48 protein-coding genes, 1 tRNA gene, 2 pseudogenes and 1 riboswitch (1 of these 52 running past the window's edge) are annotated in these 57,671 nt (G+C 41.8%); of the genes and pseudogenes, 39 read left to right on the forward strand and 12 right to left on the reverse strand.

From position 1 onward, the window contains the following. Nucleotides 1-784 precede the first annotated feature (784 nt). The 3 genes from KCTCHS21_RS13240 to KCTCHS21_RS13250 all read left to right on the forward strand — a co-directional run bounded on the left by KCTCHS21_RS13240 (nt 785) and on the right by KCTCHS21_RS13250 (nt 4,864). Entirely contained in the window at nt 785-2,758 is a 1,974-nt protein-coding gene (locus KCTCHS21_RS13240) for an AraC family transcriptional regulator (protein ID WP_130608758.1), read from the forward strand. A 142-nt stretch (nt 2,759-2,900) separates the two neighbouring features. Next, entirely contained in the window at nt 2,901-4,079 is a 1,179-nt protein-coding gene (locus KCTCHS21_RS13245) for an oxalate decarboxylase family bicupin (protein ID WP_130608761.1), read from the forward strand. Between the two features lie 62 nt (nt 4,080-4,141). After that, nucleotides 4,142-4,864: a DUF7002 family protein gene (locus KCTCHS21_RS13250; protein ID WP_130608764.1), complete on the forward strand. Its 723-nt coding sequence runs from the start codon at nt 4,142-4,144 to the stop codon at nt 4,862-4,864. Here KCTCHS21_RS13250 and KCTCHS21_RS13255 read toward each other — a convergent pair. Continuing rightward, nucleotides 4,806-5,981: a pectin acetylesterase-family hydrolase gene (locus KCTCHS21_RS13255; protein ID WP_130608767.1), complete on the reverse strand. Its 1,176-nt coding sequence runs from the start codon at nt 5,979-5,981 to the stop codon at nt 4,806-4,808. The genes KCTCHS21_RS13250 and KCTCHS21_RS13255 overlap by 59 nt on opposite strands. Before the next feature lie 121 nt (nt 5,982-6,102). Between KCTCHS21_RS13255 and KCTCHS21_RS13260 the strand changes: the two genes are divergently transcribed. Next, entirely contained in the window at nt 6,103-6,993 is an 891-nt protein-coding gene (locus tag KCTCHS21_RS13260; RefSeq protein WP_130608769.1) for a GNAT family N-acetyltransferase, read from the forward strand. 46 nt (nt 6,994-7,039) lie between these two features. Here KCTCHS21_RS13260 and KCTCHS21_RS13265 read toward each other — a convergent pair whose 3' ends face one another. Then, the gene (locus KCTCHS21_RS13265; RefSeq protein ID WP_130608772.1) at nt 7,040-7,660 is read right to left on the reverse strand and encodes an NAD(P)-dependent oxidoreductase; all 621 of its coding nucleotides are present in this window, start codon (nt 7,658-7,660) and stop codon (nt 7,040-7,042) included. Nucleotides 7,661-7,780: 120 nt separating this feature from the next. Between KCTCHS21_RS13265 and KCTCHS21_RS13270 the strand changes: the two genes are divergently transcribed. Next, the gene (locus KCTCHS21_RS13270; RefSeq protein WP_162309324.1) at nt 7,781-8,251 is read left to right on the forward strand and encodes a GyrI-like domain-containing protein; all 471 of its coding nucleotides are present in this window, start codon (nt 7,781-7,783) and stop codon (nt 8,249-8,251) included. A 30-nt stretch (nt 8,252-8,281) separates the two neighbouring features. Then, a pseudogene (locus KCTCHS21_RS13275) lies at nt 8,282-8,600 on the forward strand (SRPBCC domain-containing protein). 75 nt (nt 8,601-8,675) lie between these two features. On the opposite strand, the gene KCTCHS21_RS13280 reads toward KCTCHS21_RS13275, so the two are convergent. After that, nucleotides 8,676-11,816, reverse strand: a complete 3,141-nt coding sequence (locus KCTCHS21_RS13280; protein WP_130608777.1) for an ATP-binding protein — start codon at nt 11,814-11,816, stop codon at nt 8,676-8,678. Between the two features lie 410 nt (nt 11,817-12,226). On the opposite strand from KCTCHS21_RS13280, the gene KCTCHS21_RS13285 reads away from it, so the two are divergent. From KCTCHS21_RS13285 to KCTCHS21_RS13295, 3 genes are all read left to right on the forward strand, one after another. Continuing rightward, entirely contained in the window at nt 12,227-13,525 is a 1,299-nt protein-coding gene (locus tag KCTCHS21_RS13285) for a histidine--tRNA ligase (RefSeq protein WP_331872235.1), read from the forward strand. A 19-nt stretch (nt 13,526-13,544) separates the two neighbouring features. Beyond that, complete coding sequence (locus tag KCTCHS21_RS13290; protein ID WP_130616500.1) at nt 13,545-13,979, forward strand: NUDIX hydrolase; 435 nt, start codon at nt 13,545-13,547, stop codon at nt 13,977-13,979. Nucleotides 13,980-14,618: 639 nt separating this feature from the next. Next, a complete protein-coding gene (locus tag KCTCHS21_RS13295) occupies nt 14,619-15,560 on the forward strand; it encodes an SDR family NAD(P)-dependent oxidoreductase (RefSeq protein ID WP_130608780.1) in 942 nt (313 codons plus the stop codon). A 127-nt stretch (nt 15,561-15,687) separates the two neighbouring features. Here the strand turns inward: KCTCHS21_RS13295 and KCTCHS21_RS13300 are convergent, their stop codons facing one another. Together KCTCHS21_RS13300 and KCTCHS21_RS13305 are read right to left on the reverse strand one after the other, a co-directional pair. Then, nucleotides 15,688-16,974, reverse strand: a complete 1,287-nt coding sequence (locus tag KCTCHS21_RS13300; protein WP_130608783.1) for a Zn-dependent hydrolase — start codon at nt 16,972-16,974, stop codon at nt 15,688-15,690. 16 nt (nt 16,975-16,990) lie between these two features. Continuing rightward, on the reverse strand, nt 16,991-17,608 hold the full coding sequence (locus tag KCTCHS21_RS13305) for a TetR/AcrR family transcriptional regulator (RefSeq protein ID WP_130608786.1): 618 nt from the start codon (nt 17,606-17,608) through the stop codon (nt 16,991-16,993). A gap of 491 nt (nt 17,609-18,099) precedes the next feature. Between KCTCHS21_RS13305 and ade the strand changes: the two genes are divergently transcribed. Genes ade through KCTCHS21_RS13330 form a run of 5 tightly spaced genes read left to right on the forward strand, consistent with a single transcriptional unit; the run spans nt 18,100 to nt 23,011 of the window. Next, nucleotides 18,100-19,872 carry an adenine deaminase gene (gene ade / locus KCTCHS21_RS13310; RefSeq protein WP_157994034.1) on the forward strand — a complete coding sequence of 591 codons (1,773 nt, stop codon included), beginning with the start codon at nt 18,100-18,102 and terminating at the stop codon, nt 19,870-19,872. A 43-nt stretch (nt 19,873-19,915) separates the two neighbouring features. After that, entirely contained in the window at nt 19,916-20,755 is an 840-nt protein-coding gene (locus tag KCTCHS21_RS13315; protein ID WP_130608792.1) for a transporter substrate-binding domain-containing protein, read from the forward strand. Nucleotides 20,756-20,765: 10 nt separating this feature from the next. Further along, nucleotides 20,766-21,473, forward strand: a complete 708-nt coding sequence (locus KCTCHS21_RS13320; RefSeq protein WP_130608795.1) for an amino acid ABC transporter permease — start codon at nt 20,766-20,768, stop codon at nt 21,471-21,473. Nucleotides 21,474-21,507: 34 nt separating this feature from the next. Continuing rightward, nucleotides 21,508-22,218 carry an amino acid ABC transporter permease gene (locus KCTCHS21_RS13325; protein WP_130608798.1) on the forward strand — a complete coding sequence of 237 codons (711 nt, stop codon included), beginning with the start codon at nt 21,508-21,510 and terminating at the stop codon, nt 22,216-22,218. Nucleotides 22,219-22,264: 46 nt separating this feature from the next. Further along, nucleotides 22,265-23,011: an amino acid ABC transporter ATP-binding protein gene (locus tag KCTCHS21_RS13330; protein WP_130608801.1), complete on the forward strand. Its 747-nt coding sequence runs from the start codon at nt 22,265-22,267 to the stop codon at nt 23,009-23,011. A 327-nt stretch (nt 23,012-23,338) separates the two neighbouring features. Here the strand turns inward: KCTCHS21_RS13330 and KCTCHS21_RS13335 are convergent, their stop codons facing one another. Together KCTCHS21_RS13335 and KCTCHS21_RS13340 are read right to left on the reverse strand one after the other, a co-directional pair. Beyond that, nucleotides 23,339-23,974 (reverse strand): cysteine hydrolase family protein, encoded by a 636-nt coding sequence (locus tag KCTCHS21_RS13335; protein WP_130608804.1) that lies wholly within the window; start codon nt 23,972-23,974, stop codon nt 23,339-23,341. 31 nt (nt 23,975-24,005) lie between these two features. After that, nucleotides 24,006-24,881: a LysR family transcriptional regulator gene (locus KCTCHS21_RS13340; RefSeq protein ID WP_130608807.1), complete on the reverse strand. Its 876-nt coding sequence runs from the start codon at nt 24,879-24,881 to the stop codon at nt 24,006-24,008. A gap of 110 nt (nt 24,882-24,991) precedes the next feature. Here KCTCHS21_RS13340 and KCTCHS21_RS13345 point away from each other — a divergent pair, with 110 nt between their 5' ends. Together KCTCHS21_RS13345 and KCTCHS21_RS13350 are read left to right on the forward strand one after the other, a co-directional pair. Beyond that, nucleotides 24,992-25,393, forward strand: a complete 402-nt coding sequence (locus KCTCHS21_RS13345) for a tautomerase family protein (RefSeq protein ID WP_130608810.1) — start codon at nt 24,992-24,994, stop codon at nt 25,391-25,393. Between the two features lie 5 nt (nt 25,394-25,398). Next, nucleotides 25,399-25,728, forward strand: coding sequence for a carboxymuconolactone decarboxylase family protein (locus KCTCHS21_RS13350; RefSeq protein WP_130608814.1), 330 nt, complete (start codon nt 25,399-25,401; stop codon nt 25,726-25,728). 288 nt (nt 25,729-26,016) lie between these two features. Here the strand turns inward: KCTCHS21_RS13350 and KCTCHS21_RS13355 are convergent, their stop codons facing one another. After that, entirely contained in the window at nt 26,017-26,604 is a 588-nt protein-coding gene (locus KCTCHS21_RS13355; protein WP_130608817.1) for an NAD(P)H oxidoreductase, read from the reverse strand. 165 nt (nt 26,605-26,769) lie between these two features. Here KCTCHS21_RS13355 and KCTCHS21_RS13360 point away from each other — a divergent pair, with 165 nt between their 5' ends. The 10 genes from KCTCHS21_RS13360 to KCTCHS21_RS13400 all read left to right on the forward strand — a co-directional run bounded on the left by KCTCHS21_RS13360 (nt 26,770) and on the right by KCTCHS21_RS13400 (nt 37,099). Then, nucleotides 26,770-27,102, forward strand: coding sequence for a winged helix-turn-helix transcriptional regulator (locus KCTCHS21_RS13360; RefSeq protein ID WP_130608820.1), 333 nt, complete (start codon nt 26,770-26,772; stop codon nt 27,100-27,102). 87 nt (nt 27,103-27,189) lie between these two features. Continuing rightward, nucleotides 27,190-27,260 (forward strand) — tRNA-Ala (locus KCTCHS21_RS30745). A 180-nt stretch (nt 27,261-27,440) separates the two neighbouring features. Further along, nucleotides 27,441-28,487: a hypothetical protein gene (locus KCTCHS21_RS13365; RefSeq protein ID WP_130608824.1), complete on the forward strand. Its 1,047-nt coding sequence runs from the start codon at nt 27,441-27,443 to the stop codon at nt 28,485-28,487. Beyond that, nucleotides 28,487-29,545, forward strand: coding sequence for a sulfotransferase domain-containing protein (locus KCTCHS21_RS13370; RefSeq protein WP_130608827.1), 1,059 nt, complete (start codon nt 28,487-28,489; stop codon nt 29,543-29,545). Before KCTCHS21_RS13365 ends, KCTCHS21_RS13370 begins: the two co-directional genes overlap by 1 nt. A gap of 78 nt (nt 29,546-29,623) precedes the next feature. Beyond that, on the forward strand, nt 29,624-30,454 hold the full coding sequence (locus KCTCHS21_RS13375) for a beta-keto acid cleavage family enzyme (RefSeq protein WP_130608830.1): 831 nt from the start codon (nt 29,624-29,626) through the stop codon (nt 30,452-30,454). After that, on the forward strand, nt 30,451-31,548 hold the full coding sequence (locus KCTCHS21_RS13380; protein WP_130608833.1) for a DegT/DnrJ/EryC1/StrS family aminotransferase: 1,098 nt from the start codon (nt 30,451-30,453) through the stop codon (nt 31,546-31,548). The genes KCTCHS21_RS13375 and KCTCHS21_RS13380 overlap by 4 nt, the downstream gene beginning before the upstream one ends. Before the next feature lie 44 nt (nt 31,549-31,592). After that, complete coding sequence (locus KCTCHS21_RS13385) at nt 31,593-32,378, forward strand: LbetaH domain-containing protein (protein ID WP_130608836.1); 786 nt, start codon at nt 31,593-31,595, stop codon at nt 32,376-32,378. Next, a complete protein-coding gene (locus KCTCHS21_RS13390) occupies nt 32,368-34,011 on the forward strand; it encodes a glycosyltransferase (RefSeq protein WP_130608839.1) in 1,644 nt (547 codons plus the stop codon). Before KCTCHS21_RS13385 ends, KCTCHS21_RS13390 begins: the two co-directional genes overlap by 11 nt. 581 nt (nt 34,012-34,592) lie before the next feature. Next, nucleotides 34,593-35,489 carry an AraC family transcriptional regulator gene (locus KCTCHS21_RS13395; RefSeq protein WP_130608842.1) on the forward strand — a complete coding sequence of 299 codons (897 nt, stop codon included), beginning with the start codon at nt 34,593-34,595 and terminating at the stop codon, nt 35,487-35,489. Nucleotides 35,490-35,572: 83 nt separating this feature from the next. Then, entirely contained in the window at nt 35,573-37,099 is a 1,527-nt protein-coding gene (locus KCTCHS21_RS13400) for an apolipoprotein N-acyltransferase (RefSeq protein ID WP_130608845.1), read from the forward strand. Between the two features lie 340 nt (nt 37,100-37,439). On the opposite strand, the gene KCTCHS21_RS31130 is transcribed toward KCTCHS21_RS13400, so the two are convergent. Continuing rightward, a complete protein-coding gene (locus KCTCHS21_RS31130; protein WP_162309325.1) occupies nt 37,440-37,661 on the reverse strand; it encodes a hypothetical protein in 222 nt (73 codons plus the stop codon). Nucleotides 37,662-37,813: 152 nt separating this feature from the next. On the opposite strand from KCTCHS21_RS31130, the gene KCTCHS21_RS13410 reads away from it, so the two are divergent. The 5 genes from KCTCHS21_RS13410 (at nt 37,814) to KCTCHS21_RS13430 (ending at nt 42,600) form a co-directional block, all read left to right on the forward strand. Continuing rightward, nucleotides 37,814-38,215 (forward strand): hypothetical protein, encoded by a 402-nt coding sequence (locus tag KCTCHS21_RS13410; RefSeq protein WP_130608848.1) that lies wholly within the window; start codon nt 37,814-37,816, stop codon nt 38,213-38,215. Between the two features lie 100 nt (nt 38,216-38,315). Beyond that, nucleotides 38,316-39,575: a flagellar filament capping protein FliD gene (gene fliD / locus KCTCHS21_RS13415; RefSeq protein WP_130608851.1), complete on the forward strand. Its 1,260-nt coding sequence runs from the start codon at nt 38,316-38,318 to the stop codon at nt 39,573-39,575. Between the two features lie 302 nt (nt 39,576-39,877). After that, the gene (locus KCTCHS21_RS13420; RefSeq protein WP_130608854.1) at nt 39,878-40,231 is read left to right on the forward strand and encodes a hypothetical protein; all 354 of its coding nucleotides are present in this window, start codon (nt 39,878-39,880) and stop codon (nt 40,229-40,231) included. 251 nt (nt 40,232-40,482) lie between these two features. After that, nucleotides 40,483-40,585: riboswitch (purine riboswitch) on the forward strand. A 118-nt stretch (nt 40,586-40,703) separates the two neighbouring features. Then, nucleotides 40,704-41,324, forward strand: coding sequence for a xanthine phosphoribosyltransferase (locus KCTCHS21_RS13425; protein ID WP_130608857.1), 621 nt, complete (start codon nt 40,704-40,706; stop codon nt 41,322-41,324). Continuing rightward, nucleotides 41,314-42,600 (forward strand): nucleobase:cation symporter-2 family protein, encoded by a 1,287-nt coding sequence (locus KCTCHS21_RS13430; RefSeq protein ID WP_130608860.1) that lies wholly within the window; start codon nt 41,314-41,316, stop codon nt 42,598-42,600. Before KCTCHS21_RS13425 ends, KCTCHS21_RS13430 begins: the two co-directional genes overlap by 11 nt. Before the next feature lie 1,037 nt (nt 42,601-43,637). Here KCTCHS21_RS13430 and KCTCHS21_RS13435 read toward each other — a convergent pair. The 3 genes from KCTCHS21_RS13435 to KCTCHS21_RS13445 all read right to left on the reverse strand — a co-directional run bounded on the left by KCTCHS21_RS13435 (nt 43,638) and on the right by KCTCHS21_RS13445 (nt 45,943). Continuing rightward, the gene (locus tag KCTCHS21_RS13435) at nt 43,638-44,177 is read right to left on the reverse strand and encodes a transcriptional regulator (RefSeq protein ID WP_331872236.1); all 540 of its coding nucleotides are present in this window, start codon (nt 44,175-44,177) and stop codon (nt 43,638-43,640) included. 265 nt (nt 44,178-44,442) lie between these two features. Beyond that, nucleotides 44,443-45,462: a DUF4179 domain-containing protein gene (locus KCTCHS21_RS13440; RefSeq protein ID WP_130608866.1), complete on the reverse strand. Its 1,020-nt coding sequence runs from the start codon at nt 45,460-45,462 to the stop codon at nt 44,443-44,445. Next, nucleotides 45,428-45,943 (reverse strand): RNA polymerase sigma factor, encoded by a 516-nt coding sequence (locus tag KCTCHS21_RS13445; RefSeq protein WP_162309326.1) that lies wholly within the window; start codon nt 45,941-45,943, stop codon nt 45,428-45,430. The genes KCTCHS21_RS13440 and KCTCHS21_RS13445 overlap by 35 nt, the downstream gene beginning before the upstream one ends. A gap of 197 nt (nt 45,944-46,140) precedes the next feature. On the opposite strand from KCTCHS21_RS13445, the gene KCTCHS21_RS31135 reads away from it, so the two are divergent. The 8 genes and pseudogenes from KCTCHS21_RS31135 to KCTCHS21_RS13475 all read left to right on the forward strand — a co-directional run. Continuing rightward, nucleotides 46,141-46,299, forward strand: a complete 159-nt coding sequence (locus tag KCTCHS21_RS31135; protein ID WP_162309327.1) for a hypothetical protein — start codon at nt 46,141-46,143, stop codon at nt 46,297-46,299. 71 nt (nt 46,300-46,370) lie between these two features. Then, nucleotides 46,371-46,502, forward strand: a complete 132-nt coding sequence (locus KCTCHS21_RS31935) for a hypothetical protein (protein ID WP_269472756.1) — start codon at nt 46,371-46,373, stop codon at nt 46,500-46,502. Nucleotides 46,503-46,511: 9 nt separating this feature from the next. Further along, a complete protein-coding gene (locus KCTCHS21_RS13450) occupies nt 46,512-46,937 on the forward strand; it encodes a hypothetical protein (RefSeq protein ID WP_130608872.1) in 426 nt (141 codons plus the stop codon). A 72-nt stretch (nt 46,938-47,009) separates the two neighbouring features. Next, nucleotides 47,010-47,354 (forward strand): TroA family protein, encoded by a 345-nt coding sequence (locus KCTCHS21_RS13455; protein ID WP_130608875.1) that lies wholly within the window; start codon nt 47,010-47,012, stop codon nt 47,352-47,354. Nucleotides 47,355-47,623: 269 nt separating this feature from the next. Further along, nucleotides 47,624-48,595: a tRNA dihydrouridine synthase gene (locus tag KCTCHS21_RS13460; protein ID WP_232058184.1), complete on the forward strand. Its 972-nt coding sequence runs from the start codon at nt 47,624-47,626 to the stop codon at nt 48,593-48,595. Nucleotides 48,596-48,841: 246 nt separating this feature from the next. Then, a pseudogene (locus tag KCTCHS21_RS31550) lies at nt 48,842-48,955 on the forward strand (aldehyde dehydrogenase family protein); the annotation flags it as partial. Between the two features lie 105 nt (nt 48,956-49,060). Then, on the forward strand, nt 49,061-50,254 hold the full coding sequence (locus tag KCTCHS21_RS13470) for a stalk domain-containing protein (RefSeq protein ID WP_157994036.1): 1,194 nt from the start codon (nt 49,061-49,063) through the stop codon (nt 50,252-50,254). 585 nt (nt 50,255-50,839) lie between these two features. Then, nucleotides 50,840-57,671 carry the 5' portion of an immunoglobulin-like domain-containing protein gene (locus KCTCHS21_RS13475; RefSeq protein WP_130608884.1) on the forward strand. Its footprint extends 1,343 nt past the window's final position, so 6,832 of the gene's 8,175 nt are visible here — the first part of the coding sequence; its start codon is at nt 50,840-50,842; its stop codon lies beyond the right edge, outside the window.

Here is a 57,671-nt window from a genome sequence, read left to right on the forward strand (position 1 = left end):
CGGGTGTAGGTGTGCTTTAAGCCGCTGTGGGCGAACTAAATGGTGAAACCGGGTGTAGGTGTGCTTTAAGCCGCTGTGGACGGACTAAATGGTGGAAAACCGGGTTTTGATGCGCTGTAAGCCGCTGTGGACGGACTAAATGGTGGAAAACCGGGTTTTGATGCGCTGTAAGCCGCTGTGGGCGGACTAAATGGTGTGAAACCGGGTTTTGGTGTGCTTTAAGCCGTTGTGGGCGTACTAAATGGTGGAAAACCGAATGTTGATGTGCTTTAAGCCGCTGTGGGCGTACTATATTATTAAGATTTTGAGTAACATCAGTTACCTTAAGCCTAACCCGTCATAGTATCATTGTTACACTGTCTTTCAGGGCAGTGTTTTTGGTTTGAATAGCTTTAGCGCAGGGACTCAGGAAGTGAAAGTTTCAGGTATACACATGCATGGTGGAAGTCTGCAGCATCATCCGTGCCTGATGGAAGTCTACAGCACCAACTATTAATGTGTGGTGGAAATAGAAGTGAAGAGGAAATAGACGTGAAGAGGAAATAGACGTGAAGAGGAAAGACACAGTGTAGTTTAAGACTAAGGGATTATTGATAATGATAACCATTTTCAATTATAATTAGGGAAAATTGTATTGGAAGTACGGGATATCGTTGAAAGTACGGAGTGTCATGGAGAACAATGAATTGGAAGTACGGGATGTGTTAGAAGTAAACAATTTCTTAGAAGAACTTCAAATTAGAAGTACGGACGTCAACGATTGCCGAGGGGTTGAACGGAAATAATGCAGTTAAATGAACAAATTGTACTCTGGAATCAAGCGTCTATTAAACTGATGGACATTCGCTTTATAACGATGAAGCTGCACGAGGAGCTTCGATCCTATCGGTTGCCAGCGAATGGCTTTTTATTTGCCATGCACGGTCATGCTCAAATAAAGCTGGATGGCATTACGCATGAAGCCAATCGATTTCATATTTTGCACGCGAGCAAGGGCTGCTGTTTAGATATTTGTCCGATTGAAGATGAGTTTGGATATTATATCATTTATTATAAAGCGATGATTTTGCTACCTGTTCGTCAGGAGATCTTGTCGATGATGGAACGTAGCAGTCCTTTTCAAATTCAGTATGGCTTTGCCCCCAATAACCCGGCTGCTATCTTACAAAAGGTTCAGCTTATGCACAAGAAATGGGAGGAGCAAGGAGTACTGGAGAGATTTCATGTAAAAGCGCTATTCTATCAATTTGTCCATGAGCTGATGTTGCAAATTCAGAGCCTTGGCATTCCAACATTAAAGGCTGATCTGGCGGCTCAGGCTAAGAACTATCTACATGAGCATTATGCCGAACCGATTACTTTGGATATACTAGCAGAGAGACTGGACAGCAGTCCCCGGCATCTATCAAGACTCTTCAAGCGTGAAACGGGGAGCAGTCCCATAGATTATATGATCCAGATTCGAATGGACAAAGCCAAGGAACTGCTGCTGACAACGGAGGCTACTTTGCAAGAAATTGCTGTAGGCATAGGTTATCCAGATAGCTATTATTTCGCTAAAATGTTCAAAAGATATGTAGGGTCTGCACCGATTCGTTATCGAATGGAAAACAAAAAACAACGTACAGGTCCTAATTTACCATCAGCTTCGGCTCGATATGGTATTGTGCAGGATAGTAGCAGGCTTTATATTGATTATGATAATCATTATCAATATAAAGGAGAGAAAAAACTAGCTATGTATCAAAGCAACAAAACACCCCTGGCTGTTACCCTATTACTCTGTCTTACACTATTGCTCAGTGCCTGCTCCACTGGAGCGACAAACAGCAATTCAACAAACGGAGGTACACAGTCCCCTTCCAATCAGGCTTCGGCTACTGCCAGCAATGAATCAAGCATAAATCAGACAGCGGAGGCTGAGCCGCAGAAGCGGACAGTGTCTACCGTTAAAGGCGATATTGAAGTGCCTGCTAATCCTAAGAGGGTCGTTGTTCTGTATTTGTTAGGAGATGTGCTCGCACTTGGCGTGAAGCCTGTTGGCGTCTCTGCCGTTGAAGATGAAGCGGCATTCAAGAACGAATTGACTGAAGCCCAAAACTTGGGCACATGGTTCGAGCCGAGCCGTGAGGCGGTGTTGGCGCTTGATCCAGACGTCATTATTGTACCTTCAGAAGAAACCTATCAAATGCTCCATCAAATTGCGCCTACGGTCTATATTCCTTATGAGAAACTGAGTATAGAGGAAAGGTTGAAGAAGATTGGAGAAGTTCTGGGTAAGGAAGGCGAGTCTCAGACCTTGTTAGATAACTTCAATGCGAAGGTGGAAATAAATAAGAAGAAGCTGCAGGAAGCCGGTATATTAGATAAGACTGTATCCATTATGGAGGGTGGCGATAAGGATATGACAGTCGTCACCACCAAGCGATATGGTCGTGGCTCTCAAGTCATCTATGAATACCTGGGAATGAAAGGTCCGAAGACTATTGAGCAGGAAATTGAAAACTCCAAGGACGAAGCGACTGGTAAGAGCGTTTCCTTCGAGGTGTTGGCTGATTACTCTGGTGATTATATATTCCGCTCTGCCTATGAAGGTATGACAGATTTGTCTGATAACGTTATCTGGAACAAAATTCCGGCTGTAAAGGAAGGTCGGCTAATTGAAATTAGCTTTGGCTTGTCCTACTACAATGACATTTATTCCTTGGACAAGCAGCTCGACTTTATTACAGACAGCTTGCTCGCAACGGTAAAATAATAGTACTCAAAAGATAAAGGCATCTGTCTAACTGGACAGATGCCTTTATCTTTTTGGGCTACGAAAGGGATCCAGGTCATAAATTGTTAGAATGAGGTTACAGGTATCTTCTATAGCCTCTCAACTGAGAGGAGGACATCATATGGATACTCGATCTAACAATCAAGCAGCGAATGCGAATATACCACAGCCAATAAGAAGTGATGGTGCCGGAGCGACTGACTTAGGACCACGAGACATTATGCGAGATATTGAAAACCCAAATATGCTAGTTCCACCGATTACAGATGCTGGCTTAATCCCGAACCTTAAATTTTCTTTTTCAGATACTCATATGCAATTAAATCAGGGAGGGTGGTCCCGGGAAGTCACTGTAAGGGAGTTGCCGATTGCTACTACGCTTGCAGGCGTTAATATGCGGCTAACACCCGGTGGAGTTCGAGAGCTGCACTGGCATCAACAAGCAGAATGGGCATATATGCTGTTAGGGCGGGCACGGATAACCTCTCTTGACCAGGATGGGCGAAATTCCATTGCTGATGTCGGGCCAGGTGATCTCTGGTACTTCCCGGCAGGGCTTCCACATTCCATTCAAGGACTCGAAGAGGGCTGCGAATTTTTGCTTGTTTTCGATGATGGTAAATTTTCCGATTTGAATACCTTGTCTATCTCAGATTGGTTTGCACATACACCCAAAGATGTGCTAGCAGCCAATTTTGGCGTACCTCAGAGTGCCTTTAATAACATCCCGAAGGAACAGGTTTATATTTTTCAAGATAAAATTCCCGGTTCTTTAGAAAGTCAGAGGGTTCAATCCCCTTACGGTACAATTCCCCAAAGCTTTAAGCATCAGCTGCTAGCACAAACCCCAATTAAAACACCCGGTGGAAGCGTGCGAATTGTTGATTCTTCTAATTTTCCGATTTCCAAAACGATTGCTGCTGCGTTGGTTGAGATTGAGCCTGGTGCGATGAGGGAGCTTCATTGGCACCCTAATAATGATGAGTGGCAATATTATCTGACTGGACAGGGGCGTATGACGGTATTTGCAGGAAATAACACTGCCCGTACGTTTGATTACAGAGCGGGGGATGTTGGCTACGTACCCTTTGCGTATGGACACTATATTCAGAATACGGGCAACGAAACATTATGGTTTCTAGAGATGTTCAAAAGTGACCGATTTGCCGATGTTTCCTTAAATCAATGGATGGCGCTTACTCCTCGTGACTTAATTCGAGATAATTTGCATGTTGGGCCGGAGCTACTGGATGCATTGCGTAAAGAGAAGTGGCCGGTTGTTAAATATCCTTCTCCGTAGGCATAATATGCGAATTTTGTGGAATGTTAATGGTACTCGTATTAACTCAAAGGCGTGAAATAATGAAAGAAGCAATTATAGCTTTAATAACAAAAGCGAATAGCAGGAAGCTCCTTTATCATTTTACAAGGGTAAGGAACTTACCTGCTATTGCTCATTTCAATGCTTTAATGTCCAGCTATAGTCTAAACCCCTACTTTGCAGGTGAGCGCCGAGTAGAGGCTAGGAAAGTAAAGCTTCACGATTATTCGATTACGTTAAATGCGCATCTAAAGATTGTTGATAGTATGATAGATGCTTCATCTACACAAGAGCAATTTCGGGCTTATCTTGATCGGCATGTATTTTTGTGGCCGACGTTGAAGTATTGTCAGAAAATGTGGGCCACGTACATGCGAAGAGAGCCAGATGAAAGGTTTGCTATACTAGTATTCGATGCCTTCTCCTTGTTATCTGAAAATTATTCAGCCGTAAAGCTATCCAAATATGATTCGGGGAGCAACCCAAGATTTCCAGCACACTGTACATACAAGAAGGGACCGAATATGTTCTTACCATTACATAGCTTTCAGATTATCACGAACCACACAGTGCCAGTCAAAGCATCAGAAATAAAAGAAATACTCATAGAGGATCAGGTCAGCAACTTATCAAAGCATTTGCGGTCTATATACGTCGATCATATTGAGGATATCCCTGAGTGCTGGAGAAATCTTGCCAAGCCTTTTATTGATCGAGCTCCTCAAGGAACTTACTCCCAACGGAATAATTGTTTTGATTATTAATAATATCATCCAGCCATGTCAGCAGCTTAACGCCATCTTGCTCAGCTTTGTAGAAGGTTTTTTGAGATGAGAATGTATGCGAGGTAGTTCCTTTGTTATTGCGATCATAATCAGTCAAATAGTAATAATAATTAGGCAAGGTGGAAGCGAGCTCTTTAACGGATTGTCTCATTTGGCGAGACCAATCGGATATATTTTTCTCGTCGAGAGGCCCCGTGTAGTCATTAATCTTGTTCTGAAAATGAATCAATATCTCGTCATACAAAGAGTAGGATTGCAACAAAACAATATTAGCGGGTAAAAGGCGACGATTTCCCTTGAACGCAGATCCGATCAAATCACTCTCCGCGGCAAAACCAAATGTTTTCTCGAAATCAGCATGCCATTCCTTATCCACGACTTCCGGCCACTTGTCAGATTTTAAGAAGGAGCTGTCTGAATATTGATAGATTTCGGATTCCTTATAATGATTGGATATTTCGCCTGCCCAGAAGGCCGACCCGAATCCACCCGCACTTTCACCAGCTATCAGTAGCTTCTCAGGTTTGTCTACGTTGGCATAAATCCATTCAAGACTGCTTTGAACATTGTTCTGACCATTATAGTGCATAGTAAAGCTGCTGCCGTCGTCCTTCTTGTATTCAGCATCATGCTTGCCTACGTGGAAATCGCCCGTTGAATAGGGGATGTATACAATATTCCATTCCCTGAAGGGATTATTAGGGTTTTTGTTATCGAACATGCCTCCAAGCAACGAAAGCAAATAGAAAGGGATATTCGGGAAATAGTTACCCGAGTCCTTGCCGGATAATAAATTCTTTAGCTTGATAGGGTGAGCGGCGCTATTCTGATCCCAGCTCACACCTCCACCAGAAAAAAAGATAATCCAATTACGATTTTCCCCCTTCTTGGTCAACAGGTGATACCCCGATCCATTGCTGGACTGAACCTTCTCCCCAAGCTCCACTCTATTCCACTCGTATGGCTTAGTATCCACTATTTCAGGTATTGCTGTAGGTCTCTTAATGACAAAAGCATAGATGGCAAAAGAACCAATGATAATGACGCTCAACAAACCTATTATTGAAATCTTTAGTGCTTTGCTTATTTTTCTCATGATTATCTCTCCTCCACTAAATTATACACATAGCACAATCGTTGCACAAAGTGTGTAATTAGTAGATACTAGTTTGTATATGAATGTTCCCGAAAAGAAAACGTGCTAAGAGAGGCCTATTATGAAAAACTATCAATTAGTAAATGACTATAAGCTTAATGAAACCTATAAGGAAAGCTTTAATGAGCTGGCTAAAACAGTTTTCGAGATTGATTTTAAACAGTGGTACGAAAAAGGGTGCTGGAACGACAATTATATTTGTTATTCCTACGTGGATGGAGATAAAGTGATTGCGAATGCCTCAATAAATAAAATGATTATTATATCTAATGGAAAAGAATATAAAGCCATACAGGTCGGCACAGTGATGACACACCCCGATTATCGTAATCAAGGGTTGTCGGGTAAACTAATGAATCACATTATTGATAAATACGAGAGAGAATACGACTTTATCTACTTATTTGCTAATGAGACGGTGTTGGATTTTTACGTTAAATTTGGCTTTGAAAAGGTTCAGGAAAGTAGGTTCTCACTGCATATTTCAGAGCTAGAAGAGAAGCCTGAAATAGCCCACCTATGGCGAAGGCTAGACATTAATGATTCAAGCGATTATGAGAGAATTGAATCATTGGCTAGAGAAAGATTACCCGTATCTTCGATTCTAGGGGTGAAAAACAACGAGCATCTTCTGATGTTTTACTTTATCCTCGTATTTAACGAATCCATTTATTATATCGAAGAGATTGATGTCATCGTTATCTATAAACAAGAAGATAATCATCTTCACATTTTTGATATTATCAGCAGCAAAAAAGCTGAAATAGATACAATCCTGCATAGCATTGTTAGTGCGAAGACGGAGATCATTCATTTTTATTTTACACCGGATTATGAGGGTAAGAGCATCCAAACAGAGCAAATAACTGAGAGTGATGATAACTTGTTCGTTCGTCCGTTGTTACAGGGAGCGCCAACACATTTTGTGTTTCCCATAACCTCACATTCGTAAAATGGAGACGGACTAGTGGATTGTTTGCTCATTTAGTTGATCATTTTTAATAGGCAATGCCGACCCGTGATTTAATATATTCGCTACTCGTTATCTGGTTGAAAGCAAACTCAGCGGTATCCGAAACAGATATTACTGATCCATTGTCAGGAAGAAAATGACGTTCTACGCGATACTTTCCAAGGCGAGGGCCATCGGGCAAATAGGTTGGGCAGATGATGGTCCATGCTAGCTCTGATTTATTGAGGATATCGTATGCTTTATGATGGTCCTCCGCTGCAAGGGTGGACTTGCGCTTGGACTCGCTGGATTGATAACGAAGTATATCGGGATTCACTTTACTTTGCAGAATTCCAGCAGTACCAACAGTAATAATTCGTTTTAGACCTTCGTTATTCATCGCTTCAACAATAAGCTGCATCGATTCAGATATCGTTGCTGCCCCATCCGAATTTAAGGCGCTTATGACAGCATCCTTCCCAACCATTACATCCTCAATATCTGCTTTATTTAAAACATTCCCTTGTACAATCGTTAAGTTGGCGCCCGAATGCTGTATTTTTTCAGTGCTGCGTACTAATACAGTAACATGATGCTTTGCCTGAAGAGCAAGCTCAACAATCTGACTTCCGACTCGACCCGTTGCGCCTAAAACTAATATATTCAATTGTAATGCTCCTTTGTATGATTCAATATCAATGTCCATTCCTCATATTATAGTATAATATACAGGAGAAACGGAGCTAGTGTGGTGGATATAAGGCTACTGAGGTGACCATTAATGACAATGGAACAATTACAAGCGCTGGAACGTAAAGAAACGAAGCTGGTTGGTTACACTGCAAAGGTATCGTTAAATCAAGATTTAGAAAATAGTATTGTTCTAGGATTACGAGAAGAGCTCGTTGGCAAGCGGCAGGATATTGCAAATCGGTTAGATGATAACGGGATTTACTTAGTCCAGGTTTACTCAGAGGAAGAATGGACGCCGGATGTTCCGTTTGTAAGTATTGTTGCGGTGGAGGTTAGTGATTTTGTCCATATTCCTGAGGGATTCGTTCGGCATACGTTACCTGCTGGCAAATATGTTAAGGTAACTCATCAGGGGCCTGAATCCCAAATTGGAGAAACCTACGATTCAATCCGTGAACAAGATATCGGCAGCTCTCGGGCTTTTGACTTCGAGTACTGGACAAATATTGATTTGCTTGAGCACGAGGGGAGCACAATTGATATTTATTTGCCTCTAGAAACTTAGTAGATGCCAATAATTATGAGGAGGTAGAACATGTTAGCTGATCTACAACAAATAGACAACGGATATATTGCTCACTTCCAGCGGCATTTGAAGCACTCTGTAGAGGAAGTATGGTCTTCATTGACGGACAATGATAGGCTGGCGAAATGGTTCTCCGAATTACGGGTCGATGATCTTCGAGAAGGAGGGGTAATTTACAGACCATACCCCTAAAGATTTAGCAGGCTGGCATGTATGCTTGGATGTCATTAAAGCATTGTTGGATGGGAAGGCAATAGAATCGCGCGAAAGTGAATGGAAAGCATGGTACGAGAAATATGGACAGCTTACTAAGAGCTTCGACAGGTAGATCGTATTAAATGATCATAATATAGCGAAAAAGTCCTCGACCTTAACAATGTCGGGGACTTTTTCTGAGTTCGGATTAATGGGTATTCGGAATTACAAACGACACTTTTGTTCCTACATTGGGCTGACTGACAATAGACAAGCCTTGACCATATAACTGGATCAAGCGCCGGTTTGTATTGGAGAGCCCGATGCCTCCTTTTCCCTTCATCATATCATTCAAGTGCTGAATGACCTGTTCCTGCTCCATGCCTTTGCCATCATCTTCTACCTCAATCAGCGTATAGCTTTGTCGGCGAGCTATCCTGATATGGATAGTCCCACCTTTATTCTGACTAAGGAGACCATGCTTGACGGCATTTTCAACTAGCGGCTGTATAGAGAGTGGAGGGACTAGAAGGTTAATGTCAGGCTCAACCTCCCACACAACAGTCAATCTGTCTTCAAACCGCTCTTTTTCAATTTGTAAAAAGGCATCAACTAGCTCCAACTCATGGGAAAGCTCGACCAATTCTCTCGTATTTAGAAAATCAAAGCTAATTCGTAGGAAGGATGCAAAAGCATCGCCCAGCTTACGCATTTTTACCGTGTCAATATCGCTCAGCACCATAATTGAATTAAGAGTGTTGAATAGAAAATGAGGGTGGATTTGCGCCTGTAGATAGGCTGCTTCTAAGCGTAAACGATCGTTTATGGATTGCTTCAGCGCGGTCAACGCTCTGATCCTATATTTGAGTTCAAGAGCATCTACAGGCTTGGTAACATAATCATTGGCACCCGACAAAAATCCAGTATAGATATCGGCCGGCTGACTGCGTGCAGTTAGCAACAAAACAGGAAGCTCGGAAACGGAGTATTGCTCCCTTATTCTCTGCGTTAATTCGTAGCCGGACATATGTGGCATCATAACATCAGCAATTAGCAGATCCCAATGCCCGGTGTCTACCAATTCTAGCACTTCGTGAGCGGAATGAACCGTTGTAATCGTGTAAGGTTCCGTCGAGAGAATTCCAACTAGTACACCCAGATTGACGGGGTCGTCATCTACGACCAGAATATTCATTTTTCTGTCAACCAGAAGGGGCGGAATTAGTACGGTTGCTGCTATTTCTCCTATGTTATCCAATAAAGCTAACCCGTTGTTCGGATTTTCAGTTTCTTCGATTGTCGGGTGAAGCTTTGACGGGTTTTGCAGGGACTGGAGATCCGACGAATTCGCCAAAGGTAGGTCAAAGCTGAATGTTGACCCTTTTCCCGGTTCGGATTGCATCGTTAATGTGCCCCTGTGCAATTCTATCAGCTGCTTACAAATACTTAAGCCAAGACCGATTCCTCTACCATCGCTAATCCCATAAGACCCTTGTTCATAGGGAAGAAAAGCTCTGGCCTGGGTTTCCTTATTCATGCCAACCCCAGTATCGGAAACATGTATGAATGCTTTTCCAAATCTTGTCTCGGCGGTGATGGAGATAGTTCCCTCTTCCGTATATTTGAGCGCGTTATGCAATAAATTATACAAAACCTGCACGATTCTTTTCTCATCGGCCATTACCATAGGCATGGATTCCGATATATTCATTTTTAACTGAATAGGTTTACCTTCTATCATGAATTTAAGCATACCCACTACTCCGGGTACGATCGATTGAATTTTTAAGGGCTCTTGCTGCAGCTGGATGCGATGCTCTTGGAGCCTTGCGACATCAAGTAGATCACCAAGCATATGCGACATTCGGCGACTAATGGATATAAGAAGCTCCATATCCTTGACGCTTGCCTCAGTCATCTTTTCCTGTTCTTTGGTTACGACAGTTTGAGCGATATTCATAATGCCGTGCAGCGGAGTTCGCAGCTCGTGCGAAGTATTGGCCAGAAATTGGTCCTTCAGCTTATCCGCTTGCTTCAACTGCTCGTTTAGTTTGGCGTTTTCTTTAGAATTTCGGAAGTATTTTTTAAACCAGTAGGTAGAAAAGCCAACAATGGCTACAATGATATCAATTGGATAGTAAACGGTAGTAACGTCTTTACTAGATTCAAATAAGCTCCATATCAAGTTGGATATTATTGCTGCTGCAGTTAGTAGTAAAAATACGACATCTTTGTCGGACTGCTTCTTGAAAATCATTGTTCCAACGATGTAAATAAACCAAGTAAATGGAATTAAGTAAAAGAAAATAAATAGCCTTAAGTCAATCATTCCATTTACCCATGAAGCGGGTACAACAGCAATAAATAATGAGATTGCAATGAGAAACACTCTGTATGCTTTCACCCAAACGTTTCTTCGGTTAGCCATAGCGAATCTTCTAAAGACGATAAGTATAAAATAGTTTTGCCAAAGGAGGGAGAGAAGTCTAATCTTTAAAGCCCATGTGTAATTGATCGATAGCCATAGCATGAGCACATTATCATGGCCACTAATAACGGCTATTCCAACGGAAAGTGTTAAGAGATTTGTAATGAACAAAGCGTGTTGTTCACGATTGAATATATAAAATATACAAGCATACAAACCGTGTAGTAGCAAAATGACAAACGTAATGAGTTGAAATCCAATAGAGTACCAACGCACATAGTCAATCGAGGCCTGGGATCCGAAGTGAATGAAGCGCGTGATTCCTGCGTTATAAGGTTTATCATAGTTGGCTACACGAATAAGTAGTTCTATTTCTGTTGTCCCTTCTACAGCATAGGAGGCTGTGTAAGAGATATTTTTGGGTGTATAGTCGTTAGCGTTCGTAGCAGGTTTCCCGAAACTGGCCAAAACACTGCCGTTCACCTCTACCTCTGATGATGCTTGAACCCCTTGGACCCAGAATGAGACAGGTTTATCCAATGGATCAACTAGAATGCGCAACCGATAAGTCCCATATCCATATGAGGAACCAGTATCCTCATTCAGTACACTTCCCCAGTCTCCTGGAACATTAATATTACGGAAGTGTTCTTCAACTGAGTCTAGGTCTTGATATGTTACAAATTTTTTAGGGTAGAATTGCCATTCGCCAGTTAAGGGAATTGGATGTGTGTAGTCTAATATCTGCCCTCGCATGTCGAGCACACCAGCCACAGCATCAGGATGCTTTGCAGTAGCAAAAATCTCAGACCAACCCCATCGAAGGCCTTGGAGCACGCTTAGAAGTAACAGAATTACGACTAAATTTTTTATAGCAGTTTTATTATTGAAATGTGTTAGTAGATTTTTGAATTTATACATAAGTTGGCACTATTCCTTTTTTTGTTGTTCATTTGGATCGCACATGTATTTATTCGCTCTATACAATATCGGAAAAATAGGACTTAGGTTGTAGATATAGGATTAGAAAAGTGGAGGGGGTTAAGGGGGATGTCTACGACAGCTGAAATGAAGAGGGGATGAAGAGTGGTTACTTGCATTATTTATGAGGGGTTGCTATAATCTGTAATAATTAATTGGTGGAAGGGATTTGGGACCATGAATAACATTGTTTTGAATCAACTTCATCATCATCACAAAAAGCGTTAGCACACCTGTATAAATCCAGGGTGGGCTAGCGCTTCTAGCGTTAGCCTCCCTGCGGCATATGGAGCGCGCAGGACCATGAGGTCTTGCGCGTTTTTTTGTACGTCAAAATGGAAGGAATGATAATGTTAATGCAGAATGTAAAAGGTACTTTTGATTTCTTTGGAAACGAACAATTACTTAGAAAAAAGACTCAATCTGTCCTTCAAGAAGTGTTTGAATTGTATGATTTTGATGGAATGGATTCGACTATGTTGAATGAGTTGGATCTGTTGACATCCAAGTATGCCGGTGGCGATGAAATAGTAAAAGAGATGTATCAATTAACTGATCAAGGTATGCGAAACCTCGGACTTCGATATGATCTTACAATACCTTTTGCTAAGGTCATCGCATTAAATCCCAGCATTGAACTTCCTTATAAAAGGTATGAGATTGGCAAGGTGTTTCGGGATGGTCCAGTAAAGCGTGGTCGTCTACGAGAGTTTTTACAATGTGATGTTGATATTGTTGGAGTGGAGGGACCAGAAGCTGAGGCAGAGCTAATGCAAGTAGCAGTTGAAGCGTTTAAAAGACTCAATGTGCCGATCACACTACGATGGAACAATAGGAAGTTTTTAGGTGAAATCCTTGAAAAGAATGGAGTAACATCAGATGAAAAACTGTCTGTCATGCTAACGCTCGACAAAATAGAGAAAATCGGTAATGAGGGGGTTGTTAAAGAACTGATAAGTAAAGGACTGGATCCTCAAGTAACAAGCGCTTTAACTGAATTAATACAAATTGATGATTCTTCCTTTGAGTACCTATCCAATAAATACAATATTGAGAAATCCAAAGGCTCTCTTGAAGTCCACGCTCTTCAACAATTAATTGATAAATTGGAGCTTGATAAAGCTTGCCAATTTGACCCGTTCTTGTCTCGTGGACTCTCATTTTATACAGGAACCGTGTACGAAATCTTTGACGCAAGTAAAACCTTTACTTCTAGTTTAGGTGGAGGAGGGCGTTATGACGCTATAATTGGGAAGCTTGTCGGTAGAGAAGATATACAATATCCAACGGTCGGCATCTCATTCGGTATGGAATCAATCATGGAAATGATAAAGAACCGACCAATACAATTACCGCAGCCCGTGGTTGTTGTTTTGCCAATTGGAGAAACCGTATCAGTTGTTCTAAAGACTGCAGCTGTACTGCGTTCTAACGGTATCCGCACGGGGTTAGAGATAAGTAAGCGGAAATTAAAAAAGTCTCTTTCTTCAGTTGCAGCCAAAGGAATTCGCTTTGTCATCCTAATAGGTGAAGATGAGGCTAACGCTGGTATGATAAGATTAAAAGACATGAAAGAGAAGACCGAAATAGTTGTAACTTTAGAGGAAGCTATAAAGCGAATTGAATATGAAAGGAAAAGTGTGCTTTAGAAGATTAGAGGAGGACGTTATGTTCATAGTTAACGTTGAAGGTGCAGTTTGTAGAGATGATAAGTGGCTTATTATTAAACGAAGCGATAAAGAAGAGCATGCTGGTGGGACTTTATCTCTGGTGGGTGGGAAAGCAGATATTGAAGGAAATACGCTTGAAATCTTGGAGAGGACGGTTAAACGAGAGCTTTATGAAGAAGTTGGTATTGAGGTGAAAGATAATGTTACTTATGTATATAGCTCCTCCTTTATAGCGGATGATGGTTGCAACGTTATTAATGTGGTATTCCTATGCGAATATGATAGGGGTACCGCATACACGAAGAGTCCCGATGAGGTTGAAGCTGTACATTGGTTGACATACGAGGAGATAATTTATCATCCTGAAGCACCCCAGTGGACCAAAGAAAGCTTGAAAAGAGCAGAGTCAGTGAGGAAATCAAGGGAGACATAGCGGTTTGAGTCAAAAAGAGTTACTTGGCACCTCACCAAGCCTGCAGAAAGCGATGAAAAACATCGCTAATCTCATTTCAAGACCCTCACCAAGCCCAAAGTAAGATGAAAAACATCGTATTTTCGGGACGTGGCAGTCATTTAAGTAACCAACCCTGCAGAAAGCGATGAAAAACATCGCTAATCTCATCTCAAGCGCCTCATCAAGCCCGAAGTACAATTAAAAACATCGTATTTTCGGGATAGGGCAGCCATTTAAGTAACCAAGCCCGCAGAAAGCGATGAAAAACATCGCTAATCTCATCTCAAGCCATTCACCAAGCCCAAAGTAAGATGAAAAACATTGTAGTATCGGGACGTGGCAGTCATTTAAGTAACCAACCCTGCAGAAAGCGATGAAAAACATCGCTAATCTCATCTCAAGCGCCTCATCAAGCTCAAAGTAAAATGAAAAACATCGTAATTGCGAGGTATGACAGTCATTTAAGTAACCAAACCGGCGGGAAGCGATGAAAAACATCGCTAATCTCATCTCAAGCCATTCACCAAGCCCAAAGTAAGATGAAAAACATTGTAGTATCGGGACGTGGCAGTTAAAAAAGAAGTTTACATAAACGATCAATAATTTCGGAGGGGCGATATGGAAAACAAGATTGTACTCATAACGGGGGCAAATTCGGGAATTGGAAAAGCGGCGGCATTGAAGTTCGCGACGGAAGGGTATCGAGTGGTCATGGCTTGCCGCAATATGGTGATCAGTAACGCAGTAAGACAGGAGATCATCGAAGCTTCAAAAAATGTGCAAGTAGACTTGATGGAGCTTGATGTTTCTTCTTTCGATTCTATTCGTGCATTCTGCTCGGCTTTCAAAGCCCAATACCCGAGATTGGACATTCTCATTCATAACGCTGCCTACCTAAATCACGGTGAAAAAGCATTTAAGCTGAGTCCTGAAAATATCGAGCTATCGTTTGCCACGAACACGTTCGGTCCTTTTCTAATGACGCAATTATTGGCGGATCATTTGGAAAAATCGCAAGACCCACGAATTCTGAATGCCTGTACGACAAACATTAAACATTTTTTCGACCCAAAAAGAAAAATCGACTTTGATAATCTACAGGGTGAATTGCTCGGTAAACAGCTTAATAACGCATATACAATGTACGGAGACTCAAAAATGGCGCTATTGATGCTAACCTTCAAAATGGCGGAAACGTTAAAACCTCACGGGATCAAAGTCAACGCTCTGCAGATCAATCGAGTAAAGCTGTCGAAAGAGACGATCCGGAAAATGAACTCCTTCTGGAAAGTACTTGCATGGACTCAAAATCTGACGAACCCTTTGCCATCAGGCATGGCAGACAATTACTTTCACATTTGTACATCAGACGAGTATAAGAATGTGACTGGTCAGCTTATCAACCATAAGAGGCAAATCATTCAGCCCTCGACAAGTGAACAAGGATTCTCACAAGTAAAAAACATATTCGGATCGGGTAGCTATCCCAACTATGCGACTGATCCAATTAACGTTAAAAAAATATGGGACCTATGCATTTCGCTGACGAAGACGGGTTAACGGTATACGGAGTAATCGACAGTAGTTATCCCACTTTTGGCTTGAAAATGAGCGAAGAGAGCATCCGCAAAGCAAATAAGAGGAAGTTACCGGCTTACATAGGTATCTTCCTCTTATTGTTAGCGAGTCACGCTTTTGTATGCACGAGTTGTCTGAGGGTGTCGTCAAGCACTAGAATGCCTAGCTCCAAATCCTCAAGAGAGGCCCATTCCAAAGGATTGTGGCTGATGCCCTCAAGGCAGCGGATAAAGATCATCGCCGTAGGAATTTGTCTACCGATTACCATGGCATCGTGTCCTGCTCCACTTGTGAGATTGAATACAGGGAGATCGGCTTTCTCGATAGCTCCTTGTACAACATCCATCAAAGCCGGGTCCATAGATGTAGGGTCGACCTTAATGTTCACTTCCGATTGAAACTGAACTCCTCGTCTAAGAGCGATTGATTCAGCTTCTTGTATAATCGCGTCGAGCAATTGATCCCGTCTGTCCAGATGGATATCTCGCACGTCGACAACCATGCTGACCTCGCTTGGGATCACATTACTTCCGTTAGGGTAGACATTTAGCTTTCCGACGGTAGCGACAGCAGTCCGACTATGTAAGGAAGGAAGCTTCTCAATCGCCATTACACATTCGCTGGCCGCTACTAAAGCGTCGCTTCGCAGCAAGCCCATTGGTGTTGCACCGGCATGGGCAGCTCTGCCGCCCCATTTCATATCGATCCAAGCCGGGCCTGCAATGCCGTTGACAATGCCAATGGGAATTTCCTGCTTCTCTAGCACCTGACCTTGCTCGATATGCATTTCAATAAAGGCGTAAATGTCCTCGGGCTTGCGAACAGATTCTTCTGCTTTAGTTGCGTCTAGCCCGTGTTCTTGAAGTACCTGCTCGAAGCTGCGTCCTTCGTCGTCCTGATAATGCTTAACCGAGTCGAGGTTCAATTGCCCAGTCATGAAATGGCTGCCTGTGAGGCTAGCGTGGAAGCGTGAGCCTTCTTCGTCTGAGAAAGCGACGACCTCCAAGCTTCGTTGGGGAACAAAGCCCTGCTCCGACCATCTTTGGGCGACCTCAAGCGCTGAGAGGACTCCGACGACTCCATCGAAATGCCCACCGTTCGGAACGGTATCAATATGAGAGCCGGACATCACAGATGGTATTTCCGGATTAGCTCCCAGTAATGTGCCGATAACATTTCCCACGGGATCTTCACGTACCTCTAGTCCAGCTTCCTTCATCCATGCTTTAAGCAGCTCTTTTGCTTGTCTGTCCTCTTGGGAATAGGCGATCCGCGACGATCCCAAGTCCGATGTCATGCCAATTTCAGCAAGAGCCTGTATTCTCCTCGCGAAACGATCTAAGCCAGCATTGGCTTCTTTTCCGTATTGTTGTAATAACCTGTTGTAAATTTCCATGGTGATTCCTTTCTGTTCATCCTTCAATTTCGGTGTAACCCAAAGCCTTGTATGTGCCTAGTATGGACAAGCGAGTAAGCTGAAGAGCCATATAGTGAGAGGAATAAATCCGCTGCTGCTCTAACCATTTTTTTATGACTCCCATTACAGACGAGCTTATAGAATCGAGCAAAATATCCAACGGGATGAGAAGATTTTTACCCCTATCGGAGTTCGAAATTTGCATGTAAAAAAAGTCCCTAATAGCTTCCGTCATCTTAGCAGAAAGAGAGGAATCGGGAAGACGGGTTAAAATGATAGAGTAGAACTTTTCATTGCTAGTTAAATGCTCGAATAGAGCGACAAGATAAGGATCGGGCACCTCAAAATTCGGTTGATAGCTTTTATCTGTATTCTCGGATAGGCATCTCAGCGTTGATAGCTTAGTTAAAATGATTTTATCCAATAAATCAAATTTGTCTTGATAATGGGAATAGAAGGTGGACCGATTGACGTTAGCTTTATCGGTTATGTCCTTCACGATAATCTCGGAAAACTGTTTTTCTTGTACCAATGACAAGAAAGCTTCCGTAATGAGCTGCTGGGTACGCATGACTCGTCTGTCTGTAGGAATATCTGTTGGATTGGAGCTCATGGGTACCTTCCTTTGAAAGAGTCGAATATTCAATTTTTTTACATACGAAAAATATATTATGAAATATGATATATATTTTGACATGCACATAACAAACGTAAAGCTAATGTAAGGGTTAACATCAGCGATAAAAGCAACAAATATAACCAATATGTTGTTTATCCGACGAAAACCCAATTTTTGTTCGTTGAAGTATCGTTTTTACTTAGCTATCATAACATCAATAATTAAGAATTATCAATGCGGACGACTTTACAATTAATGTAAGCGTAGAGCCTCATTTCAATGTGAATTGGGGATCTCAGTAGCTGCGCAGAAACCGGTTTCTTTGCTTGTTTTAACGAAGGATGCAAAAGAATTTTCGGATTCTTTAGATAACCACTGTCAAGAAACAGGTTTGGCTACTGGCTCAGGGCGGGATCGTTGTGCGCTTTTTAGCTATGCGAAATATATGGAATATAAAATGATGTAAAACGAAAGGGACTGATATCTTGGATCGCAAATTAGTTGCCTCGGCCCGGGGTGATGCTCCCATCGATGTAGCCATTGAGAACGTGAAGCTTGTTAATGTGTTCTCAGGAGAGATTTATCCGGCTGCGATTGGTATTACGGGAGACAAAATCGTCCATGTGACATCCCCTGGCGTAACGACGCTGGAAGCGAAGGAACGAAGAGATGGAAAAGGTTTGTTCGCCATTCCAGGGCTTATTGATACCCACATCCATATTGAAGTGAGCATGCTAACCCCGGCCCGGTTCGCCGAAGCGGTGCTTGTTCACGGAACGACTACTGTCCTGACGGACCCCCACGAAATCGCCAATGTACTTGGTGAACGCGGAGTCAAATACATGGTGGATGCTGCAGAAGGATTGGACCTGCGAATGCTGAACATGCTGCCGTCCTGCGTTCCCTCTGCACCAGGCCTAGAGACGTCCGGTGCTGATTTTACTCCTGAAGCAGTGGACAAGATGCTAGCTTGGGACGGTGTTTATGGTCTTGGAGAAGTGATGAACTATCACGGAGTTATTCACGGTGACGAGAGAATGGAAGGAATTCTCGACGCAGGTGAGCGCTCCGGTAAGCTTATTCAAGGACATGCTCCCCGCGTATCGGGACGAGATCTGTCGGCTTATATGATTGCTGGACCTAATTCCGATCACGAGTGCCGCACTGCGGATGAAGCGATTGAGAAGATCCGAGCTGGTATGATTGTTGAACTGCGGGAAGGCTCTTTCTCACTGAGCATAGCCGAATGCGCTCCAATTATTAAGGATATGGGATATTTGCCTAACGTTTGCTTCTGTGCGGATGATTTGCTGCCGCACGATCTTGCGGACAGAGGTCATATGAACTACATCGTTCGTAAAGCTATTGAAGAAGGTATTGACCCCGTAAACGCTATACGTTATGCGACGCTTAATTCTGCGGAACGCCTTGAGCGGAGAGACCTCGGTGCCATTGCCGCTGGAAGACTCGCTGATATCGTTCTCGTTGAGCAATTGGAGACTATGAAGACGGTAGACGTCTATGTAGGAGGCAAGCATGTCGTTAGCGAAGGGAAGCTATTGCGCCCTCAGCCGTTCGTCGAGCCCCCAGCGGATTTCTTCGAGACGGTCAAGCTCCCTGAAATTACGGAAGACGATCTTGCTCTTCGAGTCGATCACCCGAATGCCAAGGAAGCGAAAGTTCGCGTAATTGAGTATGACGCTGCTCCAGGCATTCCGACGGATTTCATGGAAGTCAACCTACCAGTGCGCGATGGGCTACTCGTCCCGGAAGCCTATGAAGGCGAGAAAGGTCCGTTGTGCCGAGTGGCGGTGTTCCATCGCCATGGATTGAATGAGAATAGTAATCTTGGCCTACTGGCTGGGTATGGCATTGTGGATGGAGCTGTCGCGACTACGGTTGCGCACGATAGTCATAACTTGGCAGTGCTTGGAGTCAACGCGCGGGATATGGCTATTGCAGCGAACGAGCTTCGCAAATCCCAAGGTGGATTCGTAGCGGTTAAGAATGGCGAAGTTATTGCTCATATCCCTTTTCCACTTGCTGGTCTAATGAGCACGGAATCGGCTGATACGCTTGTTCCGCAATTAAAGCAATTTGTAGAAGTGTTACTCAAAGAAATTATGCCGGGCAAAAATCCAATTCACCGGATGATTGCCGTTACATTACCCGTTATTCCGAGAGCAAAAATAACGGATATTGGTCTTGTTGAAGTAGAGACCCAGAAGCTAATGCCTTTCATTATGGCAGTACAGTAAGAAACCATACAAAATACAGAGAACAACAAGGGAGCGATTGGGTATGAGAAAAGGATTTACGGTAGCAGCATTGGCATTAGGACTTGCGGTAGTAGCAACAGGTTGTTCGAGCAACAACAACAATTCAGCTTCTAGCCCGTCTTCATCTGCGTCAGGAAATGAAAATGCTGGAGCTAAGGTTGTAAAGATGGCCATCAACAATACATGGAAGCCGTTTGGCTTCGTGGATGACAAGGATGAGCTGACTGGCTACAACATTGATGTATTGAAAGCAGCCGACGAGAAAATTCCGGAATACAAATTCGAATTCGAAGGTGTTGACCAGTCTGCTGTTTTCGTTGGCGTAGACACAGGTAAGGATGCACTTGGAGCGGGCAGCTTCTTCAAGAGCCCTGAGCGTGAGGAAAAGTATCTTTTCCCAGACGAGAATTATGGCAATATCGTTCTGTACCTTGCAGTTAAGAGCGACAATACCGAAATTAACTCGCTAGACGATTTGGTTGGCAAGAAGCTCGTGCCTCTTATGCCGAACACAAGTAACTACAATGTAATCAAGGACTACAACGATGCTCATCCGGACAAGCAAATCAAGCTTGAGACTATCGACAACGTAACAACTGCTGATGCTCTTAAATGGGTTAATTCCGGCCGTTATGACGCTTTCCTAGTACCTGGTATGACCTATTTCGACACGCAGAAGGATCTAAAGCTGGATCTTAAGCTGACGGACGTCATTAAGAAAAACCCTATCTACTTTGTATTGAACAAGAGTGAGACTGACCTTAAGGCGAAGCTAGATGCTGCACTTAAAGATTTGAAAGCAGATGGCACATTGTCTGAAATTTCCCAAAAATGGATGGGTGAAGATATTTTCAAGGAATAGAGGCTGAGTGATGGGTATTAACTTTAATCCGGAATACATCCTCGAAGTTATTCCCAAGCTGCTAAAGGCATTGCCCTTTACGCTTGTGATTGTAGCTCTCTCGCTGGCATTTGGTTTGCTTCTGGCTTTGCTGCTTACGGCAGCAAGGCTTGGAAGTAGCCGGATCCTTCGTCTCCTCGCTACCTGGTATATATCCTTCATAAGGGGTACCCCAGCATTGGTTCAGCTTTTCCTCGTATTCTATGGCTTGCCGCAGGTAGTTAAGCTGATCGGTATTGACATTAACAGCTGGGACAAGGCTATTTTTGCCATTATTACTTTTTCATTAAATGGTTCGGCATTTTTGTCGGAAATTATGCGATCTTCCTATTTGGCTGTCGATCGGGGACAACAAGAAGCCGCATTTAGCGTAGGAATGACCTCGATGCAAGCTTTCCGGAGAATTATGCTACCGCAAGCGTTCGCGGTTGCTCTTCCCAATCTCGGCAACTCCGCGATTTCGCTAATTAAAGAAACCTCCTTGGCTTTCACAATCGGGGTCGTCGATATTATGGGACGTGCTCAGATTATTAGCATTCGATCGAACGGAGTCAATCAACTGGAGCTGTACATTGCCATAGCCTTGATCTACTGGGTATTGTGCTACGGAATCGAGAAAGGTGTCGCGCGGTTGGAGAAAATTTTCAAAAAAGGCCAAAAGGGAATTGCCGGATCTTAAGCGATAAACGGCAAACGGGAAGGAATCGATACGGATGGTCTTTGACATCGACTTTGCAATTAAGTCATTACCGAAAATAATATCTGGCATACCGATGACATTATTGATTTCAGTCTTCGCTATTATGTTTGGTCTAATGATCGGTTTTCTGGTCACACTCTGCCAAATGTATAAAGTGCCGGTCTTAAATAGAATATCTATGATCTACGTCTCTTTTATCCGGGGGACACCGCTGCTAGTGCAAATTTATGTTACGTATTACAGCCTTCCGATGGTAATCGATTGGGCAGGTATGAAGCTGGGGCTTAATATTTCGTCAGCAGATTTGCCGCCGCTAGCCTTCGCATTAACAGCATTCACCTTCTATTCTGGCGCTTATCTTTCGGAGACGATTCGTTCATCTCTGGGCTCAGTAGATAACGGACAGATGGAGGCGGCCTATTCGGTAGGCCTTACGACTGGGCAAGCCTTCCGGAGAATTATTATTCCACAGGCTTTCGTTGTAGCGATTCCGAATATCGGGAACATTTTTCTGGGATTGATTAAAGGGACCTCACTTGCGTTTACCGTTATGATAATTGAAGTACTATCGAATGCGAAAATTGTTGCTGCGGATGGCTATCGGTATATGGAAGCTTACGTGGATGCGGCAATCGTATATTGGGTGCTGTGTATTTTCTTCGAGAGATTGTTTGTCTGGTTGGAGAAAAGAAGCGGGCGGTTTAAAGCGAGAGCCGCATCTTGAGCAGTTGAAGGAATCTAGCATGCTATACTAACGGAGGTGGCGACGAATGATTAAGCTTACGGGCATTACCAAATCGTTTGATCGTCTTGAAGTACTTAAAGGCATCGATCTGACTGTTAAGAAGGGTGAAGTAGTCGCTATTCTAGGACCAAGTGGTTCCGGCAAGACGACACTTCTGCGCTGCATTAACTATTTGGAAAAGCCGAACGAAGGCGAGATTAAGATTGGGGACTTCAGCCTCAACTGCAAGCGTCCAAGCAAGAAGGATATTCATGCATTGCGCCAAAAATCGGCTATGGTCTTCCAGCAGTATAATTTGTTCAAAAACAAGAACGCCATCGAGAATGTGATGGAAGGTCTTATTATTGCTCATAAGATGCCGAAGGAAGAAGCAAGAAAGAGAAGCGCGGCGCTACTTGAAAAGGTAGGGCTAGCTCATAAGCTGGATGCTTATCCGAGCCAATTGTCCGGTGGCCAGCAGCAGCGTGTAGGAATCGCGCGGGCTCTTGCGCTAAATCCAGATGTCATTCTGTTCGATGAGCCGACTTCTGCGCTTGACCCTGAGCTAGTGGGCGAGGTGCTTGGTGTTATTCGCCAGATCGCTAAGGAAGGCATTACGATGATTATAGTTACTCATGAAATGAGCTTCGCTCGTGAGGTTGCTAATCACGTCGTCTTTATGGATCAGGGCGTCATTGTCGAGGAGGGCAACCCTTCCGAGCTGTTTAATAACCCCAAAGAAGAGCGTACGCGGCAGTTTCTTAAGAGGATCAAGCCGGAATCAAGCGATTAATATTGTTCGAAAAGCACCCTTATCCGTTTGCGAGCAGCATCCGGTAAGGGTGTTTTGTTTTGCGTTAGCGGCTAATAGTCATAAACCAAGAGGGGGCTGTGTGTTTAGGCTAAAGAATCGTATTGAGCTTATTAGTGGTAAAATGACTTCTTTTCTGGTCTAACGAACCTCATAGGTGTTATTTGGTAAAATATAGGTGGAGTGGTGGTCGTTTGCGGGATATATCGTGTCTGGAGTTTGTTACAATATAAAACCATTACTTTTTGAGCAAATAAGAGTTACTGGGTTCGTAAGTTCGTAAGCAGTCTGGGGCAAACCGCAATCTTCTTACTCGATAGCACTAAGTACATCAACCAAACTACAAACATGCACACCAATGTTACTCATTTCTTGAATGCCTTTTTCATAAACCTGTGACATGCAGTCAGCAGCCATAGCAACGCGAAAGTCCCTTTCGCTAGCTTCATACATTGATGTTCTTGGGCAGTTCGGGAAGTTACACCCTGTAAATAAGATGGTGTCTATTCCCCGATCCCGCAGAAACTGTTCCAGGTCAGTATTGTAGAAAGCTCCCCAACGTGGCTTATACATAACCCATTCTTGCTCCCCAACGGACTGAAACCCTCCGCTTAACAGCTTGTCTGCATCGAGTGAAGCATAGCTAGGCGAGCGAATTTCGCTGACTAAATCTGCACCATCAGTGTTTGGAGCGGCGATTTTAGCACCTTTTTCAATGAGCTCTTTGCGGCAAATATCAACGTTTGAACCATCTTCTTTATACAATCGAATAACATGGATAATTGGCAGACCTTTTGTTCGATAGGCTTCCAGTACACTTTGCATTTTCGGTAGTACATCAGAAGTTCCTTTTATTTCAGCTGGAGCGTTCGGCAATGTAAAATCATTTTGCGTGTCAATGGTGATAAGCACCGAGCTCTTCCAATTCGGACTCGTATAACTCATGATAACCCTCCCTTTGTGACAATTATTTCTATTATATAAGATTAATTTCCTCTTTAATATATTGCATTAGCAGGTTTTTGGATGACGATATATACTCCTGGTTACGTAACTGCAGCAGACCGATTGGGATGGTGGAATCCTTCAGTTCGACTTCAATTTTCATAACGTTAGGTGGTAACTCGGTAGAATCGAGAACGACTCCAACAGCTGGAATTCGTTGCACGAATCCGGGGATAGCCGAGATCTGACTGACGGTATGTAGAAAGGGAGTCTGGGTGTATTTGGTTAGTTGCTTGGATATGCGCAGATAATATAGACAGGTATTTCCTCCGATGATCAAAGGATAGTCAAAGAGCTGTTCGAAGACAACTCCATCTTTTCCAGCCAAGGGGTGGTTGTTCGCGACGATAAACGAGATCCTCTCCTCGTATAACGGTTCAAAGTGAAATAGAGATGAATCAGTTGGCTCACCACATAGTGCAAAGTCCAATTGATGCTGTTGAACCCCACGAACAAGAGAATCTGTGTTTCCGATAATAAAATGACAAGAAATATTGGGCTTATGTTCCCTGAATTGGAGCAGTGAGTTGGGCAGTACCTGCTCTATCAACGGTTCAATTCCTCCGATGCTTAGGCTGCCAAGCTCTTCTTTTTGCAGAGCCTTTGCTTGCTCCGTTACATAGTTCCAATGTTGAATGAGTTTGTCAATTTCTGCCGCAAAAATTCGTCCCGAAGCCGTCAGCTCCGAATCCCATCCTCTTTTGAAAAGCTTAATCCCTAACTCTTTCTCTAGCCTTTGAATTTGGTTCGTAATTGTAGACTGAGCATAATTCAGTTTCAAGGCTGCTTTGGAGAAGGTACCTTCTTGAAGGATAGTCTGAAACGCAGTTAGTTCTTTTAAGTCCATGGTATATATCTCCATTTATTAAATTGAAGTGGATGATGATTTATTTCAATTATATAGATGAAGGAATGAGAAGTACAATGAGGATATGCTATTAAAGGAGGGAACCTGAAATGCCTTTTGTCAGAGTAAGCTATTTGGAAAAGAAATATGAAGCAGAGCAGCTGTCCATCATAAGTCGAGAGATTATGAGTACTCTAGTGGAGCATTTTAACGTGCCTGAAGACGATTATTTTCAAGTGTTCCATGGACACAAAGCAAGTGAATTCTACTATAGTCCTAATTACTTGAACATAAGTCGTACGGACGGGTTACTTTTTATTCAAATCACGCTCAAATCTGGTAGAAGCACGGAACAGAAAAAAGACTTTTATAGCAGGTTGGCTGAAAGATTGTCGAACATTCTCAACATAAGGAAGGAAGATGTATTCGTAGTGCTAGTTGATACGGAATTCGAGGACTGGACATTCGGCAACGGTGTTGCGCAAATGATCGAAAATCAAGGGAAGGAGTGAGATAGATGACGCATCGTAAAATTGTATCAAACGTTTGTGAATCATTTGGAGACATTGCTCCTGCTTTCGTGCGTTATTCGGAAGATGTACTCTTCGAGGATGTTTGGAGGAGGGAGCAACTCTCACTAAGGGAACGTAGTCTCCTTACGATATCTGCATTAGTCTCAAGTGGGCTTACCGAGCAGCTTCCTTTTCATATTCGTCTAGCGCAAGAAAATGGTCTATCCGAAGAAGAAGTAATCGAATCGATGACTCATCTCGCTTTTTACGCGGGCTGGCCGCGAGCCGCAGCTGCGATACAAGTTGCTAAAGTGGTGTTTGAAGGAAACAAGTGAGGCTAGTGGAAAGAGTGATAAGTTACGAGTGGTTTGCACTGTGATAATAATGATATATCGTGGGATTTAGCTCAGCTGGGAGCACACCATGTAGCATGAACACAACCAGCAAAATGAAGAAAAGTCCTTTTGAAGATATGCGGGAGTCGCTGAAAAGCGTTCGCAGGAGAATAAGTAGACTTACGAACTCTGATTATAAATCCACAAACAAAATCTCCCAAAAACAAATAAACTCAACCACGCCATCTTAGTGTGGTTGAGTTTGGATATTTGGACAGCCCTACGAAATTAAACGATGCCAGCTATTGTGTTGTTATAATTCAGTCCGAGCTGATAAGCTTGCTCCAGCAGTTGCTCTTGAACTTCTGAGGTTGGATCCAAAGTGTTATATAGAAGTTCAACTTTGCTGTTTGAGATGCCGCAATAACCGGCTATTCCTAAATTCAAATGATGGTTTATCATCTGATCATATTGCCTTTTCGAATAGCTTTCGCTGGTTTCTGCCGCTAGACCAAGCCAAAGCACTTGACTATGATGCAGTTTATTTGAGCCGTATGCAAAGTCTTTGTTCCACACCCGTTCAATATATCCCTTGAGCATAGCTGGTACACTGTGCCACCAAACTGGGAATACAAATGCAAGAGCATTATGGTTCTTCATACGTGCTATTTCAGTCTCAACCTCAGGGGAAAAAGTCTTATTGGACGACCAATCGGGCTCATCTGCTTCACCTAGAACAGGATTAAATCCGATGCGATGCAAGTCCAGCACCTCTGTCTCATGGCCTGCATCAATTAGGCCTTGCGTGAATCTATCAGCTATAGCAAAGGTTAAGGAATTCTCCCTTGGATGTGATACGACAGTCAATACTTTCATGATATAACACCATCCATTCTCTATTTTCATATTGCATATGGTACAATCGAATTATAATTTAGGTAGTAAAACTCATCAATTACGCACTTTTTTGTTCTTATAGAACCATAAGGTTCTGTAGGTACCAAAAGGTAACTACCATACTTTTTAGAGGAGTTTTAGCCGATGCAAAACCAACCTACAAAGGAATATAATATCCCTGCAGAAGCAACGCTAGAGGTAATCGGGGGCAAGTGGAAGCTATTAATATTATGCTATCTAAGTTGCGGGCCGATGCGATCGAGCGAGTTTAGGAAGGAAATTCCTTGTATATCTCAGAAAATTTTAACCCAGCACCTTCGGGAAATGGAACAATCCGGAATCATCAACCGAACGGTATATAATGAATTACCGCTAAAAGTTGTCTACGAAATGAGCGAGTTAGGGAAGTCTTTGAAGTCGATATTAGACCAATTGTGTGATTGGGGGGAGTATTATATCAATGCTCGGAAAAGTTAGAAGCAGTTTGAGTTTAGGCAAGTGAAGTGAACAGCGGTTGGGGTCTATGTGCGGTTGGTTACACTAACATAAAGAATTAAATAATGGGGAATTAGCTTAGTTGGGAGAGCGCTTCGCTGGCAGCGAAGAGGTCAGGGGTTCGATCCCGCTAAGGTCTACATACTTAAGGATCATAACGGCAGAAATGCCGTTTTTTTTCGTTAATTTATAAGGTAAACAAATGTTCAAAGGTATGAGCTATAATTGAAGTTACAAAAGTAGCTTTAGTAGCTTAAAGATCATCTAACACCCATATTATTCAGAACTTCAGGGATCATACATAAAAAGGAGGCGTGGATGTGAAAACAATATATGTCTATATTGGTATGGCAAGTAGGGATACGACTCTAATTCAAGATTTTCTGTCTATTAATCACGAAGCTCTCAAGGAGAATGATATCTTTTTTCCTGTGGATAAAAATAAAAGCTACGTGCTATGGAATCAACATGTACCGCTAGTAACAGCGATTACAGGAGAGAGCATTCCTACGTACGTAGACAAAGAAAAATATATAAATAAAAACATATTAGCAGAATTTATTAACGATATAGAGGATACGACTGAGAAAAATATTCTTATTTCTAGCGATTGGTTTTCTTCATTATTTCAAAAAACACATATCATTTCTCTGAAAAAGCTATTTAAAAATTATAATGTGAAAATAATTGTTTATTTAAGAAGGCAAGATGATTTCATTATTTCTAATTTTCAACAGGCTGTTAGAGAAGGGGAATATTTTGATATTAGTTTAGAGCGAATGGTTGGATTTGAAGATGCAAAATATTATCAAACTATTCGTACATGGATCAAGGTATTCGGCGAAAAGAATGTTAATATAAGAATTTTCAATGAAAACGAATGTTCTAGCGATGATTTTTATTCAGATTTTTTGAACTTAATCGGGGTGAATTTGCAAAATACGCAGCTACAATATCCCTCTAACACTCAAAATCAAACCATTTCTTATGAAAAGGCTTTATTTCTTAATAAATTATCCCATTATTTAGTGCCTATTGATGACATAAATAATGAGAAGAGAGTCAGCCATCATGAAATTAGAAATTTCGTGATCAATAGTCATTCAAATCATGTTGGGGAACTAAATAATTTCTTATCTTCTCGAGAGAGAGTAGAGATAATGAAATCTTTTTCTAAAGACAATGAGAAAACAGCCAAGAAGCTTCTGAAAAGAAAAGACGGAGTACTATTCGACGATAGCTCATTTAATCTAGAACAACAGATAAATTATAAAAAGGAATTAACAGATGAAGAGTTTATAGAAAAATTAGTCGTTTTAGCTGAAGAGATGTTTATTATGCAAAATAAGATTCAGGAGAAAAGCTAATGAAAACGATCTTTATTCATATTGGGTTGAGTAAGACGGGTACGACTTCATTGCAAAATTTTTTGACAGTGAACCATTCGAGTCTATTGAAACATAATATTTTTTACCCAATCGATAATCAAAAAAAGTATGTTCAATGGAATCAGCATGTGGGGTTAATCCCTTCACTTACTCAAGAAAAGTTAATCTTCTTTAGTGACGAAGAAAACTATGTAAATGGTGAAGCGCTAGACGAGTTTGTAGAGGATATTGAAAAAGTCGAGCAGGATAATATTTTAATTTCAAGCGAATTCTTTCTTCGCTTATATAATGATTCTTCCATTTATTTGCTGCAAAACAAGTTAAGGAATTATAATACCAAAATTATTCTTTATGTAAGAAGACAAGATGAGTTTTATATCTCCACACGTAGTGAACGAGCAAAAGTAGGGTTCCCCAATAGAATTAGCGTAACCAATGCAATCTCCGATACTTGTCTCAATGATTCCGTTTTTTTGGAGGCGGCTAATTATTATAAATTGATAAATAGATGGGCTAGCGTATTTGGTAAGGAAAATATGATTGTAAGAGTTTTTGAAAAAGAGAAGTTTTATAAGAATGATTTATTTTCGGATTTCCTTAATATTTTTGGGATTGAAATGGACAGTAATTATGAGATCACTAAAAACTTAAATGAAACGATATCTTTAGAAAAAGTACAATTTCTCCAGACATTGTCTCAATATCTCGTTTCGTATAGTAATGTGAATAATAAAAAAAGGGCCATTCATCAGGAAATAAGAAATTATATCATTCAATCCATTGATTTGTTTGAAAAAGGGAAACTGAATGAAATTTTATCGGACGGTGAGAAGCAACAAATTGTTAATTATTTTGAAGAAGGAAACAAGTTACTTGCAAAGGAATACTTGCACAATGAAGCAGGGGAACTTTTTAGTAAGATAACCCCTCGAACACAATCTCTCAATAGTTATTCTGCAATGTCAAATGATGAAACAATTAAAGCTTTAATTAAGCTAATCGAACAATTTCAAAGTAATATTATTAAGACAGAATAAATGTATGATCAGCTTATGTTAAAATAAATTTGTCTATCATTATGTGATTGTGTTATTTTCCACACAAAAAGGAGTACCATGAAGAAAATTGGCATATGCGCGGCGATAACCGGTTCAATGACTATGAAAGAAACAATGCCGGGTCTTCCAGTTACTGTTGATGAAATTATTAATTGTGCATACGAGTGTTCTGTCGCAGGGGCTGCGATGATACATGTCCATGTTCGTGATAGAGAAGAAAAACCGTCGTTGGATTTCTCCTTATATAAGGAAGTCATATCCGGAATTCGTGAAAAATGCGACGTTTTGATATGCATTTCCACCTCTAATCATCTTGTTGATGTGTCGGATAATAATCGAATCAAATTAATGGAGTTAAAACCTGATTTAGCATCCATAGAAGTAACTTCACTCAAACGACCTGACGGCGGCATTAGAAACTCAAAAGAGTTCGTCATCGAAATGCTTGAAGCTATGAGGAAAAATGAGGTCAAGCCGGAATTTGAGATATTTAATCCTAGAATGTTAAAAGAACTAATGCGTTTGGTTGAACTTGGTCTCATTGAAGAAAATGTATTTATCCAGTTTGTCATTGGTTCAATGGGTGGCATGAAGGCTGACTATAAAAACATTCAATGGATGCTCGACTCTGTTCCAAAAGGCTTTCATTGGTCTGCGGCTGGTATAGCAGGCATGCAGTTGCCGGTTAATTTCATTTCTATTTTAAATGGTTGTGATGTGATTCGGACAGGGATGGAAGACAATCGTTATTTATTAAAAGGTGTTCCAGTAAAAAATAATGTAGAATTCGTAAATCGGGCTGCAAATATGATTAGAATGCTAGGTTGTGAAGTGGCAGATTCTTTAGAAACAGCAAAAATCTTAGGGATTAAAGGACCAAAAATATGATAAAAATTGCACAGCCACAGATCGGTCAAGAGGAAATAGATGCTGTAAGTGCTGTACTAAAAAGTGGGCAATTGGCAAGTGGCCATAATGTCCTGCAGTTTCAAAAAAACTTCGCAGAGTATCTAGATCAAGGATTTTGTATTGCGACTTCCTCTGGTACAACAGCTTTAGAAATTACACTTAGAGCACTTGGAATCAAAAAGGGAGAGAAAATCATTACAACGGCGTTCTCATTTATTGCGACAGCTAATGCAATAGTACATGCGGGGGGAACTCCTATTTTTGCTGATGTTGATGAAACGACAATGAACATTTCTACTGACAGCATCGAACAAATTATTCTAGAACAATCGGGTATAAAAGCTATTCTAGTCGTTCATTTGTTTGGTCAAAGCTGTGATATGGATAAAATCTCGGAAATTGCAATCAAGCACAACTTGTTGCTTATAGAGGATTGTGCGCAAGCGCATGGGGCAAGTTGGAAAGGCCGGAAATTAGGAACATTCGGAGATGCTGGCGCATTCAGTTTTTACCCAACCAAGAATATGACAACCGCCGAGGGCGGTATGGTAGTAATGAAAGATGAGAAGTTAGCCAAATTAGCAAGTCAACTCATTCAACATGGGATAAAAGAAAGAAACCAATTTGAGTACATCGGATACAACTATCGATTGTCTGAAATTTCAGCGGCAATTGGTATATGTCAACTTAAAAAGCTGGATCATTTCAATTCTGTCAGAAGAGAAAATGCGGCTTATTATGAGGAAAAGATTAAACATAGCGACATTATCAAGCCGATCGAAGTTCCTGGGGCAAAGCATGTTTATAATCAGTATACTTTGCGTATTTTAAACGATAAACGAGATGCATTTATTAATTATATGAATCGTAATGGAATAGACGTTTCTATTTATTATCCCTATACAATCCCAGAGCAACTCTGTTATAGATCAACTGATTTTCTTGAGAAAGATTATGAGAATAAACTTGAAGTGGCAAACAGAATCAAGCATGAAGTCGTATCTATTCCTGTGCATCTAGGGTTAATGGAAGATGAAGTAGAGAGAATTGTTACGGTAATCAATCAATTTTAGTTTACAAAAGCTGAAAAAATAATGAATCGGGTGATCCGTTCAACATGATCCATGAAAGCGCGTATATTGGCCCAAATGTAAAAATTGGGGCCGATGTCACCATCGGTGAGTTCTCAATTATCAGCGAAAATGTGACGATTGGTGATGGTGTAACCATTTGCAGCCATACTAAAATTCATGCCAACACTTCCATAGGGAGCGGCACATATATTGGGAGCTTTTGCTCTATTGGTGCCCTACCGAACCTCAAAGGTTTTGATCATTCCATACAATCTGGTCTTATTATTGGTTCTAATAATATGATCAATGATCACACTGTCATGGCGAGATCAAAGGATCCGGGCCGAAACACTATCATTGGTGAAGGCAATCACATTGGTCACGGTGCTTATCTGGGACATGATGCGAAAATTGGAAATTCAACGACATTGTCAGCTCATGTACGGATTTCTGGATATACTCAAGTCGATGATTTTGCGCATATCGGAATGTCATCGTTTACGCATCAGTTTACTAAAGTGGGCAAATTTGTAATGGTCGGTGCGATGGCAAAGGTGGTTAGAGATATACCGCATTATTTTCTGGTAGATGGCAATCCTGCGCTGATTAAAAAAATCAACAAAGTCGGGCTAGAAAGACAAGGCTTCACGATCGAACAGATCGGTCAATTGGAACATATCTTACATGCATTTGCAAATAGCTCTTACCCTTCTTTGGAAGACGAAGACCGAACAAATTTGATAAAGCAATTTCAGGCATGTGAGATGTTCTTAACATTGCTGCAATTTATTGATGATTCGCAGAGAGGGTGCTTGAGAATTGATCCATAGCGGGGTTGCTGAAAAGATCTATAGTGATTTGACCTACAAGGATTGCGTGGTTTCATTTCATCATGTAGATTACCGAAAGACTACCGGTGGTGCAGAGAAGTACGGAGTAGAGCAACAAAAGATGATGAATGATCGTAGCATTTCTTATGTTGCATTATTTATTGTTACTAATCAGGATGGGCATAAAGTAGGTTCTAATCATTTAATTGTTGAAGTTGTGATTGATGGGAAAACATCGTGCTTTTTGGCGGCATGGCAAGTCGGATTTTGTTTTTCAAATCTTATTTCGACTAAAAAAATTAATCTCATGCGCATTTTTCTTAATGGCTTAAATATGAATATTGCCATGATTGATGAGATCTTAAGCAGAATAAAAGAAAAAGAAGAAATAGAAACGTTTCATATTTTACATGATTATTACTGCCTATGCCGTAATACTTATTTGTTTTATAATGATGAACAGTTTTGTGGTCCAGCCCCAATTGGTTCGCCACTCTGCACGTCCTGTCGTTATGGTGAAGGACGCGAAGCCATTTATGATAGTATTAATCAGCTCTTTATAAAGCATAACGTGGTTATCGTGTCACCTTCAGAAAATGGGAAACGGATTTTTTTACGGTTATTTCAGCATTTGGAGCAAAATGTTCGCGTAATTTTTCATCAGCATGTCATTCCATCAAAAAATAGCATTACTCGCTTCTCAATGGATGACCGTAATATAAATATTGCATATATTGGTGGGAAAAATAGCTATAAAGGTTGGAATGCTTGGGTAAAGTTAAATGGGATAGCCAATAAATCGGATTATGACTTTTATCATTTTAGTTTCGCAGATCAGACTTTACCGGGTACGAATTTTGTAGACACGAGTTTTCACAATGGCTCTAAGCAGGATACAACATCACGATTGATCGAACATGAAATTGATGTTGTGCTACTTTGGTCAAATTGGTTTGGTAACTATAATTACACCTATTACGAAAGTTTGGCGGCAAATTGTTTGGTTATTACTTACAAAGACAGCGGCAACATTGCAGATCAGACTAGACATTTTAAAAATGGGCTAGTTTTAGATTCTGAACAAGAATTAGTTGAGTTGTTTAATGATACGGAGAAGTTAAAAGAAATTGTCGCCAGCTACAAAAAGTCTAATATGATATACAAAATCACTGTAAATAATGAACTGGCAGACGAACTTATGGGGCGAAGACTCTACTTACACTCAGAATACCAGAGCGCGGAGCGACAGCTAAATAATGATTATGAACAAACGATTGACAGTTTAATCCAGGTTCAGCTTGAATTGCAACAGAAACTTAAGGTATTTGACCAGCACTATAAGGGATTAGAAACTCATTCTAATGAATTGGAAACACGTTATAACGAGAGCTTGGTTCATTCGCAACAATTAGAAACTCTATATAATGAGTTATTCCATAAAGATATCGAAAATATGGCAAACATTCAGCTACTTACGAGTCAATTTAATGAGTATTATGGAAATCATCTAATGATTTCCAAAAGACTGGCGCAATTGGAAGGCGAACGTTTTCTAAAAACATTCATTAGAGCGTTCTACAAGTTAATACCGCTTCGTATTCGGTTGAAATTAAAAAAGTTTTTTGGGATTTGAAACCGACCAAGGCGGTAGAGCGCATCGCTGGCAGCGAAGAGGTCAGCGTTTCGATCCCCCTAGGCTCCATACAAAAAGAAACGTCACCAATCGTGGTGACGTTTTTTGATGTCCCACTCAGTCGCACAATCTAAGTGGTTCAAATCCACTCGGTAACTTTATCCTTTAAAGTGCTGTAGCAGTTGTGAAATATGCAGCCCGGTGACGGGTGAAGACGGACTCACTCATGAAGATGGGGAACTGACGAAGTAAAGCTGTGTGCGGGAAATCCGCATGCACGGTTTGAGGGGGAGCCCGGGGGAAGTAATTCCCCGTCTTACCCTACTTTTACATGGTGGAATGCCTAGGAGATGAAATCCAAGGCGTCTGAATTCTCTGCCAAAAGTTCTCGACGAGTACGGTTCATCAGCCTATAATCAAGGCTTTCTGTGTATAGGGTACTTTTCTACTTCATCCTTGGAATAGTATATCGATAATAATAACGATGAGGTTAGTTGTTATATTGCCGATTTCTGCTCAGTATTCTATGTTCAATATAAGCGATTTTGAAGCGGATATTTTCGTTGAAGAGGGGGATAGCGATGGATTATCTGCAGGCGATTCAGCGTTTTGTTGATTCAGTGGAAGACCAAATCGAGGAACAAGTCGACATTGATCGGTTGATTGGAATGACCTATATCTCGAAGTTCCATTTCTATCGTCTCTTTACAGCAGTGGTCGGTATAACGGTATACAATTACATACGCAAGAGGAAGTTGATTTGGGCTGCTGCTGAATTGAGAAAAGTTCGCGGCAGCATTTTGGATATTGCGGTTAAGTACGGTTTTGGCTCACAGGAGGTTTTTAGCCGCAATTTCAAAAAAATGTTTCAGATTCCTCCCGCAAAATATCGTTCAAAGTATGCAGGCAAGGATCACCGGTTGGAGGTACTGTCATCGAGAATCGATATAGAATCGATCTGGTTGGATATTAAAGCAAAACATGGTCATGTGGTCGTAACAGACCATCGTGAAAAGATTGATAATTTACAGCTCGTCGGCATTGAACGACTGTCGTGCGACGAGAATGTGAGCACAATCTTTCCGTCTATCGAATCGTTCATTCAGCAAGCTGAAGGAATTCCTAACCGGAAATCGGATACTGTATTCCGTCTGTGTTACGACATTACTTACATTGGCGAAACAGCTTATTTTAAGGAGATGGTTGCGGTCGAAGTGAAGGAGTGGGGGAGTATCCCGGCAGGAATGAAGCAAATCGAATTAAACGGGCTGAACATGATGAAGTTTGTACATCGGGGCAAGTTGTTTCAAACGAATAAGGACAACATTCTCTCAACCTACCATTTTTTATACCAATACCGCATTCCTGCTTCAAATGCGAAACTGACAGGCGAGCTTCTGCTTGAGAAGTATTTACCCACATTTCAATCTCCTTACTCAGACGATGTGGAGGTGGAAATTTACCTTTCGGTTCAGTAGCCCTTAAATGAGAGCAATAAACGTCAAACGTGACCTGCGATTCTTTGCTACAGTAAGGGCAAGAATGAAAGGAAGTGAATGATGTGCGGTTTAATTCGAATGTCTGGTTAATAGCTGCGGTCTGTTTATTCTATTTGGTGCCAATTACTTCGAATCTCTATGTGTTGACGGCTTGGTTAGCGCCAGCTTTGCTGCTGATCTATATGTATAGAGAGAGGGTGAAACATTCAGTCCCGATCGCGCTTGCGTTCGTTAGTTTCGTGATGATCATTTCCAATCGAAGTGTCATTCCTGGCGGTCTCGTAGTTGATTCAATCACGGTGTTGATTTCTACCGTTATGCTGATTATGTTGCTGTTGTTAAATAAATGGGTGGTCACCCGAACCAGACCTGCAGCAGCTTTGTTATTTTTCCCGTTGTTGATGACATCATTTGAGTATTTTACAAGCTATGGGAACGCGTTCGGGACATTCAATTCTACCGCATATAGTCAATTGGCGATAAGACCCCTTGCGATGTTGGCATCTATGTTTGGTATATGGGGGATCGTATTTATCCAGTATTTGTTCGCCTCGCTGCTGGCATATACGTTTCAATCAGGATTTCGAGAGGGTGTTCGACAAAATAAACGGTTATTGATCAGTACAGTAACAGTATTATTACTATTTGTCGGAGGAAGCGTGGTGCTGGAATCGGGACAGAATCAGACAGAAACGATCAAGGTGACAGGTATTACACCGGATCGGATCATATGGGATGACACAATACAACAATTATTCGACCAATGGGAAAAGACAGGGTTTTATGATCAACTAGCGGAACAGTCCGTATTAGTCGAACAGATAAATCGTATAAATGAAGGCTTGTTCCTTCGTACTGGCCAGGAGCTCGAACGTGGCAGCAGCTTGATCAGTTGGTCGGAGGGAGCTTCGATTGTGTTGGAACAAGAGGAAAAGGCATTTCTGAGACGTTTGCAGTCACTTTCGGCAGCGCACGGAGCGGTTTTGGTTGTAGGATATGTGAGAATAAACGCACCGGATGGAGCTAAGATGGATAACCAAGTGGTTATTATTGATGCAGATGGCACGATAAAAGCGGAATATTCCAAATTTTCTTTAGTACCCGGGGAGGAGCGTTACTTCCATAAAGGCGAAGAGGCAGTGCCTGTTGTCGAGACAGCCATTGGGAAAATTGCGGTAGCGATCTGCTTCGATGCGGATTTCCCACACCGAATTCGCGAAGCCGGATTACACAATCCTGATGTATTCATTATTCCATCCAGCGACTGGGAGTCGATTACACCTTATCACACGGAAATCAGCGCTTTTCGAGCGATCGAAAATCAGATGCCGGTTCTGCGCGTCACACATTCCGGAATGAGTGCGGTATACGATGCGAAGGGTCGGAAGGTCTCAGAAATGAACGATTTGGATAGCGATCACGGCATTGTCTTCACGGCGGAGCTTCCTCTATCAGATCGGAAACATACCGTATATAAAATCATCGGAGATCTATTGCCATTACTGTGTGGAGCGGCATCTCTACTCATTCTAACTATAACCGTAGCAGTAACAATCATCAGCAAAGTGCGTAAAGCACGAACAACATAGATATGTTTGGGTAGCGATACTGAGCTTAACGAGAGAGTACAGGGAGTGCTGAGAAACTTCATTGAAATGTCATCAACAGACGAAATATCGTACAAACCGGAATGCGGTGGCGGAGTTACGAGTACCGTCATGAAGTTTGTATGACCAAAGTAAGGTATAACTCTAACTTAATATTTTTTGGTATACTCTGGGTAAAGTAACGTTGGAGGAAACTGCCCCACCCAATCGTACAAGTGCATGGAGGGACGGTTGAGCGGAGAGCTATGGACAGTCCGGGTCGATATTCGATGTATCGTTTCCGTGTATTCTAGAAGAGGGAAGTTGGCGCTGTGATAGACACTTACAAATCATGATTGTCGATGATGATCCCCATATATGCGAGATTGTTCAGGCGTATTGCGAGCGGGAGGGCTTCATATCTACCTATAGTCATAACGGGACAGAAGCCACGAAAGGGAGCAACTGCAGGAGTTACCGGGTTTGACGCCGATTCGGGGGACAGGATATATGGTTGCCATTGGTGCGTTGCAAGCGCGAACTTAAAGTTTTCTTTAACTTTCATATATAGAACGATCTTTCATGATAAATTAGAAGTAATATTTGTAAGTTTTTGATGAAGAAAAGCTAGCTGTCATGGGAGATGGTAAATGCAACCGGATACTTGGATCAAGGCATCGTTGCATATGACGATATTTGTAATTAGGAGGGGATGGCGTGAATGTAAAATCCGTGCAGCCGGTCAGTGATTATTTCAAAGCAATGCAGCCTTGCAAGGACGCTCGCGAGATGAAGGATCAGCCGCGGTTAACATCTATTCGAAATACACTCATGTTGGGCAAGAAACTACGTACCGAAGAAATGGACTACTTACAGCGAAATAATCCCAATCTACATGATCAAGCAATGAGCCTCTCGATGGAACGCCAAGCGTATGAGGACGCATTGCAGCATAGCCGAAGCAAAGCGGATGCGAACAGTTACAACACGTTCAAGCTAATGCAGATTGCCGGGCAACTGAAGCATGGTGGTTCCGAGGAGCTACTGATGCGCACGAACGCGATTCAGGAAGCCCATCGCGACTTCGTGCGATCGAGCAAGTATGCCTCACTGAGGTGAGCTGGATACGCAACCCGTAAATTACGATGATGAAACCTAAGCAAATTTATGTTGAAGCAGGAATTAACAATATTGTGCGACATTATGGAGGGATAGACGGATGGCGTTATCGATTAACTCAATTAACTCAAATAACTCGATATATCCGATTAACAGAACGGCGTCTTTGAGTTTCCAGTCTTCTAATAGTCAGAATGCGAACCAGTCTTTCTTTTCAAAGTATGCTGTTAAGAACAACTCTTATGAGCAATATATCAAGACAGCAGCAACCGGGATCGCGAATTTTTTGAAATCTGCGCAGGATATGCAAGCATCGGCGCAAAAATTAATGCAGAAGGATCATTCATCTTTCCAAGCACGGATTGCGGAATCATCGGACAGCAAGAAGGTTACTGCAACTGCATCGGCCGGAGCTGCAAGCAAAACTTATGAAGTTAAAGTGAATGCCATCGCGACTTCTCAAACGAACAGTGGAACATTTTTGTCTAAAGCAGAACCGTCCGTTGTAAGCAAAGGCATCAATGAGTTCAACATTACAATAGGCGGCAAGAGTACGAAGGTATCGGCTGTTATCTCCGATAACGATACGAACGATCAATCGCTGACTAAGCTGAAAGATGCGGTCAATGCAGCGAAGACGGGCGTAACCGCCAGTATTGTAACGGATGATAAAACAGGCAATAAGAAGCTTGAGTTAAGCAGCGACAAGACAGGAGCGGATCAGGCTTTCGAGGTTAAAGATGTTACCGGCAACGCGATGTCGGCAACCGGCGTTAAGAATGCAACTCAGCTAGCGTCCAATGCATCCTACAGCGTGAACGGCGGCGCAACTCAAACCTCGCAGTCGAACACGATTGATCTGGAGAAGGGTAAAGCTACGGCGACACTAGTAGCCCCGTCAACGGACACTGTGAATATACGAATCAAACCGGACGAAGACAAAGTCATCGCGCAAGTTAAAGATCTGGTGTCGAGTTACAATACGATTCATAATCGCTTGAAAGAAGCAGGTGGAGTTATGAATTCATCTGTCCGCAAAAGCATGGAATCGCTAGTTAGCTCATCTACTTATGAGCGAATCGGTATTAACCGTAACGGCGATGGCACTCTCAAGCTGGATGAAGAGCAGCTTAAGAAGAGTTTAAGCTCAAATTTCGAACAAACAACGAAAGCGATTAGCGGCAACTATGGTCTAGCTGACCGTCTGTCATCAGCAGCTGAAAAATACAATGAATCCTCGGCAAGCAGTCTGCTGAACTCGAAGGCTCGCCAGGTGCAGCAATTCGCGATGTACCAATCATCGATGCAAATGGCTATGCCGACACAGGCAAGCGGATGGGTCGTGAATTCGCTTTATTAACTTTATACATGCAATGAACAACAATTTACAGATAAAGGATATAATAGTTCAGGACCCGCTTGAGTAGATAAAAATCTATTCAGGCGGGTTTGTTCATGTTGTTGGTAGTGAAACCGACTCATGAGGAAGACCTCTTCGCTGGTAGCGAAGAGGTCAGCGGATCGATCCCGCTAAGGCCGAGATCCCGCAAATGCTATCTCAAGATGGATCACGTAGTCCAATCAGATAACCCTTGAATGAATAAGATATTGCAGCGACATGACTTTTTTCATAATATCTTGTTTATGAAGGGGGGAGTATGTATGATTCGTAAATATACGACTGGACCTCTGAATAACCTAACGGAGAAAGACAAGACTGTATCCAGCGATATTGTTGTGAACTCGCTAAACCAGTATCAACATAAGAATGCCAAAGTAAGAATCAAAGTGTATGCATTAAACGGAAAGAAGAAATTGATTCATAACATTGCGTTTACAGTGAAACCGAATGCTTCCACATACAATAGCTTTTTTGTGGGAAATGCGAAGCAGTATGAAGTCCAATTTATTACCGATCAATTGAAGGTTCAATTTGCATCGTTTGGGATTAGTCCGAAAGATCGTTATGTAGCCGCACATCGAGTAATTAATAGTGAATTAACAAGAATCGTATGAGCTAGGTGCTTTCTTGAAAAGCATTGTACGCTAAACCGGTTCTTGATGCGACATTAACGTCTGAATCGGGTTTCCGATCTTAGGCGTTATTTTTATTACATTGAAACATTCTTCATCCTTGTACCGGTGAACTAAAGATATCAAACACCTTTATTTACAAGTTATAACAGTTATTTGTTTAGAAAGAGCAAGAAATACTTATGTCATAAATTTTATATTGAAACAAAGAAAAATATTGTGTAGGATAACAAGATGTTTATGATTAATCAACTCGTATAATTGAGGGAATATGGCCCTCAAGTCTCTACTGGACGACCATTAAATCGACCAACTATGAGTGAAATATTGCATCTAAGGTTTATTTGTTGTGTGCGACAAATATAAGAGACCATAGGACAGTTTTCACTTGGGAGAAATGACTCAAGGAAGCTGTCCTTATTTTTATTTATGAAGAAGGGGCGAACGATTGCTAATGAAAGTACTAGAAGAAAGAATACGCCAAGAAGGATCAATTTTGTCAGACACTGTCCTAAAGGTGGACTCATTCCTTAACCATCAGGTGGATACGCAGCTTGCACTTGAAATTGGAGAGCAATTTGCACAGATATTTGCTAATCGAGGAATTACGAAAGTGATTACGATTGAAGCAAGTGGTATTCAGTTCGCAATGGCAACAGGAATTGCCCTGAAAGTGCCGTTTATTTATGCAAAGAAGAAGAAAGCAGTCACGCTTAATGAGCAAGTATACACTGCACCTGTTTATTCTTTTACTAAACAAGAAACCTACCAAGTTTGTGTTTCAGCTAAATACTTGGGACCTCATGATAAAGTATTGATCGTTGATGATTTTTTAGCGACAGGTGCAGCACTTGTTGGTTTGGTTGATATTGTCAGTGTATCCGGAGCTGAACTTGTCGGAGTAGGTTGTGTTATCGAGAAGAGCTTCCAAGAAGGGCGAAGTCTGCTAGAGAAAAAAGGTGTCGAAGTTCATTCATTAGCAAGAATAGCCGCTATGTCTCCTGGTGAAGTTACTTTTGTTCGGGGCGAACAAACTGTGTCTCAGCAATCTCTGGTGATCGAAAATGCTAAGTAATCAAAAAGTTTTTACGTTAGGCTTACAGCATGTAATAGCTATGTATGCCGGTGCAATTATTGTGCCGATTATTGTTGGTGCGGAGCTCAATCTGACTACAGCTCAAATAGCCTATCTGATTGCAGCTGATTTGTTCACATGTGGGATTGCTACCATTTTGCAGGTAATGCGTACAAAGCATTTTGGCAGTGGATTACCTGTAGTATTAGGCTGTACATTTACGGCGGTAGGACCGATTATTGCGATAGCTTCAACATCGAATTTGGCTACGGCATACGGTGCGATCATTATATCAGGAATATTCGTTGTGTTAGCAGCACCCCTATATGGGAAAATGTTAAAGTTCTTCCCCACCATTGTAACGGGGTCAGTTGTAACGATTATTGGTCTTTCTCTTATACCTGTAGCCATGAATAACGCGGCAGGCGGCCTTGGGAATGATGGCTATGGATCCGTTAAAAATTTGTTATTAGCATTGCTAACGTTAGTTGTCATTCTCGTTATTAATCGATTCACGACAGGCTTTCTTCGTGCGATTTCGGTTCTTATTGGAATTGTGGTAGGGACAATTACTGCCTCTGCATTAGGCATGGTTCACTTTACTGCTGTAGGAGAGGCATCATGGTTCCAGGTGGCGGAGCCTTTCTATTTTGGAACGCCAGAAATTAGTATTACAGCAATTGTTACCATGATCATTGTAGCGATTGTGAGTATGGTGGAATCTACAGGCGTTTATCTAGCGGTAGGTAAAGCGATCGATGAGAAAGTGGAGAACAAGCAAATTGTGAATGGCTTGAGATCGGAAGGTGTTGCAATTACGATTGGTGGTATTTTTAATGCGTTTCCGTATACGGCCTTCTCTCAAAATGTAGGGTTAATTTCAATTTCTCGTGTGAAGACTAGAAATGTAATCTTTGCTGCAGGTGGAATTATGGTTGTGCTTGGTCTATTGCCAAAGTTAGCGGCACTAACAACGATTATTCCTAGTGCAGTGCTTGGCGGCGCGATGATTGTTATGTTTGGTTCGGTCGCAGCATCGGGAGTTTCCATTCTATCTGGAGTGGATTTGCAAAAGGGAAGTAATCTCATTATTGTCGCATGCAGCATTGCGGTCGGATTAGGTTCGGCTACTGTACCAGAGATGTTTGATCAATTACCCAACTTTGCAAAAATGATTTTGCAAAACGGTATTGTTTCAGGTTCTATCACAGCTATTCTGCTAAATATTCTAATGTCCAAGCGAGATACTCATAACGTTGAATTAAATAAAGAATAGCTAAGAAACTTTAAAGACCAGTGTTCGAGTTTTATCGGATACAGGTCTTTTTTTGCTTTTTTGTGCGGATTATGAGACCGAAGCCCTGTTCGACTTCCTATTTTAACCCGGAACACCAACTATAGAGTGGCTTTTTCGAAACTGGGGGATCAGTTCTGCACATATTGTGATAGCTATATCAAATCATACGGACATTAGCGACCGTTAGCGGTGTTTATCCGAGATTCTAGTTTTGTGATGGACATTAGTGTCCGTAAGCGAAGGAATCAGCAAAGAAAAGTGTGAAATTTTCTTCAAATGGTCATAATTGTCCATAAACAAAGCAAATTCCCTTTTTTTTTGCTCTAACGGTCATGATTGACCACTTGATAGGTGCGATAACGCTGCTGTCGAATGTGAATAATAATAACTCTCATTTTCACTATTTCGATCCAACTTCGTTCCGTCTGCATCATCAGGACTCGGAAATCCCTTTAACTTCATAAAAGCAAAAAGTCGATCTTGGTCATACCCCAGTCTACTTGATAGGGGTATGACCATACCAACTATAGAGTGGCTTTTTTCGAAACTGGGGGATCAGTTCCGCACATATTGTGATAGCTGTATCTAATCATGCGGACATTAGCGACCGTTAGCGGTGTTTATCCGAGATTCTAGTTTTGTGATGGACATTAGTGTCCGTAAGCGAAGGAATTAGCAAAGAAAAGTGTGAAATTTTCTTCTAATGGTCATAATTGTCCGTAAACAAAGCAAATTTCCACTATTTTTGCTCTAACGGTCACGATTGACCACTTGATAGGTGCGATAACGCTGCTGTCAAATGTGAACAATAATAACTCTCTTTTCTACTATGTTTGCTCTAACAGTCACGATTGACCACTTGATAGGTGCGATAACGCTGCTGTCGAATGTGAACAATAATAACTCTCTTACCCTCAATTTCTGCCTCTAACGGTCATGATTGACCACTTGATAGGTGCGATAACGCTGCTGTCGAATGTGAACAATAATAACTCTCTTACCCTCAATTTCTGCCTCTAACGGTCATGATTGACCACTTGATAGGTGCGATAACGCTGCTGTCCATTGTGAACAATAATAACACTCATTTCCACGAGCTTGTCTAAAATACGTCTAGCTTGTCTAGTGGATCGATTCAGGTGCAAGGCAAGCTCATCGGAGTGAAAAGGTCGAATAACACCACGCGCAAACCGTAATGTCTCAGCTTCAATCCAACTAAGCGATTGATTGGTTGACATGGACACAAACTTACCTATAAAAGACAAAACCATCTGCTTGATAACCTCTGGTTCTTCTTCGATCGATAAGTATGCAATAGGCAGGAACAGCCAATCGTCCAATACGAGGTACGCTTGTTTTTTACACAAATCCTTGAACCGCCATGTTTCAATATCTCGGGCGTGAGATCGGTAACCGTGGATTTCAATACAGCCTTTGGCTCCACCGGGCATATAGGTAAGATCTAGATAACGGCATCGGTTTCCATAATCCCGAACTTCCCATTCTGCATATAAATGCTTAAAGTTTCCTACAGTAGGATACCATATGGTTCGCAAAAACTCTTTTGTGCCGTGTCCCAGTTCCTTTTGAAGGATTTCTTTTCGTCTCGGATTTTTTTCTGCAGCAAGTTGATCGTGAAGCCATTGGTTTAACTTTGTCTCAAAACCACTAATTAGTATTCTCTCCTTTCGATTTAGAAAAATAAAAATGCCACCTTGATTTGGAATCGAAAGAGATTCCCCATAATCAAAGTGGCATGTGCTTCACGCCATTACATAATTTTACATTAGTATATTTTATATGTTTGGATTTATCAAGGATTTACTTCAATACAGGTATCGTTACATCCCCAATTGAGATGCTTTCCACATCTTCAGGGCTTATGATTTGATCAAATTTGTAATAGAGGTGATTGCCTTGAGCTTCGACGGAGCCTTCGGCATAGTTGTAAGAAAATGATTTACCTGTGCTCATAAAGTTAAAGCTCAGTTGACTGCCGTCTTTGAATTTAACAATAGGCTTAACTCGGGTTAATATATCGCTGCCCTCAATTAGAATATAAATGGATAATGGTGATATTTCAATTTTTGTAACTTTGTTTTTGCTCTTTTTTAGACTAAGGGGTTTATTGGGTTCAAGCTTAATGCTTTGCGTATCATCAATCATTAAATCCCACGTTATTTCCCATTCACCCTCTATAAGTGGAATTCTATTTAGACCCATAAATTCACCTTTTTTATCATAAATCATCTGATTCAGAGTCAAATCTTCAAATAGCATGATAGCAGCGCTATTGCCGTTCAAGACTGTTAGAGGCTTATAATATAATCCTGTACGTGTATGCTTATCTTGCTTCAAAATGGTTGATCCGCCTCCGAGGCTTGGGCGGGCTTCTCCCATAGCTTTTGGCTTCAGTCCAAAATATTCTCCTTTCCAACGGATGTCGTCATTCAGATCAATTGATTCAGGAACAGTCATCTCATACAGCACGTAAACATTCTGAGAATCCACAATCGTTTGTTTTACAGTTATGGTTACACCGTTGTTTGTCACAGTTGCTTCAGGTATGCTTACATTACCTTTCATTGCTTTTATTTGACTTTTCGATGGCTTAAAATGTTGAATTAATAGTTCATTCCAATTAAGTGTTGACGCAAATACTGCCGTAGTGAATAGGAGAAAGACAGCTACGACGACTGCAAGAGCAGTAACTTTTTTAGTTGTTTTTTTCATAGGAGCTTCTCCTTCTTGATAGGTTTTTATTTTTGCATACATGTTTTGCTTCTGCTCGTCGGTTGGAGTGATTTCATTGTAAAAAGAGGTTAGCTCTTTTAGATTCATTTAATTTTTCCTCCTCCAACATGATTTTCAGTTTCTTACGAGCTGTACGCATATGTGTACGAACCGTTGCATGGTTAAGACAAAGGATGTCGGAAATTTCCAGAGTGGAATAACCTTCATAATAATATAGGTAGATAGGCAACTTATACTTGTTATTCAAGCTCATCACCTTCTCCCACACATCGCTATTGGACAATTTTTGAATGTACCCATGTTGTTCAACCTGCTTCAGGTTATCTCTATGTAACCAACGCCACCAATTCTTTACCGCATCTTTGCAAGTGTTTTTCGCTGTAACAATTAGCCACGCTTTAATATGCTCATCGTTCTCAAACTTATCTTGATATTTTAGTAGCTTTAAAAAGACAGTTTGGGTAGCATCTTCGGCTTCAACGGTATTTTTTAAGAACATAAATGCGATCCGATACACCATTGATGCATGTTTGTTGAAAACTTCAGCTATTTCATCATCCTTACTCATTAAAGACATGCGAACTCTTTCACCTCCATTGTTGCTTATACATATTGAACACGATTGAGAAGTTGAAAATGTTTTAATTAGAGAAATTCTGATTGGCATTGAAACATGGTCATTATGAAAGTTCTAGTATGGCAACGTCAAGACAATTCCAGGTGGCTATCGTTTTTCAACCAGGATAAGGCTCAGCTTAGCGTAACATGATTCACAAGACGGAGCAGCACTTAGTCCTATTTGTAGGGATTAGAATTGGTGATAGTAAAACTGGTAAAGGCCCTAATGGAAATGCAGCAAATGAAAGAAAAACGAGTGTGACGTTTGGCCAACCAATTGAGACTACCTATGGGGGCAAAAAGTAAAACTACGTGTAGATGCCGAGCCTGATGGAAATAAAATTCAGATACAAGCAGGAAAAGGGAAGGATTCTACAGTGGATATCCGTATTAATCCAAATGCTCCATTGGCCAATCAAATACCTAAAAGTTTAGAGAAATCATTGACAGAAAGTCAATATAAAGAGTTACTTAAGAACTTGCAAAAAGCAGTAAATTATCTGCAATAGGAGGCCAATATGGAGATTATTTTTGAATTAAAAAATGTAAATAAATTGCCAACCATTGACGAACTAGTGAAATTTATGTGGTATGAAAAAGCCAATATATCAAGGGTAGGTAATGACAAAATGTTTAGAGGCGGTGAGGAAATATCATTGTCATGGAATAAATGGGTTAATGATACAAGATGGACTAATCATATTAAATCTACAGAATATATCTACATTCAGTATGTTCAATCGACATATTTCAAAATTGAAGTCGATGATAGTGCTTTAATTGTTGATAAAAGAGCTGCTGCTTTAGTAGCTAAATTAATAATTGAAACTGCTGAGACACTTAGCAACGTAGACAAAGAGAATTTATTAAATAGAATTGAAGAAAATAACGAATATTATCAATACTCATTTGAGAGTGCGGTAGAAGTAAGTTTGAAAGAGTAAACTGCTATACGGAAAATAGACTATAAAATGATCTAACCACATGCAAGTGTAACTCTAGGTGTGGGCGATAAAATGGTTTATGCGTATGGCGCGAACTTTGGAAGAGGTGGAGAAATTCTTTACGGAGAATTTGGGCTAAAAGCACCTAAACGAATTCAAAAGGAAGCTATTGAAGGAACTTCTGGTTGGGCATCACTCTCACTAGAAGCATTGCCGGAGTATGCAGGAGATTACATTTTTATAGAGGATAGTGGATCAGGGGTGGAAGTTGATAATGTTGTATGGAAAAGCCTTCCGGCAGTAAACAGCAATCATGTCTACGCTATTGATCCAGCGAAATTTTCCTTTGTAGATCCTCTTTCATTAGACAAGCAGCTAGAATTTATCGTAAAAAGTTTGCTAGGTGCCGAGGAGTAAACAACGTTTAACAGCAACAGTCGACGTGAGTGTAACGTCGGCTGTTTTTTTGTTGAATGCCCAGCTAAGAATGCATCAAGCCAATTACGCTAGAAATCCGTAAGCTGCTGGTTTGTAAAGAATAGATGAGATGTTATACTATGTCTTACCGTACTAATTATATAGTAGAAGCGTCGATGCTTAATTTGGGGTTAGAGCTTGGGAATGTCGAATTTATATTAAAAACAATAAATAGCGCTGTGTCTATAGTGAGAGGATTTGAGTAAGTAGTGTTAAATAATTTTTGGCGTGAGTTACCTCGACCATTTTTTGTGCTTGCACCGATGGAAGATGTGACGGATGTTGTTTTTCGGCATGTAGTAAGTAAAGCGGGTAGACCCGATGTTTTTTTTACAGAGTTTACTAACACGGAGAGCTTTTGTCATCCTGAAGGGATTTATAGTGTACGAGGGCGTTTAACATTTACGGAAGATGAACAACCCATGGTTGCACATATTTGGGGGGATAAACCTGAATATTTTAAGGAAATGAGCATTGGTTTAGCTAAGCTTGGTTTCAAAGGTGTAGATATCAATATGGGTTGTCCCGTGCACAATGTTGCCACGAAAGGTAAGGGAAGCGGCCTTATTATGCATCCAGATCTTGCGGGAGATATTATTCAAGCAGCAAAAGCGGGAGGATTACCTGTCAGTGTGAAAACTAGGCTTGGCTACAACGATGTAGAGGAATGGCGGGGTTGGTTAACACATATTCTGAATCAAAATATTGCTAATCTGTCTATCCATCTCCGTACAAGAAAGGAAATGAGCCTAGTAGATGCACATTGGGAACTGATTCCAGAAATTAAGCAGCTTCGTGATAGTATAGCACCAGATACCCTGTTGACAATCAATGGAGATATTCCTGATCGACAAACGGGCTTAAAGCTTGCTGAGCAATATGGTGTGGATGGGATAATGATTGGGAGAGGTATTTTCCATAATCCTTTTGCCTTTGAAAAAGAGCCGAGGGATCATAGCAGTGACGAATTACTTGATCTTTTAAGATTGCATCTTGATCTTCATGATAAATATGCAACAGAATTAACGCTACGTCCATTTAAAGTACTTTTACGATTTTTTAAGATATATGTCAAAGGATTTCGAGGGGCAAGTGAACTACGAAATCAATTGATGAGCACTAAGTCAACGGATGAAGTACGTGAGCTGCTTAATACTTTTGGAAATAATGATCTAGAATGATCTAGTTTTACCTTAATACAAATCGTAAAATGTAATGGTCATATCTTTTGTTGGCAAAGTGCCGGCATAAAGATATGACCTTTTTGTTGTAGTCGCTTTACTGGTAGGGGGATGGCTGCGGCGATCGCTTTCAGCAATACTGGTCAAGCCTGCCACGCAGGAACACGTCTGCTCGTTCCTGCTAGCCGACTGGGGGAGTCGAAGTTACTTCTCGTGTCAGCCATATCATCTATGCACGACGAACCGAAAGCACCGTTTGGAGGGTTTAAGAACTCCGGTATAGGCAGGGATCATGGCACGTACGGAATCGAAGAGTATTTGGAGCCTAAGGTGATTCTGGGGCACAGTTCTGTTATGTAACCCCATATTTAGATTGTACATTCCATATATTACTGATATAATTCGATAGGAAATTATTTACATCACAGTTAAACTAAAAACTAAACCTGTCGAATGGAGAACACAATGGCAAAAAAATTCGTATCGTTTCTGTGTTGCTTTATACTAGTTATTCAGATTTCCAGTGTTGCAAGCGCAGCTCAATCTACGCTTCAAATATCCGTTGACGGCAATCTGTTGAGCTTAACGCAGTCTCCGATAGAAGTGAATGGCACGATTATGGCTCCTATCGCTCCAGTATTCAAACAGTTAGGCTTGTCATTGACAACAACAGGAAACTCATTAAAAGGAAGAAAAGACGGGCTCATTATTAATATGAGTAAGGGAAGCAAGATTGCCAGAGTAAATGGCATATCCGTCATTTTGAAAGAACCTGTTTCCGTTGTTAACAATACGTTTATGGCACCCTTGAATTTCATTACAGATAGCTTAGGCGCCGGCTTATCGTCGGCAAATGGAACCATCCTCATTTCAAACGACTATAAACAAACGATGTATAATATTGATTTGCCAATATCAGTTTCTGGAAATTATGTTAGTAACTTAACAGGCACTGATTATTTGGAACTGATAATAGTTGATTTCTTTTATGACCCAAAAGCGAAAAAAGTGAACGAGTATGATTATCGGTCGAGTATCATCGGCTTTGATAAAAAAAGCACAAAAAAATATAACAATTATGAAGTTGCTAAAATGACAAGTGATACTAACGAAATTTATATCGGAAGTGCAGTAGAATCACTTAAAAAATACAGCTCCTACGTTTCCGACGATTTCGATGATTCTGACGACTACGTTAAAAGCAATATGAATTATTCAAAAGTTAAAGCCTATTATAAATCGAAAAGTTACATAGACAAAATAGTGGCTCTCGTAAAAGAAGAAAAGGATGCACAGGCCGCAAAACTAAAAAAGGAACTTCAAGCGAATAAAAATAAACCATTAAAAGTGAATGACGTTTCAATTACTTATAATTCGATTAGTGTGCCTGAAGTAAATCTTGAGATTAAAAACCTGACCACAAAAACCATAGTCGCCTATGAGATGAGAGTAAGTTGTTATGACGATTTCGACAGACCCGTAAAAAGATTTTTAAGCTCTAGCAACCTGTATTTGGGCATTTCGCAAAATAACAAGATTGCGTCCGGAGAATACCAAACGGACACTTGGACCCTGAACTTATATGATTTAACAACAAAAGTTAAAAATGTGACCATAACCGCCGTTAAATTTAGTGACGGTACCTCTTGGAAATTATAAACTTCAATTGAAAGTCTATAATGATCTGGTAAATGAACGCTCATGACTTCTGGCATGGGCGTTTTTCATTCCCCAAAGAGTCGCGAATCATTCTATGAATGCATGAGACTGCCAGTACAGCAAGGAGCGTTTTCATTAAAGTAATATTGCCCCCGTAAAGGATAAGACTACCTCATTGGAACTCTATTGCAACACTCGTATGATGAGATAAGTCCACAATATATACAGTTTGTATCAAGGGGAATTATTGCAGGGTTAAAAGAAGTTGTGAGATTTGGTTATTTGCAAACGCTAACATCGAGGTCGAATGTGGACGGATGCGCTTTTAAAAGATTGGACATATGAAATAGAAGAGGTGATGCGGCTGCGAGCATAAAAGTGGGACTGTACTTGGTTTGAAATCTCTTTTTCTTCTTCCTTCTCAGAGGTTCGCCTAAATCCTACACAAAATGACAGAAAATTCAGAAAATAAAGATAACTAACACAAGACGCTACTGGAGGCTTGGTATTGAAGTGAAGAAGGTTTTAAAGAGGTAGTGTATATCTTCAAAACCTAAAAATATTAGATTTGGAGGAAATTTAATAATGATAAAAAGACGGTTATTAGCACTTTTACTTGTGACTTCGATGCTATTTACTTTGTTTTCTCCGCCTATGACAGTCAGCGCGGCGTGGGGAGATGACGTATCTCTTTTAACTGTAAATGCAGGCGCAGATGGTAATACGGCAACAGAAACCGTTGCGCCGGATGGACAGAAAGCGTGGAGCCTAAATACCGGAACCTCAAAGAACGGGGGTCCTTGGGATAATCTCTTCACGCCGAGCGTGGCTCCTCTAAAGGATGTATCCGCATATAAAGACGGTTACTTTGTTTTCGAGATGTATATTCCCAATGCGAGCTTTAAAAATATGCTAGGAAATAACTGGCTCGTCATAGTAAGCGACAGTAATCCTGCTGGGGACAAGTTTAACAATGATTCTCGTCTACAGCTTAATATAAGCGGGGCCACAAATGCAGCGGTGGGCACATGGGCGACGGTCTATACGAAGCTATCTTCGTCAAGTACGGTAGCCGGGAATTTCAATGACGCCTGGCTAGACAAAGTAACCAGACTGGCCATGCATCTGCAATGGGATGCTAGTGTCCCTAGGACCGACGTTTTCATAAAAAACCCACGTTTCCAGAAAAGTACGTTAAGCGTTCCAGTTTCACCGTCAACGGCTCCTGTACTTGATGTAGCAACAAAAACAGTATCTGCGAACGCACCGGCTAGCGGGCAAGCTGTGGAATTCGCAATTAGCGAAGATGGAGTCGCTCCCGAAGCCGGTTGGGTGGATGGAAGTAAAAACGATAATGTTTATACTCATCAATTTGCCACATTACCTTCAAAAGACACCTACTATATATTTGCGCGCGCGAAAGCAGATAGCAATTATAACTTCATCGGTGCATCTACAAGAATTACAGTAACGTCTATTGACGAGCAAACATTGGTAAATGAGGCGGCAGCGTCTCTAACATGGGATGCTATTAAAGGCAGTAATACTTCGAATAACGATGTAAAATCACAGCTTAGTCTTCCGACAACAATAGGAACAACTATTGTAGCATGGTCTTCGGACAATGTGGCAGTAAGCAACACGGGCAGCGTAAATCGTTTATTGAATAGAGAACAAGACAAAACCATAGTACTCACGGCGACAATAACGAAGGGTAATGCAAGTGCTACGCAAACTTTTACTGTGACAGTGAAAGCCTTGCCAGCGGCGGTCAATGCTCGTGCTGCGGCATATTTCCCTAATATAGAAGAGGGAACGATCAACACTGCTGCACCGGATGGCAATAACGCGGTTAAGCTGGGGGCTGGAAAAATAGGCGCCGGCATTGAAAGAATTTGGAATGCCAACAGCGGCAATCAGGATTTATTAGCGTACGCAAATCAATATTTTGTTTTTGATATGTATGTTACGCATCCGGACCTTTTGAATGTAAGTGGTAATAACTGGATCGCCATAGCGGCTGGCGGTAACAATCTTGACACTAATTCGCGTCTTAACCTGAATGCTAGCGAAATCAAAAATGGAAAGGTTAATGAATGGAATACTGTTTATGTACAATTATCAACAGCAAATTCTCCGAATGGTTTCAATCCCGTTAATCTGGATACGGTACAGGAAATGAGATTGCAAATGCAATGGTCTGCTGTGCCCCAAGGTGACATTTATATCAAGAACCCGCGTTTCCAGAATTCCGTGAATTCGCCGAAACCTATTCCCGCAGCTGTTGAAACAACCGCTAACGTTACATTATCGTCAGCAGCGCCGACAAATGGTCAGGCTGTGCAGTTCGCGATCAACACGACCGGTAGCGCTCCTGCAGACGGCGATTGGACGACAGGTACTCTCAATACAGGCGTGTATGCTGCAGCATTTACAAAACCAACAGGCAACACCTATTATACATTCGCACGCACGGCTCAAAATACGCAATATCCTTTTGCAGGAACGCATACAAGAGTTAAAGTGGAGCATCTTGACGACAATCAAGCGATTGCGGACGCAGCAGCTAATCTAACATGGGACACGATCAGGAATTCGAATGCTATTCAATCCGAAGTAAGAGCGGGGTTGACTCTTCCGACAACCGGTGCGAATGATACTGCTATCGTATGGTCGGCTGAACCGGCAGGTATCATAAATACCGCAACTGGCAGTGTAACTCGCGACCCTGACGTGGGGAAAGCCGTAACCCTTAAGGCAACAATAACCAAAGGTAATGCAACACCTGCTACTAAAACTTTTAATTTGACAGTAGCTAGTGGAGCTAACGAGCTTGCTAAAGTGTTCATTGACTTCAACGATCCTAACACATTTGCTTCATCCGGCGACAATCAAAGACTTCAAGGCAACGGCATAGGCATCAGCCTGAACGGTGACAGTAGCCCAGTAGCACGCGTAACTCAAAGCGATGTAGGCGCTGTGAAGGTTGGCGACTTTATGTACGTAATTGTAAACGACACTCGACTTGAGCAAGTAAACAAGGTCGAATTAGAGGTCAAATACTGGAGACCGAGCGCATCCGCCGGTATTTCGTTACACTATAACACCATATATCCCGGCAGCTTCTCCGGGTTTGAAGCGTATAGACAAGCGAACATTCCAGCGACAGGAAGCGGCAACTCTTGGGTAACTTCAAAAGTAGTGCTAAACGGAGCTAATTTCGCTATAGGCTTGCAAAATCAAGGAGCGCATTTCCGTTTCGCTACAGCCGGAGCAATTATTCAGAGCATACAAATAACCGAAATTCCACCAACGGATGCAGAAGCGGTACAACTCGCTTCGGAAGCGCTGACTTGGGACGCGATCAAGGGTACGAATACCAGACAAGATCTGGTGGAAACAGGTTTGACTCTTGCTAAGGTGGGTTCGACGAGAACGAACATTGTGTGGACATCTACCAATAACACAGTAATAAACAGCGACACCGGCGCAGTAACTCGTCAAGAAGCGAATAAAGCCGTAACCCTCAAGGCGACAGTAAGCAAAGGTACGGCAACACCGGTTGATAAAACATTTAATATAGTCGTTCGCGGAACAGGTGCCGGAACAGACGAGGATGCGGTAAATAATATGTTGAACAAACTGACATGGGATTCCATCAAAGGCGTGAATGCTTCCGGCATGGGGAATGTGACGACGAACCTAGTTCTTCCATCAATGGGTGACAATATGACGGATATTACATGGACGACATCCGCCACTACCCTCATTACCGCTGCAGGCCTGATACCGACAAATCGTCCGGATAGCGGTGGTAATGTAACGCTTACGGCGACAGTAAAAAGAGGTCCGGTAGCCGCTCCTGTAACCAAGACTAAATCCTTTGAATTGACAGTCCCGGATAGATATGATTTCGCAAAACATATGAGAACGGCAATCGCTCAGGTAAACGACGCGAAGGATTGGGCGATATCTGACTTTAACGTACTCGCTTTCGGTGCGAAAACAGTAGCGAGGGCAGAAGCGGAAGGCTTAGTTAATTTCGATAACAGAGAGGCATTCCAAGCGGCGATTGACGCGGCTTATAATGACGGCGGAGGCGTAGTATATATTCCGGCGGGAACCTATGCGTTCTATACGGAAACTACCGGCACAATAAGCGTTAAAAGCAAGACCGGCAGTACAACCTACGAGTATAAACAAGTATTAAATTTGCGGGCAGGAGTCCAGCTTCGTGGCGAATGGGATAACCCGGATGCGGATAATTACGACGGTAAAATTGACGGAACCATTCTCGCAGTATACGCCGGACATAATACCGCCAATTATGACACTTATGTTGACTCTGACGAACGTGAAAATCAGACAGGCGGCAAAAAAGTAGCTAACGTGTCAGATCGATTCATAGACATGGAACAAGGCACAGGTGTAACTAACCTTTCAGTATGGTATCCGAAGCAGGATATTAATGCAGAAACCGTAGTTGAAAAGAGGAACGCAGATGGTCAGAAGACAGGGGAATTTGAGACGATAAAAGGAATTCCGTATCCATGGACGTTCTATCAGAGAACCGGAAACAGCGCGACGCTTGATAGCGTTACTCTGGTCAACGCTTGGGGAGGTTTCATCTCCCTGCCGAGCGAAATGCATTATGTTGTGAACAGTAAAATGACAGCTCTCTACAAGGGCATCGTGGTTCATACATGTACAGACATCGGACGTATCGAGGACGTCAACATTGACCCGAAATACTGGGCGAATTCAGGACTTGACCGTGCACCGACTCTTTCGAAAGTGAGAGCGTACACAAGAGCGAGCGCTACCGGATTTATGATGCATCGTTCCGACTGGGAGTATGTATCAGGTTTATACGTGTCTGGGTATAAGACGGGTATGTGGATCGGAAGAGAACCTGGTGGTGACGAAGCTCCAAACGCGCAGTTCTACGGATTGAAAATAGAAGACAGTCAAACGGGTATATATATTGACAACGTTAACGGTTTCGGTCTGCTTTTCTCGAGTTCGGAATTCGGAGGCGACACTGCAGTATATTTCAACGAACGCTTCAACACCTCTGTTCAATTCAACGGAGTTGACTTCAAAGGTCCGATTGAAAGCAATGCCAGAGGCGGAGTTATATCATTTGAGGATTGTACGTTCGACAAATATGACAATTTCGCGTTGAACTTCCTTGGCCGAGGAAACGCATTAGTCAGTCAGAGTAACTTCAAACAGGAAGGCAAACATGTAAATCTTGGAGCAAACTTCGGAACGTTTAAATCGGTAAATTCTGGTTATAACCTTAACATCGAGAGTGCTAACCTTGCCGCTCACATCAGTAACCTTAAACTTGACGTTAAGGGTGGCGGTAATAACACCACAGTACAGATAGTTAATGACGTTGAATATCTATTTGAACCTATTCCGAAAGACGTAAAAACAAATATTAACGTGCACCCGAGACCAACATCAAGCGCTGTACTTAGACTTGATTTCCCGCGCTCGTTAACAAGCAACGCACCGACCGTGGATATATCTGCAAAATTGCAGGAAGCTCTTGACTATATTAAAGCTAAACACGGCGGCGGCACTATATATTTACCGGGTGGAAGATATAGACTGAATAGTCCTGTCATCGTTCCCGAGGGTGTTGAGCTCAGAGGAACATGGGACGTACAGCACCATACACAAGGCGGCGGCACGGCAATATTTACAGCTTACACCGGTGGTGCTCAGGGAGAAAATGGGAATTCCCTTATCCAGCTTAAGGCAAACGCAGGTCTCAGAGGACTTACCATTACGCAAGCGAATATAACCAGCGTCAATCTCGACAACCCTAACCAAACTCTAAAAACTCCGTTTTTGGTACAGGGACAGGGTGCAGGCGTATATGTAATCAACTTAACTATCCCGATTGGGGATAAAGGCATAGACCTTGCTTCATATCGTACCGACGGCCACTATGTAGATTATTTAGGCGGCACGCTCTTGAGAGCAGGCATTTGGGTCGGAGGAGGCGCAGAAGGCGGGTTTATCAGAAATATGCAATTCAATCCGCATTACGCTTTGAGACTTCCGGGAGGTCAAGGATATACGGCACCAACTGGTGATCTGTACGGATTCGTACAAAGATACAGCAGTGCGCTCAAATTCTCCGATGTGGAAGACCAGACGATTTTTAATAATTTCGTTTTCGGTTCTGTATACGGCATACACTTCTTGAAAAGAGATTTGGGGAACGGCAAATTCGCATATCCTGGAAAAATGACGATGATAGGTCACGGCTCGGACGGATGCGCGTACTCTTTGTATGTGGAAGACGCGAACGAAAACACCAAAATAATCGCTATCAACTCGGAATTGGTTAATACGAACATCGCGACGGAGCCGAACAGAGCGTATGTCAAAATGGGCGATGTAGCTAATACCACAAAAATCCACCCCGACGCAGAACTTGTCCTGTACAACAGCGCGTTCTGGGGAAGCCCGAGCATAGCAGGAGCGATAGTATTTAACGGTAACGTTCGTTTCCAGCAAGCAAACTTTACTCAGCTGCCCGGCAACAATCCGGGTATAGACGTCCACGGCGGAAAGGCGTATGTATACTCCTCTTACTTCCAGCCGTCAAAGAACGGTCAGAATAATAATGTGTATGCACTCCTGCGCGAGGGCGGCACATCGATAGAGCTTAGCAACAATTATTACGCATCCGGTTTGAGAAACAGCACGCCAGTGGGCAATCCTTACGGAATATTCGGATCGGATTTATTGGCGGAACCGTTTGTATTTAACCTAACCAAAAATGGAGATAAACAACAATTCAAAGTTAAGTATAATGTCGGAGGAAGAGTCTCTGCACCCGGGACATTAAAAATTGTTTCCCCGGCGGCTTATGCTAAAAATCTCACTCCCATCAAATTTAACGCGCTTGCGGCAGGCGAATCGGTAACAGTAGATTTACCGTATTATATAGCAGGGCTGACCACATTCGAGATTCATCTCGAAGACGGAAAAGCATACACATATACAGCAAAATTTGACACGGCATACGCTGAAAAGGTAAGCTCTGCCAATGCGGAAAATCCGGCAAAGAGTGCCGCAACTCCGTCATTTGTAATGGACACAAAAGATTATGTAACTTCGGGAACGTGGGATGGTCCGCAAGACCTCAGCGTAGCATCGCATTTCGCATGGGACGACAGCAATTTATATGCGTACATTGTCGTTACAGACGACGTGCACTTCAATAGCCAAACTGGAGTTAATATATGGAAAGAAGACAGCTTGCAATTTGGCATTGATTTACGCAATCCTGTAACCAATAGTACTACTCGGAACGAATTGGGATTCGCGCTCACCAATGACAAGGAAGTTATAAAATGGGCTTGGACTCGTCCTACAGGCGCCAATGCACCGA

Source organism: Cohnella abietis (assembly GCF_004295585.1).
Classification (GTDB): domain Bacteria; phylum Bacillota; class Bacilli; order Paenibacillales; family Paenibacillaceae; genus Cohnella; species Cohnella abietis.

Excerpts from the sequence above, each read along its gene's own strand:
- KCTCHS21_RS13285 (WP_331872235.1), top strand. The coding sequence starts at position 12,227 with ATGTTAATGCAGAATGTAAAAGGTACTTTTGATTTCTTTGGAAACGAA.
- KCTCHS21_RS13290 (WP_130616500.1), top strand. The coding sequence starts at position 13,545 with ATGTTCATAGTTAACGTTGAAGGTGCAGTTTGTAGAGATGATAAGTGG.
- KCTCHS21_RS13370 (WP_130608827.1), top strand. The coding sequence starts at position 28,487 with ATGAAAACGATCTTTATTCATATTGGGTTGAGTAAGACGGGTACGACT.
- KCTCHS21_RS13295 (WP_130608780.1), top strand. The coding sequence starts at position 14,619 with ATGGAAAACAAGATTGTACTCATAACGGGGGCAAATTCGGGAATTGGA.
- KCTCHS21_RS13270 (WP_162309324.1), top strand. The coding sequence starts at position 7,781 with ATGGAACAATTACAAGCGCTGGAACGTAAAGAAACGAAGCTGGTTGGT.
- KCTCHS21_RS13450 (WP_130608872.1), top strand. The coding sequence starts at position 46,512 with ATGGAGATTATTTTTGAATTAAAAAATGTAAATAAATTGCCAACCATT.
- KCTCHS21_RS31130 (WP_162309325.1), bottom strand. The coding sequence starts at position 37,661 with ATGAAAGTTAAAGAAAACTTTAAGTTCGCGCTTGCAACGCACCAATGG.
- KCTCHS21_RS13250 (WP_130608764.1), top strand. The coding sequence starts at position 4,142 with ATGAAAGAAGCAATTATAGCTTTAATAACAAAAGCGAATAGCAGGAAG.
- KCTCHS21_RS13335 (WP_130608804.1), bottom strand. The coding sequence starts at position 23,974 with ATGAGTTATACGAGTCCGAATTGGAAGAGCTCGGTGCTTATCACCATT.
- KCTCHS21_RS13445 (WP_162309326.1), bottom strand. The coding sequence starts at position 45,943 with ATGAGTAAGGATGATGAAATAGCTGAAGTTTTCAACAAACATGCATCA.
- KCTCHS21_RS13375 (WP_130608830.1), top strand. The coding sequence starts at position 29,624 with ATGAAGAAAATTGGCATATGCGCGGCGATAACCGGTTCAATGACTATG.
- KCTCHS21_RS13470 (WP_157994036.1), top strand. The coding sequence starts at position 49,061 with ATGGCAAAAAAATTCGTATCGTTTCTGTGTTGCTTTATACTAGTTATT.
- KCTCHS21_RS13355 (WP_130608817.1), bottom strand. The coding sequence starts at position 26,604 with ATGAAAGTATTGACTGTCGTATCACATCCAAGGGAGAATTCCTTAACC.
- KCTCHS21_RS13280 (WP_130608777.1), bottom strand. The coding sequence starts at position 11,816 with ATGTATAAATTCAAAAATCTACTAACACATTTCAATAATAAAACTGCT.
- KCTCHS21_RS13240 (WP_130608758.1), top strand. The coding sequence starts at position 785 with ATGCAGTTAAATGAACAAATTGTACTCTGGAATCAAGCGTCTATTAAA.
- KCTCHS21_RS13245 (WP_130608761.1), top strand. The coding sequence starts at position 2,901 with ATGGATACTCGATCTAACAATCAAGCAGCGAATGCGAATATACCACAG.
- KCTCHS21_RS13455 (WP_130608875.1), top strand. The coding sequence starts at position 47,010 with ATGGTTTATGCGTATGGCGCGAACTTTGGAAGAGGTGGAGAAATTCTT.
- KCTCHS21_RS31135 (WP_162309327.1), top strand. The coding sequence starts at position 46,141 with ATGATTCACAAGACGGAGCAGCACTTAGTCCTATTTGTAGGGATTAGA.
- KCTCHS21_RS13425 (WP_130608857.1), top strand. The coding sequence starts at position 40,704 with ATGAAAGTACTAGAAGAAAGAATACGCCAAGAAGGATCAATTTTGTCA.
- KCTCHS21_RS13340 (WP_130608807.1), bottom strand. The coding sequence starts at position 24,881 with ATGGACTTAAAAGAACTAACTGCGTTTCAGACTATCCTTCAAGAAGGT.
- KCTCHS21_RS13305 (WP_130608786.1), bottom strand. The coding sequence starts at position 17,608 with ATGAGCTCCAATCCAACAGATATTCCTACAGACAGACGAGTCATGCGT.
- KCTCHS21_RS13300 (WP_130608783.1), bottom strand. The coding sequence starts at position 16,974 with ATGGAAATTTACAACAGGTTATTACAACAATACGGAAAAGAAGCCAAT.
- KCTCHS21_RS13320 (WP_130608795.1), top strand. The coding sequence starts at position 20,766 with ATGGGTATTAACTTTAATCCGGAATACATCCTCGAAGTTATTCCCAAG.
- KCTCHS21_RS13350 (WP_130608814.1), top strand. The coding sequence starts at position 25,399 with ATGACGCATCGTAAAATTGTATCAAACGTTTGTGAATCATTTGGAGAC.
- KCTCHS21_RS13345 (WP_130608810.1), top strand. The coding sequence starts at position 24,992 with ATGCCTTTTGTCAGAGTAAGCTATTTGGAAAAGAAATATGAAGCAGAG.
- KCTCHS21_RS13420 (WP_130608854.1), top strand. The coding sequence starts at position 39,878 with ATGATTCGTAAATATACGACTGGACCTCTGAATAACCTAACGGAGAAA.
- KCTCHS21_RS13260 (WP_130608769.1), top strand. The coding sequence starts at position 6,103 with ATGAAAAACTATCAATTAGTAAATGACTATAAGCTTAATGAAACCTAT.
- KCTCHS21_RS13380 (WP_130608833.1), top strand. The coding sequence starts at position 30,451 with ATGATAAAAATTGCACAGCCACAGATCGGTCAAGAGGAAATAGATGCT.
- KCTCHS21_RS13315 (WP_130608792.1), top strand. The coding sequence starts at position 19,916 with ATGAGAAAAGGATTTACGGTAGCAGCATTGGCATTAGGACTTGCGGTA.
- KCTCHS21_RS13430 (WP_130608860.1), top strand. The coding sequence starts at position 41,314 with ATGCTAAGTAATCAAAAAGTTTTTACGTTAGGCTTACAGCATGTAATA.
- KCTCHS21_RS13330 (WP_130608801.1), top strand. The coding sequence starts at position 22,265 with ATGATTAAGCTTACGGGCATTACCAAATCGTTTGATCGTCTTGAAGTA.
- KCTCHS21_RS13255 (WP_130608767.1), bottom strand. The coding sequence starts at position 5,981 with ATGAGAAAAATAAGCAAAGCACTAAAGATTTCAATAATAGGTTTGTTG.
- fliD (WP_130608851.1), top strand. The coding sequence starts at position 38,316 with ATGGCGTTATCGATTAACTCAATTAACTCAAATAACTCGATATATCCG.
- KCTCHS21_RS13395 (WP_130608842.1), top strand. The coding sequence starts at position 34,593 with ATGGATTATCTGCAGGCGATTCAGCGTTTTGTTGATTCAGTGGAAGAC.
- KCTCHS21_RS13360 (WP_130608820.1), top strand. The coding sequence starts at position 26,770 with ATGCAAAACCAACCTACAAAGGAATATAATATCCCTGCAGAAGCAACG.
- KCTCHS21_RS13385 (WP_130608836.1), top strand. The coding sequence starts at position 31,593 with ATGATCCATGAAAGCGCGTATATTGGCCCAAATGTAAAAATTGGGGCC.
- KCTCHS21_RS13440 (WP_130608866.1), bottom strand. The coding sequence starts at position 45,462 with ATGAATCTAAAAGAGCTAACCTCTTTTTACAATGAAATCACTCCAACC.
- KCTCHS21_RS13325 (WP_130608798.1), top strand. The coding sequence starts at position 21,508 with ATGGTCTTTGACATCGACTTTGCAATTAAGTCATTACCGAAAATAATA.